Source organism: Mucilaginibacter sp. P2_A4 (assembly GCF_056405015.1).
This window is the reverse complement of sequence record NZ_JBFUCX010000012.1, coordinates 115,344-173,014: the sequence shown is the minus strand read 5'-3', so window position 1 is coordinate 173,014 and position 57,671 is coordinate 115,344. Positions and strand designations below refer to the sequence as shown.

47 protein-coding genes (1 of these 47 only partly in view) are annotated in these 57,671 nt (G+C 38.6%); 32 read left to right on the top strand and 15 right to left on the bottom strand.

Features of this window, described 5'->3' with window-relative positions; translation table 11 throughout:
* The 11 genes from AC1DYB_RS21630 to AC1DYB_RS21580 all read left to right on the top strand — a co-directional run.
* A protein-coding gene (locus AC1DYB_RS21630; RefSeq protein WP_477437919.1) for an NAD-dependent epimerase/dehydratase family protein crosses the window boundary here: on the top strand, positions 1–113 show its end. 775 nt of this gene lie to the left of the window's left edge; only the last 113 of its 888 coding nucleotides appear in the window; the start codon falls outside the window, past its left edge; its stop codon occupies positions 111–113.
* Positions 114–131: 18 nt separating this feature from the next.
* Positions 132–1,487: a lipopolysaccharide biosynthesis protein gene (locus AC1DYB_RS21625; protein ID WP_477437917.1), complete on the top strand. Its 1,356-nt coding sequence runs from the start codon at positions 132–134 to the stop codon at positions 1,485–1,487.
* A gap of 35 nt (positions 1,488–1,522) precedes the next feature.
* Positions 1,523–2,452 carry a glycosyltransferase family 2 protein gene (locus tag AC1DYB_RS21620; protein WP_477437915.1) on the top strand — a complete coding sequence of 310 codons (930 nt, stop codon included), beginning with the start codon at positions 1,523–1,525 and terminating at the stop codon, positions 2,450–2,452.
* A gap of 8 nt (positions 2,453–2,460) precedes the next feature.
* Positions 2,461–3,102 carry an acyltransferase gene (locus AC1DYB_RS21615; RefSeq protein WP_477437913.1) on the top strand — a complete coding sequence of 214 codons (642 nt, stop codon included), beginning with the start codon at positions 2,461–2,463 and terminating at the stop codon, positions 3,100–3,102.
* 351 nt (positions 3,103–3,453) lie between these two features.
* Positions 3,454–4,461, top strand: coding sequence for an O-antigen ligase family protein (locus AC1DYB_RS21610; RefSeq protein WP_477437911.1), 1,008 nt, complete (start codon positions 3,454–3,456; stop codon positions 4,459–4,461).
* A complete protein-coding gene (locus tag AC1DYB_RS21605) occupies positions 4,454–5,554 on the top strand; it encodes a glycoside hydrolase family 99-like domain-containing protein (RefSeq protein WP_477437909.1) in 1,101 nt (366 codons plus the stop codon). Before AC1DYB_RS21610 ends, AC1DYB_RS21605 begins: the two co-directional genes overlap by 8 nt.
* A gap of 27 nt (positions 5,555–5,581) precedes the next feature.
* Positions 5,582–6,199, top strand: a complete 618-nt coding sequence (locus AC1DYB_RS21600) for a DapH/DapD/GlmU-related protein (protein ID WP_477437907.1) — start codon at positions 5,582–5,584, stop codon at positions 6,197–6,199.
* Between the two features lie 206 nt (positions 6,200–6,405).
* Positions 6,406–6,888: an LbetaH domain-containing protein gene (locus AC1DYB_RS21595; protein WP_477437905.1), complete on the top strand. Its 483-nt coding sequence runs from the start codon at positions 6,406–6,408 to the stop codon at positions 6,886–6,888.
* A gap of 8 nt (positions 6,889–6,896) precedes the next feature.
* On the top strand, positions 6,897–8,075 hold the full coding sequence (locus tag AC1DYB_RS21590) for a glycosyltransferase family 4 protein (RefSeq protein WP_477437903.1): 1,179 nt from the start codon (positions 6,897–6,899) through the stop codon (positions 8,073–8,075).
* A 40-nt stretch (positions 8,076–8,115) separates the two neighbouring features.
* Entirely contained in the window at positions 8,116–9,165 is a 1,050-nt protein-coding gene (locus tag AC1DYB_RS21585) for an NAD-dependent epimerase (protein WP_477437901.1), read from the top strand.
* A 109-nt stretch (positions 9,166–9,274) separates the two neighbouring features.
* Positions 9,275–10,369: a glycosyltransferase family 4 protein gene (locus tag AC1DYB_RS21580; RefSeq protein WP_477437899.1), complete on the top strand. Its 1,095-nt coding sequence runs from the start codon at positions 9,275–9,277 to the stop codon at positions 10,367–10,369.
* 109 nt (positions 10,370–10,478) lie between these two features.
* Here the strand turns inward: AC1DYB_RS21580 and AC1DYB_RS21575 are convergent, their stop codons facing one another.
* Entirely contained in the window at positions 10,479–12,500 is a 2,022-nt protein-coding gene (locus tag AC1DYB_RS21575; RefSeq protein WP_477437897.1) for a right-handed parallel beta-helix repeat-containing protein, read from the bottom strand.
* Positions 12,501–12,797: 297 nt separating this feature from the next.
* On the opposite strand from AC1DYB_RS21575, the gene gmd reads away from it, so the two are divergent.
* The 12 genes from gmd to AC1DYB_RS21515 all read left to right on the top strand — a co-directional run bounded on the left by gmd (position 12,798) and on the right by AC1DYB_RS21515 (position 27,082).
* Positions 12,798–13,913: a GDP-mannose 4,6-dehydratase gene (gene gmd, locus AC1DYB_RS21570; protein ID WP_477437895.1), complete on the top strand. Its 1,116-nt coding sequence runs from the start codon at positions 12,798–12,800 to the stop codon at positions 13,911–13,913.
* A 6-nt stretch (positions 13,914–13,919) separates the two neighbouring features.
* Complete coding sequence (gene fcl / locus AC1DYB_RS21565; protein WP_477437892.1) at positions 13,920–14,858, top strand: GDP-L-fucose synthase; 939 nt, start codon at positions 13,920–13,922, stop codon at positions 14,856–14,858.
* Between the two features lie 39 nt (positions 14,859–14,897).
* Positions 14,898–15,623, top strand: a complete 726-nt coding sequence (locus tag AC1DYB_RS21560; protein ID WP_477437890.1) for a WecB/TagA/CpsF family glycosyltransferase — start codon at positions 14,898–14,900, stop codon at positions 15,621–15,623.
* A 547-nt stretch (positions 15,624–16,170) separates the two neighbouring features.
* Entirely contained in the window at positions 16,171–17,223 is a 1,053-nt protein-coding gene (gene rfbB, locus AC1DYB_RS21555) for a dTDP-glucose 4,6-dehydratase (protein ID WP_477437888.1), read from the top strand.
* A gap of 25 nt (positions 17,224–17,248) precedes the next feature.
* Positions 17,249–17,803 carry a dTDP-4-dehydrorhamnose 3,5-epimerase gene (rfbC, locus tag AC1DYB_RS21550; protein ID WP_477437886.1) on the top strand — a complete coding sequence of 185 codons (555 nt, stop codon included), beginning with the start codon at positions 17,249–17,251 and terminating at the stop codon, positions 17,801–17,803.
* Between the two features lie 60 nt (positions 17,804–17,863).
* Positions 17,864–18,727, top strand: coding sequence for a dTDP-4-dehydrorhamnose reductase (rfbD, locus tag AC1DYB_RS21545; protein WP_477437884.1), 864 nt, complete (start codon positions 17,864–17,866; stop codon positions 18,725–18,727).
* A 16-nt stretch (positions 18,728–18,743) separates the two neighbouring features.
* Entirely contained in the window at positions 18,744–19,604 is an 861-nt protein-coding gene (gene rfbA / locus AC1DYB_RS21540) for a glucose-1-phosphate thymidylyltransferase RfbA (protein ID WP_477437882.1), read from the top strand.
* Positions 19,605–19,722: 118 nt separating this feature from the next.
* Entirely contained in the window at positions 19,723–21,123 is a 1,401-nt protein-coding gene (locus AC1DYB_RS21535) for a UDP-glucose 6-dehydrogenase (RefSeq protein WP_477437880.1), read from the top strand.
* Between the two features lie 136 nt (positions 21,124–21,259).
* Entirely contained in the window at positions 21,260–22,480 is a 1,221-nt protein-coding gene (lhgO, locus tag AC1DYB_RS21530; protein WP_477437878.1) for an L-2-hydroxyglutarate oxidase, read from the top strand.
* Positions 22,481–22,612: 132 nt separating this feature from the next.
* Positions 22,613–24,511: a DUF1800 domain-containing protein gene (locus tag AC1DYB_RS21525; protein WP_477437876.1), complete on the top strand. Its 1,899-nt coding sequence runs from the start codon at positions 22,613–22,615 to the stop codon at positions 24,509–24,511.
* Positions 24,512–24,529: 18 nt separating this feature from the next.
* Positions 24,530–25,804: a DUF1501 domain-containing protein gene (locus tag AC1DYB_RS21520; RefSeq protein ID WP_477437874.1), complete on the top strand. Its 1,275-nt coding sequence runs from the start codon at positions 24,530–24,532 to the stop codon at positions 25,802–25,804.
* A 192-nt stretch (positions 25,805–25,996) separates the two neighbouring features.
* A complete protein-coding gene (locus AC1DYB_RS21515; RefSeq protein ID WP_477437872.1) occupies positions 25,997–27,082 on the top strand; it encodes a mannose-1-phosphate guanylyltransferase in 1,086 nt (361 codons plus the stop codon).
* A 206-nt stretch (positions 27,083–27,288) separates the two neighbouring features.
* On the opposite strand, the gene AC1DYB_RS21510 is transcribed toward AC1DYB_RS21515, so the two are convergent.
* From AC1DYB_RS21510 to AC1DYB_RS21475, 8 genes are all read right to left on the bottom strand, one after another.
* Positions 27,289–28,533 carry a sulfate adenylyltransferase subunit 1 gene (locus AC1DYB_RS21510; protein WP_477437870.1) on the bottom strand — a complete coding sequence of 415 codons (1,245 nt, stop codon included), beginning with the start codon at positions 28,531–28,533 and terminating at the stop codon, positions 27,289–27,291.
* A 65-nt stretch (positions 28,534–28,598) separates the two neighbouring features.
* Positions 28,599–29,504 (bottom strand): sulfate adenylyltransferase subunit CysD, encoded by a 906-nt coding sequence (gene cysD, locus AC1DYB_RS21505; protein WP_295720959.1) that lies wholly within the window; start codon positions 29,502–29,504, stop codon positions 28,599–28,601.
* Positions 29,505–29,649: 145 nt separating this feature from the next.
* On the bottom strand, positions 29,650–30,564 hold the full coding sequence (gene miaA, locus AC1DYB_RS21500) for a tRNA (adenosine(37)-N6)-dimethylallyltransferase MiaA (protein ID WP_477437867.1): 915 nt from the start codon (positions 30,562–30,564) through the stop codon (positions 29,650–29,652).
* A gap of 224 nt (positions 30,565–30,788) precedes the next feature.
* Positions 30,789–31,436 carry an IS1096 element passenger TnpR family protein gene (locus AC1DYB_RS21495; protein ID WP_295720957.1) on the bottom strand — a complete coding sequence of 216 codons (648 nt, stop codon included), beginning with the start codon at positions 31,434–31,436 and terminating at the stop codon, positions 30,789–30,791.
* Between the two features lie 45 nt (positions 31,437–31,481).
* Positions 31,482–32,894 carry a CCA tRNA nucleotidyltransferase gene (locus tag AC1DYB_RS21490; protein ID WP_477437865.1) on the bottom strand — a complete coding sequence of 471 codons (1,413 nt, stop codon included), beginning with the start codon at positions 32,892–32,894 and terminating at the stop codon, positions 31,482–31,484.
* Positions 32,895–33,049: 155 nt separating this feature from the next.
* The gene (locus tag AC1DYB_RS21485; RefSeq protein WP_477396640.1) at positions 33,050–33,616 is read right to left on the bottom strand and encodes an L-threonylcarbamoyladenylate synthase; all 567 of its coding nucleotides are present in this window, start codon (positions 33,614–33,616) and stop codon (positions 33,050–33,052) included.
* A complete protein-coding gene (locus AC1DYB_RS21480; RefSeq protein ID WP_477437863.1) occupies positions 33,609–34,736 on the bottom strand; it encodes a glycosyltransferase family 4 protein in 1,128 nt (375 codons plus the stop codon). The genes AC1DYB_RS21485 and AC1DYB_RS21480 overlap by 8 nt, the downstream gene beginning before the upstream one ends.
* Before the next feature lie 93 nt (positions 34,737–34,829).
* Positions 34,830–35,645 carry a 2,3,4,5-tetrahydropyridine-2,6-dicarboxylate N-succinyltransferase gene (locus tag AC1DYB_RS21475; protein ID WP_477396645.1) on the bottom strand — a complete coding sequence of 272 codons (816 nt, stop codon included), beginning with the start codon at positions 35,643–35,645 and terminating at the stop codon, positions 34,830–34,832.
* Positions 35,646–36,258: 613 nt separating this feature from the next.
* Between AC1DYB_RS21475 and AC1DYB_RS21470 the strand changes: the two genes are divergently transcribed.
* Positions 36,259–36,672, top strand: a complete 414-nt coding sequence (locus tag AC1DYB_RS21470) for an RNA-binding S4 domain-containing protein (protein ID WP_477437861.1) — start codon at positions 36,259–36,261, stop codon at positions 36,670–36,672.
* Between the two features lie 184 nt (positions 36,673–36,856).
* Positions 36,857–39,235: an ATP-binding protein gene (locus AC1DYB_RS21465; protein ID WP_477437859.1), complete on the top strand. Its 2,379-nt coding sequence runs from the start codon at positions 36,857–36,859 to the stop codon at positions 39,233–39,235.
* 20 nt (positions 39,236–39,255) lie between these two features.
* On the opposite strand, the gene AC1DYB_RS21460 is transcribed toward AC1DYB_RS21465, so the two are convergent.
* A complete protein-coding gene (locus tag AC1DYB_RS21460) occupies positions 39,256–39,735 on the bottom strand; it encodes a nucleoside deaminase (protein ID WP_295720950.1) in 480 nt (159 codons plus the stop codon).
* A gap of 122 nt (positions 39,736–39,857) precedes the next feature.
* On the bottom strand, positions 39,858–40,454 hold the full coding sequence (locus AC1DYB_RS21455) for an OmpH/Skp family outer membrane protein (protein ID WP_295720949.1): 597 nt from the start codon (positions 40,452–40,454) through the stop codon (positions 39,858–39,860).
* A 323-nt stretch (positions 40,455–40,777) separates the two neighbouring features.
* Here AC1DYB_RS21455 and gyrB point away from each other — a divergent pair, with 323 nt between their 5' ends.
* The 3 genes from gyrB to AC1DYB_RS21440 all read left to right on the top strand — a co-directional run bounded on the left by gyrB (position 40,778) and on the right by AC1DYB_RS21440 (position 44,057).
* Positions 40,778–42,736 carry a DNA topoisomerase (ATP-hydrolyzing) subunit B gene (gene gyrB, locus AC1DYB_RS21450; RefSeq protein ID WP_295720948.1) on the top strand — a complete coding sequence of 653 codons (1,959 nt, stop codon included), beginning with the start codon at positions 40,778–40,780 and terminating at the stop codon, positions 42,734–42,736.
* A gap of 180 nt (positions 42,737–42,916) precedes the next feature.
* Positions 42,917–43,255 carry a PadR family transcriptional regulator gene (locus AC1DYB_RS21445; RefSeq protein ID WP_477437856.1) on the top strand — a complete coding sequence of 113 codons (339 nt, stop codon included), beginning with the start codon at positions 42,917–42,919 and terminating at the stop codon, positions 43,253–43,255.
* Positions 43,256–43,343: 88 nt separating this feature from the next.
* Positions 43,344–44,057 carry a hypothetical protein gene (locus AC1DYB_RS21440; RefSeq protein WP_477437854.1) on the top strand — a complete coding sequence of 238 codons (714 nt, stop codon included), beginning with the start codon at positions 43,344–43,346 and terminating at the stop codon, positions 44,055–44,057.
* 20 nt (positions 44,058–44,077) lie between these two features.
* Here AC1DYB_RS21440 and AC1DYB_RS21435 read toward each other — a convergent pair whose 3' ends face one another.
* Entirely contained in the window at positions 44,078–44,527 is a 450-nt protein-coding gene (locus tag AC1DYB_RS21435) for an aspartyl protease family protein (RefSeq protein ID WP_477437852.1), read from the bottom strand.
* Between the two features lie 264 nt (positions 44,528–44,791).
* Here AC1DYB_RS21435 and AC1DYB_RS21430 point away from each other — a divergent pair, with 264 nt between their 5' ends.
* On the top strand, positions 44,792–45,466 hold the full coding sequence (locus AC1DYB_RS21430; protein ID WP_477437850.1) for a class I SAM-dependent methyltransferase: 675 nt from the start codon (positions 44,792–44,794) through the stop codon (positions 45,464–45,466).
* Between the two features lie 111 nt (positions 45,467–45,577).
* Here the strand turns inward: AC1DYB_RS21430 and tamL are convergent, their stop codons facing one another.
* Positions 45,578–47,857, bottom strand: coding sequence for a translocation and assembly module lipoprotein TamL (gene tamL, locus AC1DYB_RS21425; RefSeq protein ID WP_477437848.1), 2,280 nt, complete (start codon positions 47,855–47,857; stop codon positions 45,578–45,580).
* A gap of 4 nt (positions 47,858–47,861) precedes the next feature.
* The gene (locus AC1DYB_RS21420; RefSeq protein ID WP_477437846.1) at positions 47,862–53,021 is read right to left on the bottom strand and encodes a translocation/assembly module TamB domain-containing protein; all 5,160 of its coding nucleotides are present in this window, start codon (positions 53,019–53,021) and stop codon (positions 47,862–47,864) included.
* A gap of 237 nt (positions 53,022–53,258) precedes the next feature.
* On the opposite strand from AC1DYB_RS21420, the gene dnaE reads away from it, so the two are divergent.
* The gene (gene dnaE, locus AC1DYB_RS21415; RefSeq protein ID WP_477437844.1) at positions 53,259–56,843 is read left to right on the top strand and encodes a DNA polymerase III subunit alpha; all 3,585 of its coding nucleotides are present in this window, start codon (positions 53,259–53,261) and stop codon (positions 56,841–56,843) included.
* A 20-nt stretch (positions 56,844–56,863) separates the two neighbouring features.
* Positions 56,864–57,016 (top strand): addiction module protein, encoded by a 153-nt coding sequence (locus tag AC1DYB_RS21410; RefSeq protein WP_477437842.1) that lies wholly within the window; start codon positions 56,864–56,866, stop codon positions 57,014–57,016.
* Here AC1DYB_RS21410 and AC1DYB_RS21405 read toward each other — a convergent pair.
* On the bottom strand, positions 57,009–57,332 hold the full coding sequence (locus AC1DYB_RS21405; protein ID WP_477437840.1) for a hypothetical protein: 324 nt from the start codon (positions 57,330–57,332) through the stop codon (positions 57,009–57,011). The genes AC1DYB_RS21410 and AC1DYB_RS21405 overlap by 8 nt on opposite strands.
* A gap of 51 nt (positions 57,333–57,383) precedes the next feature.
* Here AC1DYB_RS21405 and AC1DYB_RS21400 point away from each other — a divergent pair, with 51 nt between their 5' ends.
* Entirely contained in the window at positions 57,384–57,605 is a 222-nt protein-coding gene (locus tag AC1DYB_RS21400) for a hypothetical protein (RefSeq protein ID WP_477437838.1), read from the top strand.
* The last annotated feature ends 66 nt before the right edge of the window (positions 57,606–57,671 follow it).

The window sequence follows — 57,671 nt, the reverse complement described above, 5'->3', positions numbered from 1 at the left end:
CTTATCGCGAAAATGAAGTAATGATTCCTTGGATTAATGTAAACGTTGTTCCGGAATGGAAGCCTAAAATTAGCATAAGTGAAGGAATCAAAAGGCTGAAATTTAAAAGTTAAAATAATTAATTATAAACTATGAGGAACTTGTTGGATAAATTATTATCCGGGTCTGAAAGAACTAAAACGGTAAAGAAAAATATATTTGGATCGTTTTTAATCAAAGGGCTTAGCATTATAACATCTTTAGCTTTAGTACCTTTTACTATTCATCTTCTTGATCAAGAAAAATACGGTGTGTGGATAACAATATATTCTATTGTAACATGGATCAATATGATGGATATAGGTCTTGGAAATGGATTTAGAAATAAATTTACAGAGGCTGTAGCGAAAAAAGAGGACGATCTTGCGAAAGACTACATTCAAACATTTTATTCGTCTATGGCGCTGATTGCGTTAGGATTATTTATTGTTTATTCCGTTGTTCAGCATTTTATTAATTGGGCTTCAATACTAAACGTTAAAGCTGGATTTGATGAAGATATTCAAAGCATTGTATGGTGGGTTTTTGGGCTGTTTTGTTTGCAGCTATTTTTAAAGAATATAAGTACAATATTATTATCGCTTCAAAAAACAACTTTTAGTAATTCTTTACTTTTTATTTCAAACTTAGCCTCGTTAATAATTATATTTTTTCTTCACAGATTTGGAACTACAAATTTGTTCTCTATTTCAATGGCATTCATGATAACACCTATTGTTGTTTACGCCATTATTACCCCTTATTTTTTCTTAACCAGGTTAAAGAAATATATACCAAGTTTTGTGCTGATCCCGAAGCGTAAGTATCTTAACAACTTAATGACGTTAGGGATAAAATTCTTTTTTATTCAAATTACGACGGTAATTATGTTTTCATCTGATAATTTGATTATAACGCAGCTTTTTGGCCCCAAGGACGTAACGCCTTATAATATAACCTATCGGTTATTTTCATCAGCAATAACTTTTTTAACAATAATTGTAACCCCTTTCTGGTCGGCTTTCACAGAGGCAAATGCCCAGAAAGATAATGAATGGATTAAAAGATCGATGAAAAAATTGGTTTTAATATGGGCTGTTTTTTCTATTGTAATAATGATGGTTTGGCTGGTTTCACCATATCTTATCCATATTTGGGTCGGTAAACAGGTTGTTGTATCATATTCTTTGGCATTCCAATGTGCATTTTTTACGATTATATTGGGGTGGAATGGTCCGTTTGTATTCTATATAAGTAGTGTTGGTAAAATCAAATTAGAGCTTTGGATTGCTTTAGTTCAATGTATTTTGACAGTGCCTTTTGCGATTTTTTTTGCAAGGAATGTAAATATGGGGCCGGCGGGTGTAATATTCGCTACTAACTTAGTGTTATTGATTCCTGCTATTCTAATTCCGATTCAATATTATAAATTGATAAACAATACGGCGAGAGGAATTTGGGATCAGTAGTTTTGGCTTCGCCGATAAATGTAATTTTGCTATAAATGTGTCTACTATCGATTTGCATACCCACCTATAACAGGGCAGATGTATTAGAAAAATGCATCGAAAATATCATCTTGGAAAACGGATTTGATTCGCGGGTGGAAATAATCATATTAGATAATAACTCCAATGATCATACTGAGATCATGGTAAAGAGATTTATGCAATCTTATTCCAATGTTTTTTATTTTAAAAATGAGGTGAACATAGGAATGGAGAAAAATATTTTAAAAGTATTGGAATACGGAAAAGGTAAACTGTTAAAGCTTTGTAATGATTATTGTTTGTTTAATAAAGGTTCACTGGAAGAATTGCTTGATTTGATTGTTGATAATAGTGATCAAAGTAGTATATTATATTTTCATAACAAGCATAACACATCATCATTTGCTATTTGCGAAGACTTAAATAGTTTTTTTAAAAAAGTGACTTATTGGCCCACCTGGATTGGAACATTTTCTATTTGGAAAGAAGATTTTGACTTGTTTAACAATACAGAATCTTTTGAAGGGTTATTGTTTCCGCATTTAATGATGTTTTTAGAAAATTTTGAAACAAAGAAAAAGGTTAAGATTATTTATAAACCTTTTTTTTATGATATTCCTGGTATTAAGAAAGGTGGATATGATTTTTTTGAAGTATTTGTCCAAAATTTTGTGGGAGAAATTTTACATGGGGCTTATAATGCAGGCAAAATTAATTTATCTACGCTTTATGAAGTTAAGTCAGCATTCTATCACAATTTTCTTAAAAAATGGAGCTTGAGGGTCATCTTTGAAGAAAGCCATTCTTTTAAAAACGAGAACATGTCGTTAGTTTATCAATATTTTAAATTTTATCCAGAGTTTTATTTGTTTATTATTTACGATATACCGAAATATAAAATTTTGCAAGGAATTAAGGCACTCAAAAATAATTTTTTTAATTGATACTGAAGATGTGGTTTAAAAGGGCGGTTAGATATGGCATCAAGTTATTGTGTAATGTCGCTGCATTAATTTGGTCTTATGATGCGTCTGTGGCGTTTCATAGGTTTAAGACGAAACTATATACTACTTGGCTATCTAAAGAGTTTAAAAGCTTTGGTGAGCATGCAGCTATTGGCTGCAGTATAAATTTGCGTGGTGGAAACTATATTTCAATTGGAGATAATGTTGGCATTGGTAAGCGGACGATACTAAGTGCATACGATTTTTATAGAGGCCAATCTTTTGATCCTGAGATTTTTATTGGCAATAATACTTCGATTGGCGAGGATTGTCATATTACAGCTATTAACAGAATTGTGATAGGAAACGATGTGTTAATTGGAAAGAAAGTTACGATCACAGATAATAGTCATGGTAAAACAGAATTGGAGCAATTGATTATCCCGCCTATTAAAAGGCCACTTTATTCTAAAGGGCCTGTTATAATTGGAGATAATGTGTGGATTGGCGATAAGGCAACTATATTACCTAATGTGGTAATAGGGAAAAATTCTATTATAGGGGCTAATGCTTTAGTGACAAAGGATGTGCCGGAAAATTCTGTTGTGGGCGGAGTTCCCGCAAAAATTATAAAAATAATTGAACGTTAATACAAAGACATCTTAATGAATACAATTATAACATGTATCTTGATTTTTGCGCTTTCGATCGTTGCGTTTTCATTTATTAATTTGAAATTATCGATAAGCTTATACATTTCTTATTTAATATTAGTCCCTTACTTAGAATTTCCTCTTGGTGGTATAACCGTGTCATATAATTTGGTAAATACTTTACTTCTTATCTCTTTTCTGTATGATTTCAAAATGCGAAAAAAAGGTAAGCTTAGTTTTAAAATGATCAAGCCATTTTTATTCTTGTTTTTATTCTTGTTGTTAATTTCTGTTTTCACCACTGACACTCCATTCGATTTTCAATTGAATAGTTTGAGACTTTCGTTTATGAAAACCTGTATTTTGGCATTCATTATAAGTAACTATTCGAGCATTGATCCGAAGCTTATTAATTATATTAAGTGGTCGTTAACGATATCTTTTATAATAGCGGGGGTCTACGGTGTTTTTCTGATGGGATTGGGTGGAACAAATCCTTACACATCTTTCTTAGCCCTTCATTTTGGCGCAAACGATGTGGCAGGTGTGTACTCCGCCGTTGTAGAATCCAGACTTAGCTTCTCAAGTGCGGGTAAAATTCAATCTACTATGGTGCACCCTATGGCATGGACTTTACACCTCTGTTTTATGGTTGGTGTTGTAATTGTTCATTTTTTTAGAGACAAGAGGTTTTGGTTTATTGTCTTGTTTTCGTTGTTAGTGTTTAATATATTAATATCAGGTGTAAGAACCGGGTTAGCTGCTATAATGTTTGGGGCAATGTATTATCTGATAAGTAAAAGACAGGTAAAAGTAATGCTAACTGGACTTATTTTTGCCTTGATCGCTTTTATAGTAATTAATGCTAACAAAGACTTGTCTAATATATTTGCTTCTTTTACTGATGTTTCTGGAAAAAAGACCAGCCTCCAGGGCTCATCAATATCTTTGCGGATGTACCAATTGCAAGGAGCGTTAAGTGAAATTAAGGGACGCGAATTAGTTGGAAAGGGGTATGACTGGACTACCTACTATAAATCTAAACACGGAGACCATCCAGTGTTATTAGCCTTCGAGAGTCTTTTTTTTGTTGTTTTATGTAACAGCGGTATTATAGGAATATTTATATGGCTTGTTTTTTTCCTCATGTTGTTTAAACTTCAAAGGAAAGTTTTAAAATCGGCAGATAGCATAATTCTGATGGACACATTGGTAATTGTGTATGTTGCATACGCAATTGGAACCGGTGAATATGGATATATACAAATATTTGCATTGTACTACACATTTTTAATGTGCAGTTTAATGGAAGTTAAAGAAATTGACACAAAAAGTAAGACATATATTTATGGATAAAAAAGCTCGAGTTATAGCGTTTTATTTACCTCAATTCCACCCAATTCCGGAAAATGACGAATGGTGGGGAAAAGGCTTTACTGAATGGACGAATGTTGGTAAAGCTAAACCGTTATTTAGAGGACATTATCAACCCAGAGTACCCGCCGATTTAGGCTATTATGATTTACGTTTACCGGAAATAAAGCGAGCACAAGCAGAAATGGCACGTAATGCTGGAGTTGAAGGATTTATGTATTGGCATTATTGGTTTGGCAACGGGAAAAAGATCTTAGAGAAACCTCTCCAGGAAGTATTGGAATCAGGACAGCCTGAATTCCCTTTTTGTTTAGGTTGGGCAAATCATACCTGGACAACGAGGACATGGACTGCAAGAGATCAGTATAAATCTGTAAAAATTTTAATGGAGCAGGTTTATCCTGGAGAAGAAGATTATATAAAGCATTTCAATTATGTGTTAGGTGCTTTGAAAGACAAAAGATATATTACTGTTGACGGTAAACCTTTGTTTTTTATTTACGCTCCACTTGAGATCAAGGATTTTGAAAAATTTAACAAAATTTGGCAGGAATTGGCCGTAGAAAACGGTTTAAAAGGTATTCATTTTGTTGGTCAGGCTGCAAATAATTCAGATTGTGAAAAAATAATGAATATTGGTTTCGAAGCCGTTTGCAGGGCAGGCATCCGCGATGCTGCCGATAATATAAAAGGTAAATTTTATAACAAGGCCTTACAAAAACTTCAAAGTTATTTTAAAGCTACTCCTTTAAATAAATTTAATTATGCTGATGTTATTAAACATCTTATTAATCCTAAATTTGATGATAAGGAAAATATATATCCAACGGTAATTCCTAATTTTGATCATACGGCCAGATCTGGTCGTAAAGCGCTAATTTATCATAAAAGTACCCCCGCACTATTTAAAGCTTTAGTAAATAAAGCAGTGCAGGTTGTACAAGGCAAAAAAGATCAACACAAGATAATATTTTTACGGTCATGGAATGAATGGGCGGAAGGTAACTATGTTGAACCTGACCTGGTGCATGGACGCGGTTATCTTGATGCGCTTAAAGATGAAATCATTTCATAAAGCAGAATAATAAAGGAACACTTTACTATGAAAATCGATATTAAAGGCCATCTTTTTTACAGAATTTATTATAAGTGGCTTGATCTTAAATCATTGTTTTGTACAGTTGCTGTTAGATTTTTATGGCGACTGAAAGGGGCGCAATTAAGCAGAAAGTGTAAATTTTATGGTTACAGTTTGTTTGTAAGACATCCGGATTCTTCTATTATTATTGGAGAAAACTGCAGATTTAGATCATCATCTGATTCTAATTTAATAGGTATTTCGAGTCCTTGTATTATATCCAGTCATTCAAAAGATGCTAAAATTATAATTGGTAATAATTGTGGGTTTTCAGGTACCTGTATAATGTCTTTTTCATCAGTAATTATAGGTAATGATGTTTTGGTTGGAGCCAATACATTAATTACCGATAGCGATTGGCACAATATAAACCCTTTAAAACGACGTTTACCGGTTGAGTCTGGAAAACCGGTAGCAATTGGGAATAATGTTTTTATAGGTTACTCAGTAACAGTGTTAAAAGGGGTAACGATAGGCGATAATTCAGTGATAGGTGCAAATAGCGTAGTTACTACTGATATACCGGCAAATTGTATAGCTGTTGGAAATCCATGTAAAGTGGTGTCCGAAATCAGAATGTAGTGTACGCCTTATTTTAATATAACAGGAATTAAATTTATTCAATATTTAGTATTTACAATAAATTTTAAATGAACAAGAAGGAGTATCAGTTTTATATTAATGCCGACAGGATTATTTCCGGGCGACCGGCTAATTCCCTAAAACGAACAATAAAATTACTGTTCTTTCCTGATCATATTCAAAAATTTATGCTGCTATTAAGAAAGGTGGAATATCTTTCCGATAAGCCCGGTGTTTTAAAAAAAATTAAGTTTTTGATTGCTACATACAGGTTTAAAAAAATTAGCCTTCGGTTGGGGTTTTCGATACCAGCACACGTTTTTGGACCGGGCCTATATATTCCACATTACGGTACAATTGTAGTAAATGAGAATGCCAAAGTGGGGGCCAATTGTGTTTTACATACATCAACATGTATTGCTGGATCTGAGCTCAAAATATTGGGAAACAATGTTTATATCTCAACTGGGGCAATTATTTTGGGTGAAGTTACGATAGCAGATAACGTAACCATTAGCGCTAATACTATGGTTAATAAATCTTTTTTGAATAAAAATATGCTTATCGGCGGCACGCCGGCAAAAGAGTTAAAGGATAGAAAAGCTTGGTTTGAAGTAGAGGATGAAAGGTTTGGCGCTAGGATGGCGGACATAGACAAGTTGTACAAAAGTGTAGTTGACGATAAATAAATAAAATTATGATAGATGATTATTTAAATGTTGTTGTTCAGGGTGTTTCTTTAAAAGAGGGAATGGCTGGTTCAATGAGAGTTAAAAATCTTGTAGACCCTTTGATAGATGCTGGACTTGTAAAGGTTTCAAATTTGGCTTTAACTAATATTCATGAAACCTCAAAAATTGGCCAAAAAGGTGTTATTGGGACAATCAAATATGAGTATGCGGGCTACAAAAATCCACTAAACCCTATTGAACTAATACAATTTTATAAAACTGGAATTAATTTTTTAAAAACCGCATTTAATAAGAAGTCAAAGAATATTATTTATAATTATGGATATCCGGATATTAGAAATATAGTGTTTTTATGGTATGCCCGTTCTTTAGGTTATAAACTTATTTTCGATATAGTTGAAGATAATAGGTTGGATAAACAATTTTCGGGTTTGTTGAGTAAATTTAAAGTTAAAAGTTCAATTTACTTTTTTAATAAGATACAAACGTTGGCAAATGCAGTTATTGCAATTTCGAGCCACCTGGAGAATAGATTAAAAGAGGTTGCTGCCAATACGCCTATATATTTAATACCTATTACGGTTAATTTTAAATACTTCCCAACAGCACAGTCGGTCACAGACTCTAATAATATAAAGATATTTTATGGAGGATCGTTTTATTTAGGAAAAGACGGTATTGAATTTTTGATAGAGTCATTTAATGAAGTATCTCAAAAATATAGTAATGTCAGCCTTATACTTTCAGGGATGTCTGCAGTAAAAAAAGACATGGAGAAAGTTATGAGTATGATAAAAGGGAACCCCAAAATAGATTATAAAGGCTATTTAACTACAGAACAGTATTATGAAGTTTTGAATGACGCAGACATCTTTTGTATGCCCCGTAACAATTCTCCATTTGCTCACGCCGGATTTCCGTTCAAGTTGGGCGAATTTCTAGCAGCCGGCAAAGCTATAATAGCAACCAATGTTGGCGATGTTTCAAAGTATTTGGAAAATGGAAAAAATGCTCTTCTTATTAACCCAGAATCTGTAAAGGAAATTAGTGATTCAATTATATTTTGTATTGAAAATCCTGAAATAGTAAAGAAAATGGGAGTGGAAGCAAAAAAAACGGCACTCAAGTATTTTGATTCGCAAATACTAAGTAAGCAGGTGTTGGAAATTTTTGAATCAGTTTAATTTAGATAATCACGAGACAATATTGTAACAAAGAGTTAATATGAAAATTTTAATAACGGGTACGGCAGGATTTATTGGCTTTCATTTAGTCAGTAAAATTGTTGCCAATGGCCATCAGGTAGTTGGGATAGATTCCATTAACGATTATTACGATGTTGCATTAAAGTATGGCCGTCTTGAAAATTCGGGAATTTATAAATCTGAAATTACTTATAACAAAGAAGTTCAAAGTAATAAGTATAGCAATTATAGTTTTTATCAGTTAAATATAGAAGATGAAGACGCTATAAAAAGCTTGTTTTTAAAGCATTCTTTTGATATGGTTGTGCATTTAGCCGCACAAGCAGGGGTAAGATATAGCCTTGAAAACCCCCACGCGTACGTGAAAAGTAACATAGGTGGATTTCTTAATATAATTGAATGCTGCAGAAAAGATGATATCAAGCATTTAGTATATGCCAGTAGTTCCAGCGTGTATGGATTAAACAATGATTCGATATTTTCTACCTCCGATGGTGTTGATCACCCAGTATCACTATATGCTGCTACTAAGAGAAGTAACGAATTGATGGCCCATGTTTATAGCCATCTTTATAACCTTCCGGTAACTGGATTGCGTTTTTTTACGGTATATGGTCCCTGGGGTCGCCCGGATATGGCCCCTATGCTCTTTACTAAAGCCATTATAAACGATGAGCCTATAAGCATATTTAACAATGGCCAAATGAGTAGAGATTTTACCTATGTTGAAGATATTGTTGACGGAATATTAAAGGTACTTGATAATCCGCCTACCGGTAAAAAGGAAGAGTTTATGGTTAATGCTCTGCCTTCAAATTCCCCTGCGCCATTTGCTATTTACAATATCGGGAATAATAGTCCGGTTGGGCTTATGGATTTTATTACAATTTTAGAACAGGAAATAGGGAAACAAGCTATTAAAATTTTTAAGCCCATGCAACCCGGTGATGTAGTTTCGACTTTTGCAGATGTTTCGCCACTAATTAATGAAATGGGATATGAACCTAAAACCGATTTGCAAAAGGGTATTAAACATTTTTTTGATTGGTATCTCCAATTTTATAAGTAATAATCTTGTAATCAATTGGGTAAAAATAAAAGTTAAATCAATTTTATCTGTGCCCAATTGATTTATTTCATTATTTAACTTAAACATACTTAAGACACTTATTAAGAAAATGAACAACATTTTATTTTATGGACCTGTTGGTAATAAAAAGGGAACTATTATTGGGGGAGGCGAATCGGGTAATAAACGTACTATAAAAATCTTGTCAAAACTGGGATTTAATGTAATCGTTTTAAATAAGCCTTATCCCGTTCAAATTCCACTTTTGAAAAGTTTTATTTATTTGTTCCAATTGACCAAAACATATTTAAAATTTGTTTGGAAGCTTTTGACGCTGAAAATACATTCCTTTCATTTATCAGCCTTCTATTTTCACCTGGTATATATCGAATATCTTTTCATCGTAACGTGTAAGGTTTTTAAACTAAAATCGGTATACGAAATAAGAGCAGGTGGTGCTGAGTCTGCTTACCAAAACCGGTCATATTTTTATAGATTTATTTTTAAACAAACGGTAAAAAACGCTACCGTGGTACTTTGTCAAGGTAAAGAGGCGGTAACTTTTATTAAATTAATTACAGGTAAAACGGCGCTTTATTATCCTAATTACATAACCGAAGATCAGTATGCCTCGTATCAGTTAAATAATCGCGAAAAAGCATCCAAACCTAACCTGGTTTACTTTGGGCGCGTTGTACCGGCAAAAAATATAACATTTATAATTGATGTGTGCGATAAATTAAAGCAAGTAGGCTTTGATTTTAATATCGAGATTATCGGCAGTCTAAAAGGTAACGATGAATACGTAAACCGTTTAAAATCAATGATTGATCATTTTAACATTGCCGATGAAGTTAGCATGCCCGGACCAATTAAGACAGATAATTTATTTGCGCTATTGCTAAATAAGCACTTTTTTATTTTTCCTACTATTGAGGATAGAGAAGGACACTCTAACTCGCTTACTGAAGCTATGAGTAGGGGAGTTGTCCCAATAGTTAGCAACATAGGGTTTAACAAATCAATTGTAAATGATGAAGATTTGGTTATAGATATTTTTGATCCACAGTTATACGCCGATAAAATTATTTCAATTTGGCAATCAGGTAAATGGTCAACTCTTTCTAAAAGAAATTACGACATTATTGACACCTTGTTTACAGAAGCCGGAGCAAAAATAACGCTGTTTGAAGCACATGCTTAATATTTGCGATGGGATTGAACAGATAATCAGTTTTTAACCACTACAGTAATGATGAAATCATAAATCTCTACACCATTATAATTTCATTCACCGCATTAGTAAATCATTATCACTGTTTTAATAATACAATACTGGAATACGGAGCGATCGTAACAATTTTTTTGTGTTTTTTATTCTTTAGATCGACGTAAATGGAGTTTCCAAGTGAAATGTTTTTTGAATGCGATGAGCTATTATATTCAAATCTAACTCCATTGTTGTTATCATCGTTACTCGATATTTTTTTACTGCTTAAAAATTTCTGCGCTCTTATCCTTAAGCCGATAGAATTGCGGTCGAATGAAAAATTGCTATTCCATTTTTTGAGATCGTAATCGCCCTTTACATTTCGTGAATACCCTGTTCTGGTTGTTATATTTGGGGTGTTGCTACCTTCGGGCATGACATAATAGTTGCTATCTATTGACCCATAGTTAGCAATGTCATCACCAGAAGTTTGTAGATATAAATTATTTTGCTTGTCAGTAACGGATACCATTATATTGTTAGTAACCGTAAGGTTTCTAATAGTGTTGCCATTCGGATTTCTATCGTGGTCAAGCATTATTTGTACTTGATTGTTAAACAACGTGTTATTTTTAACGGTTATCATATGTGCATTGTGGATCTTTATGCCACTATGGGCCATGTTGGCGATTGTATTTCCAGTTATGATTGTGGTTGACGTGCTATCATCTGCATAAATTCCCTCAGAGAGTGGTTGATTAGAATTAGTCCCGGCGGAATTGTATATGCCATTGGTTATAATGTTATTAATTACCTTCCTGTTTTTGTAACTCGGACCATCTAAGTAAATACCTCCACCGTCATCAAGTAGTTCCGTAAACCTGTTTACAAAGTTATTTTTAATCAAACAATCGTTTCCATCTACCTTAAACCCGTCATATCCACATTTATCAACATTATTGAAAGAAATTACCATATTATTTCCTTCAACCTCCACAGCTGAGTATCGTGATCCCATGCCTGGAATCAGACCGATGTTTGTAATATTATTATTATGGATGATGGCGTTTAAACAGTTGTTACCCTTTATCCCCGTATCATTGATTTGGTCAATATTGTTTCCATCTAACGTCAAATTCTCAGATTCATAAGCAAGAATGCCATATTTTCCAGAAAAATTCATTTGGTTGTTTTTTATCTGAATGTTTGTTGATTTACTTATTGCTACATTTGTTTCATTCGCACCTTTAAAACATATGTTTTCTACAGTAACATAGTTAACATTATAAATAGTTGCAAGAATTTTTCTTTTGGATATTTCTATTTGATAATCTTTAGGGTTTTCTGTTCCAAAATAAATTTGGATGGTTTTATTAGCAGGGTTATAATACCATTCGCCCAATTGATCCAACGTACGAGGATCATTTTGTATAAAATAACCAAACCCATCACTATATGGATATTTTGATGGGGTTTTATAGGTAATATTTTGCCCTACCTGCGATGTGATAACACCCTTTTCCAAAATCCATTTTGTTCTTCTTACAACAGCTTCGGCGCCTGTATAATTAACTTCACTATTTAATGACTTGCTAACAATAGTGTTGTTATTTATGTGCGATTCATAATTTAAGTATCCGCCATCATTATCAGTCGGGTTAGGATAGCGTCCAATACCTTGTTCCTTATTATTAATTAAAACCATATTAACAGATAGTTGGCATGTTGTACACTCTGCTTCCCAAATGCCTTTTCCTAAATTCTTCCATTGGGTAAGATTTGTAAGTCCACTAATTATTGGTTTACTACCTTCGCCGTATGCATCATAAGAAATATTTGCACTATTATCACCGGATGCGCTGATGGTCAGTTCTCCGTCAAATGTTTCGCCGCGTTTTAAAAGAATTTTATCTCCAGGGTTAAATACAGAATGATTTACTTTTGAAAGGGTTTTCCAGGGTTTCTCTCTATTAAGACCGTCATTGGAATCATTTCCTAAAGTGGCATCTACATAATATGTTTGATGCACCGGCTGGGGTGGATATGTTTTGAAAAATGAAGAAAAACAAAATATAATTGGAATGAAAATTATTAAAATGTTGACTTGTAATTTTTTAGTTTTCATGAAGAGTGTCTTTAACATCTACTAAGTTAAAATTATATCGGATAACACTTTTAGTAGTTAAAGGTTTTAATTGAATTTTGACAATTTATCTCCGAATTAATAAAAAGCAATACGCTTTAGAGATATAAAAACAATTTATGAAATCTGCCATAAGGCTAAATGAACGAGAATATATCGCTTTAATAAAATTCGCACTTGTTTTTTCTTATTACAAAAAATACATTTTTTGTAATTTTTATGCTTGTTCTTTTAATTTTTAATAGTATTTTTACGTTGAATCTACAAAAAACAAAATAAATGAAGAAAGTAGCCTTGCTCACAGGCATAACCGGTCAGGACGGTGCCTATCTTACGGAATTGTTATTATCTAAGGGGTACGAAGTACATGGTATAAAAAGAAGAAGCTCTCTTTTTAATACAGATCGTATTGATCATTTATACCAGGATCCTCATGATGCCGACGTTAAGCTTACACTACATTATGGTGACTTGAGCGACTCAACTAATCTTATACGTATAATTCAACAAGTACGGCCAGATGAAATTTACAATTTGGGTGCCATGTCTCACGTAAAGGTGAGTTTTGATACTCCAGAATATACGGCCAATGCAGATGGTATTGGAACACTTCGTTTATTGGAAGCTATAAGAATTTTGGGTTTAGAGAAAAAAACAAAAATATATCAGGCATCCACGTCGGAATTATATGGTTTAGTGCAAGCTGTTCCTCAGTCAGAAACTACGCCTTTTTATCCACGATCTCCATATGCAGTGGCTAAAATGTACGCTTATTGGATAACTGTTAATTATCGCGAGGCCTACGGTATTTTTGCTTGTAATGGTATTTTGTTTAACCATGAAAGCCCTTTAAGAGGCGAAACTTTTGTTACCCGAAAAATAACCCGGGCTACAGCTAAAATAGCGATGGGTTTGCAGGATAAGTTGTTTCTTGGAAACCTTGACGCACAAAGAGATTGGGGGCATGCGAAAGATTATGTGGAAGCTATGTATCTGATACTACAGCAGGAAACACCGGAAGACTTTGTAATAGCAACCGGTGTAACTACAAGGGTACGTGAATTTGTTAGGATGTCATTTGCCGAAGTTGGGATAGAGATAGAGTTTAAAAATGAGGGTGTTAACGAAAAAGGTTATGTGGTAAGTTGCAGCAACCCTGATTTTCAGGTAAAAACCGGGACGGAAGTTGTTGCCGTTGATGAAAAATACTTTAGACCAACAGAAGTTGAACTATTAATTGGTGACCCTACAAAGTCAAAAACCAAATTAGGGTGGAAACCCAAGTATGATTTGAAAGGGTTGGTAAGCGAAATGGTTGCAGCAGATGTTGAACTGTTTACTAAAGAAAAACTATTAAAGGATTCGGGTTATGTTATCAAAAACCAGTTTGAGTAATAGGTAATGGAAAAGGAAGCAAGAATTTATATAGCTGGCCACCGTGGTATGGTTGGTTCAGCCATACTCCGTAAACTTGAAAAAGAAGGGTTTAGCAATTTTATTACCCGCACTTCAGATACGCTTGATTTGCGTAACCAGCAACAGGTAGCCGACTTTTTTGAGTTTGAAAAGCCAGATTACGTTTTCTTAGCTGCAGCAAAGGTTGGCGGTATTGTGGCTAATAACACTTATAGGGCTGAGTTTTTATATGATAACCTCCAGATACAAAACAACGTTATTCATAACTCATATTTGAATGGCGTTAAAAAGTTGATGTTCTTAGGCTCAAGTTGTATTTACCCTAAATTAGCGCCACAGCCTTTAAAAGAAGAATACTTGCTAACAGGTTTGCTTGAGTCAACTAATGAGCCTTATGCAATAGCCAAAATTGCCGGTATAAAAATGTGCGATGCATATCGTGCTCAATATGGGTGTAACTTTATATCTGTAATGCCTACTAACCTTTACGGTTATAATGATAATTACCACCCTCAAAATTCACATGTATTGCCCGCGTTGATCCGCCGTTTTCATGAAGCAAAAGAGCAAAGCTTACCTGAAGTAACTATTTGGGGCACAGGTGCTCCCAAACGTGAATTTTTATTCGCAGATGATTTAGCCGAAGCTTGTTATTATTTGATGCAGAATTACGATGAAGAAGGATTAGTTAACATTGGTACCGGTGAAGACATATCAATTAAAGATCTCTCATTATTAATTAAAGATATTATAAATTACCAGGGCGAGATAAATTTTGATACCACAAAGCCGGATGGAACACCCCGTAAATTGATGGATGTTTCTAAACTTCATGCTAAAGGATGGAAACATAAAATAGAATTGAAAGAAGGCATTAATTTAGCCTATCAGGATTTCCTGCAATTAAATGAAACAGTCAAATAATGATTTGTTGAATTAAATAATGCCCTGGATGAACGTTGTATGAATGTTATAAATTGGAGATTTTACAAAATATTTAAAGGTAATCTTAATGAGATTACCTTTAAAGGTAAACTATTAATTAACACTATTAATCAATACTCTTATTGTGTTGCTGAAAATAATCAGGAGTTTAAAAATGCTTTAAGAAGTTCAGATATATTGTTACCTGATGGTATTGCTATAGTTGTAGCTATACGCTTAATGCTCAATAACAAGATAAAAAAAATCGCCGGAGCAGATGTGCATAATTATTTGTTAGATACATGTATTAAGAATAATAAATCTTGTTTTTATTTGGGATCATCTGAAGCTACTTTAGCCGAAATTAAAAAACGATTAAACACAGACTATCCTGGTATGCGTGTGGGGTTCTATTCTCCTCCATATAAGACATCTTTTACAGATTCTGATAATCAACAAATGATTAACGCTGTAAACAATTTTAACCCGGACGTCCTTTTTGTTGGAATGACAGCGCCTAAGCAAGAAATGTGGGCCAATCAATTTAAACCACAACTAAATGCGCACGTAATTTGTACAATCGGAGCTGTTTTTGATTTTTATGCTGAAACAGTGAAAAGACCCAATAAAATATGGATTGACTTGGGTTTGGAGTGGTTTATTCGTTTCTTAAAAGAACCTAAAAGAATGTGGAAACGATACGTGTATTATGGGCCGGTGTTTTTTTTGAAAATGACAAAGCCAGCCATTGTCAAAGAAAATTAATATGTTAGCTGGAAGTATAATTATACGCTAATTGACTTTCTAAACTTTTCTTTAAAGAGAACCATTTCTATTAACAATTTTTGCTTAAAAGTGCTTTACTAACAGTAGTTTATAGCGGGTAATTTACTTTAAATGGTGGTAAAATGGGTTTTTATCTGTTTTTACTATCAAAAATGGAACTTATGCTGAAACAAATGGTAATTAAATAGTAATGAATGATGTTTTCAAATCTGGTATTAAAACTTAACTGGCTAAGGAAAGTGGCTAGGATAGAAGCCCTGATATGTTATGTTTATATGATTTTATACCAGCCGCTATTTTAATTAGATATACAATTATTTCTGTACTTTAAATATTAATGAGGGATTAGAGTGTTCACTTCATTTACCAAAGCTTTAAATGCTAACTTGGGTTTCATGTTGAGTCAAATGTTTCTTAATAATTACCAAAAATATAATATTTTTTTTCAAAATGACTTTTTGTTTTAATGTTTGTAATGATTTGGACATTATATTACTAAATCATTAAGTATCTATATAGGCCCCTTATGAAAACAATCCTTATCACCGGCGGAGCCGGTTTTATTGGCTCACATGTAGTCCGCCGTTTTGTAACCAGTTACCCGGAATATTTAATAGTTAATCTGGACGCACTTACCTATGCTGGAAATCTTGAAAATCTTAGTGATATTGAGACGGCTTCAAATTATATATTTGAAAAGGCAGATATTACAAATAGAGAACAGCTTAACGCCGTTTTTGATAAATATCAAGTAACAGATGTTGTGCATTTGGCAGCTGAATCACATGTAGACAGGTCTATAGTAAGTCCACTTGATTTCGTTTATACCAATGTAATAGGTACAGTGAATCTGCTTGAGGTTGTTAAAGAAAGGTGGAAAGGTAGTTATAATGAGCACCTGTTTTATCATGTATCAACCGATGAGGTTTACGGGGCATTAGGTGCAGAAGGATTATTTACTGAAGAGACTCATTATGATCCACATTCGCCATATAGTGCAAGTAAGGCAGCATCTGATCATTTTGTGCGTGCATATCATGACACTTATGGTATTAAAGTCGTCGTTTCAAACTGCTCAAACAATTACGGTCCATATCACTTTCCCGAAAAATTGATTCCGTTGATGATAAACAATATCATCAATAACAACCCACTACCGGTTTACGGAGATGGAAATTATACCCGCGACTGGCTGTTTGTTAAAGATCATGCGATAGCCATTGATCTTATATTTCATGAAGGCAATGTTGGCGATACCTATAATATTGGCGGCTTTAACGAGTGGAAAAATATCAACCTTGTACATTTGCTTTGTGAACAAATGGATGAAAAGTTGGGTCGCGAACCTGGAACAAGTAAACAACTGATTACCTATGTGAAAGATCGTCCTGGTCATGATAGAAGATATGCGATAGATGCTGGAAAGATCAATAAACAATTGGGCTGGTCGCCGTCTGTAACATTTGAGCAAGGCCTTTCGGAAACTATTGATTGGTTTTTAGCAAATCAAACATGGCTAAATAACATAACAAGTGGTAGTTATGCCACTTATTACCAGCATCAATACGCAAACCAATAACCATAACTAATTTATAAAGCATATCATGACAATTACACCTACCCCAATCCCGGGATGTATAATAGTGACTCCAAGGATTTTTAAAGATGAGAGAGGATACTTTTTTGAATCATTTAACGCGCAAAGTTTTAACGATGCAGTAGGTTACGAAGTTAATTTTGTCCAGGATAATCAATCATACTCCACAAAGGGAGTGCTTAGGGGCCTCCATCTTCAAAAAGGTAAGCATTCTCAATCAAAATTAGTACGAGTGACCCAAGGGGAAGTATTGGATGTAGTTGTTGACCTCAGAAAAGGATCACCAACTTACGGACAGCAATTTTCAGTAATGCTTTCCGAAGATAATCATCAACAGCTTTTTGTCCCCCGGGGCTTTGCACATGGATTTGTAGTTTTAAGCGAATCTGCCATTTTTCAATATAAGTGCGACAACTATTACAACAAAGCTTCAGAAGGCGGATTGCATTATGCAGATCCTGATCTTAATATAGATTGGGGTATGTTGGTAGATGAATTGGTGGTGTCGGAAAAAGATCTTGAGTTGCCATTTTTAAAAGATGCCGGTGATTTAGGTTTTTAATAAATTACTTTAGTACTTTTAACAACTAAATAAAACTAAATAGACAGTATTAATTTAAATATGGGAAATATAGTAGTGTTCGGTGCTTCTGGTCAACTTGGCCAGTGTTTAAAAAAAGTTGCCACTTTAAAAGGCATTACTTCTATTGTTTTCCCGCCAGAATCGGAAGCCAATATATTGGATTCAGACCTGCTGAACGAGATATTTGAACGATATAAGCCAGAGTACGCCATCAATTGTGCAGCATATACAGCTGTTGATAAAGCCGAAGATGATATTGAACTGGCCCGCAAAATAAATAAAACAGGTGCCGAAAACCTGGCTATACAATGTAAGGCACATGGTGCCACAATGGTGCAAATATCAACAGATTTTGTTTTTAAAGGAGATACGCCAAATCCGCTTGTAGAAGATGATATTGCAGAACCTATAAGCATTTACGGCCTTACTAAATTGGAGGGAGAGCAGGGTGTTGTTGCTATTTTATCACAGCACTACATTATTCGTACAAGTTGGCTTTATTCTGAGTTTGCAAACAATTTTGTAAAAACTATGCTTAAACTTGGTGCCGATAGGGATGAGCTAAAGATCATTGTTGATCAGGTTGGGACGCCAACATACGCTATCGACCTGGCAGGTGCAATACTTGATATTATAAATACCGGCGCAGGAAATTTTGGCATCTACCATTACAGTAATGAAGGCGTAACTTCTTGGTATGATTTTGCAAAAGGAATATTTGATATATCAGGTATTCAGGTAAAAACTTATCCAATACGCACCAGTGAGTATCCTACAAGAGCAACCAGGCCAGCTTTTTCTGTAATGGATAAAACTAAGATCAAAAAAACATTCGGTTTAGAAATACCTTATTGGCGCGATAGTCTGATTAGCTGTCTTCGGGCATTAGAATCGGCTCAATAATAATAAATAATAATTTATGAAAGGAATTATACTGGCAGGCGGCTCTGGAACCCGTCTCTACCCCATAACTAAAGCCATCAGCAAACAATTGATGCCTATTTATGATAAACCAATGATCTATTACCCCTTATCAATATTGATGTTGGCAGGGATAAGCGAAATATTGATCATAACTACTGCAGAGGACCAAGCTGGTTTTATACGCTTGCTGGGCGATGGCAATGAATTAGGCTGTCGCTTTGAATTTGCAGTTCAGGAAGTACCAAACGGTCTTGCACAGGCTTTTGTGATTGGGGCCGATTTTATTGGCAATGATAAGGTGGCCTTAGTGCTTGGTGACAACATATTTTATGGGTCAGGTTTTAGTACACTAATACAAAGTTTTAACGATGTAAATGGTGCGGCCATTTTTGCTTACCCGGTTGCCGATCCTGAACGCTATGGCGTTGTTGAGTTTGATAAAAATTTAAAGGCTATTTCTATCGAAGAGAAGCCTTTTAAACCAAAATCAAATTTTGCCGTTCCGGGGCTTTATTTTTATGATAATCAGGTTGTTGAAATTGCTAAAAATATCCCTTTATCGCCAAGGGGCGAATTTGAAATTACTGATGTTAATAGAGTGTATCTCGAAAAGCAACAATTACAAGTAGGGGTAATGGATAGGGGAACTGCTTGGCTGGATACCGGTACTTTTGATTCCCTTAGCGATGCAACAGAATTTGTGCGTGTTATTGAAAAACGGCAGGCTACCAAAATTGGATGTATTGAAGAAGTTGCTTACCGAATGGGGTTTATAAATTATGATGCACTACAGGCTTTAGCGATAAAATACATTAAAAGTGGATACGGAAAATATATTCAAGGCATTCAACCTTAAAAACATCCTCTTTAAATGGAATTAAAATGCTCAGATATAAATAAGTTAAATCTATAACTTATCTTAAAGAAGAAACGCCAAATTATTAATTCAACAAAGCTATAGTATTAAATAATATATGACCAAAATCACTAAAATTTGCTGTATTGGAGCTGGTTATGTTGGGGGACCAACCATGGCGGTAATAGCAAAAAAATGCCCACACATCAAAGTAACAGTAGTCGATCTTAATGAACAACGGATAGCTGCATGGAATGACCCGAATGTTGAAAATATTCCCGTTTATGAACCAGGCCTGAGCTATGTTGTTGCAGAATCAAGAGGTCGCAATTTGTTTTTTTCTACAGATGTGGAGGCTGCTATTAATGAAGCCCAAATGATATTTATATCTGTAAATACGCCAACCAAAACCTATGGTGCAGGTAAAGGTCAGGCGGCAGATTTAAAATGGATTGAGCTTTGTGCCCGGCAAATTGCCAGAGTAGCAAAGGATAATAAGATAATAGTTGAAAAATCAACTCTGCCGGTAAGAACAGCCAGCGCAATAAAAGATATTCTTACCCATACAGGGAATGGCTCGCAGTTTCAAATATTATCCAATCCGGAGTTTTTGGCAGAAGGAACAGCTGTTGAGGATTTGGAGGCTCCTGATCGCGTTTTAATAGGTGGGGATAGCACGCCGGAGGGGCAAATTGCTGTTCAGTCCCTGGTGGAGATTTATGCAAACTGGATTCCAAGAGAGCGTATTTTAACTACTAATGTTTGGTCATCTGAGTTATCAAAATTGACGGCAAATGCATTCCTGGCTCAACGGGTATCTTCAATTAATTCGTTAACTGAGCTTTGTGAAAAAACAGAGGCGGATATTAACGAAGTTGCCCGGGCTATTGGTACCGATAGCAGGATAGGGCCTAAGTTTTTAAAGGCTTCTGTAGGTTTTGGCGGTTCATGCTTTCAAAAAGATATTTTAAACTTAGTTTACATTGCAAGAAGTTACGGTTTGCCGGAAGTGGCAGATTACTGGGAACAGGTAATCATTATGAATGATCATCAGAAAAAGCGTTTTGCAAATCAGATGATCAGGGAACTGTACAATACCGTTAATGGGAAAAAAATAAGCTTTTTGGGTTGGGCCTTTAAGAAGGATACCAATGATACAAGGGAATCGGCAGCAATTTACGTAGCTGACCATTTGTTACTTGAGCAAGCCAATATTATGGTTTATGATCCCAAAGTTTTAGAAGGGCAGATCTATTTCGACCTTGATTACCTTGGAACAAGGACATCTGAAGAAAATAAAAAAGGGCTTAAGGTAATAAATGATCCTTACGAAGCCTGTAAAGGCGCCCATGCTGTTGCTGTACTTACGGAGTGGGATGAGTTTAAAGATTATGACTGGCAAAAAATATATGATAGCATGTTAAAGCCTGCTAAAATATTTGACGGGCGAAACTTACTTGATGCCAACAAACTAAGAGCTATAGGTTTCATTGTACAATCCATAGGTACTAAAGCTTGATTGCAGATATAAGGTCAATTAATCAATAGGCAATAAATAAAACTGCAATTTGTGTTAAACAAGTTGCAGTTTTCTGTTTAAAAGGTGCAATTTTGAATGCATATTGCCATTAGGGTTTACTATTCATTGAATTAATATGGAAAATGTATATGACCTCATTATAGTAGGAGGCGGCATCGTAGGAATGGCTACAGCCTACAAGATCAATACGCGTAACCCCGAAAAAAGGATACTTGTACTTGAAAAGGAAAGTGAAGTTGCCGCGCATCAAACCGGGCATAACTCGGGCGTAATCCATTCAGGCATCTATTACAAGCCAAACTCCTATAAAGCTAAACTTTGTGTTGATGGCCGCCGGGAGCTGGTAGCATTTGCACAGGAAAATAAGGTGCCTCATGATATCTGCGGAAAAATTATCGTAGCCACCAAACAATCTGAGCTGGCCCACATGAACAAAGTTTTCAATAATGGCCTTGCTAATGGTGTGGAGGGTATAGAGAAGATTGATAGTAAAAAGATAAAGGAAATAGAACCTTATTGTGAAGGCATTGAAGGGATCTGGGTACCTTGTACAGGTATTATCAGCTTTGCCGCCGTTACCCGTAAATACCGCGAATTGTTTGAGGCTAAATTTCCACAAAGTAAAGTTTTAACCAATTGTGCGGCAAAAGCATTTGAACACCATGCAGATTATACAACAGTTGTTACCAATAGAGGTAACTTTCACGCAAAGTATTTAATTACTGCTGGCGGGCTTCAGGCCGATAGGCTGGCATCAAGTGCAGGTGCACCAAGTGAAGCTCATATTGTTGGTTTCCGGGGCGATTATTTTGATTTGACGGAACAAGGGAAAAGCAAGGTGAAAAACCTTATTTACCCGGTGCCCAATCCAGAGTTTCCTTTCCTGGGTGTGCATTTTACCCGTATGATTGATGGTACGGTAGAATGCGGCCCAAATGCAGTTTTTGTGTTTAAAAGGGAAGGCTATGAAAAAACAGACTTTTCTCTCGGCGATACCATTGAAGCTTTTAAATTTAAAGGTACGTGGAAGCTTTTTGCCAAACATTGGCGATTTGGTTTGGATGAATACAGACGGGCATTTTCAAAAAAACGTTTTTTAACGGGTTTACAGCAGCTAATTCCAAGTCTTACGATGGATGATTTGCAGCCTGGCCGTGCAGGCGTAAGGGCGATGGCCATATCTGCCGAAGGCGAAACGCTGGATGATTTTAAGATAGAGGCTAAAGATAACATGTTGCATGTTTTAAATGCACCATCGCCTGCGGCAACCGCATCATTGGCTATTGGTAATGCTATTGCCGATATGGCAGCCGGGCGATTCTCTTCTTTTAATTAGCATCCCCAATACAATAATTTAAGGCAATCAAATATGTACATTATAGTTTGATTGCCTTTTTTGTTTTATAGGGTTGGGATAACTAAACCATATCTAATTATTTAAGTCATAAAATTGTCACCGACGATAGCTATGAAATCAGTCAAAAGCATCTTTCCATCAGCATGTATGTTAATTGGCGGCCTGCTGCTGTTTTCTTCATTTTATAACGGTCATAAAGCAAGTGAAATCTATACATTCCCATACCGGCAGGCAGGTTTAACAAAAATGCAGGCTGCTGCTCATTTAATAAGTCGGTTTACCTACGGGGCCACACCCGGTGAAGTTGACGCTGTGGCCAACGAGGGATTGGAAAAATGGTTCATGGAACAACTGGATGCTAAGTTAACAGATGATTCCCTCAACAGGTTACTGGATCGTTTTGATGCCCTTAAACTTAGTAATGCCCAAATTGCCAACATATATCCAAGGCCGGGGCAGGTTGCTCAACAGGCGATAAAAAGTGGTATTATCAATAAAGATTCTGTACAAACCAATAAAACAGCTTACCGCCAAATGCTCCAGAACTATATGGCGCAAAACGGGATGAAGCCTCAACAGGAATTATTCAGGCAGTTTATCAATCAAAAAATATTAAGAGCTGCATACAGTAATAATCAGTTGCAGGAAGTGATGACAAGCTTTTGGTTTAATCACTTTAATGTATCAATCACCAAAAATCAATGTGCCGAATTTATTCCTGATTATGAGCGTGATGTGATCAGGCCCAATGCCTTAGGTAAATTTAATGATATACTACTGGCCACAGCAAAATCTCCGGCAATGTTGTACTACCTCGATAATTTTAGCAGCTCATCTGCAAGTGCGCCTAAGCAGCAATTAATGGCAGATATAGCACCGGATAGCAGCAAACAGGGGATGATGATAACTAAACTCAAAAAAGCAAGGCAGCAACGGGGCCTTAATGAAAACTATGCCCGCGAAGTGATGGAACTGCACACATTGGGCGTTGATGGTGGGTATACACAGCAAGACGTTACACAGGCTGCAAAAGTGCTTACAGGCTGGTCCGTTTATCCTGTTGGTAATTATGGTAAGGGAAGCAACATCGTGTTAAAGACAATAGAGCGGAGGGTGCCTAACGGCAGCTTTGTGCATGATGGCGACTTTTTATTTATCCTTAACCGTCATGATAGTAGTGAGAAAACTGTACTGGGTAAACATTTTGGCCCTAACGGTGGGTATGATGAAGGAGTGCAGTTATTAAATATGCTGGCGCATAATCAATCAACGGCAAAATTTATATCGCGCAAACTGGCCGTACGTTTTGTAAGTGATGCCCCACCACAAACTTTGATTGATAAAATGGCCAAAATATTTTTAAGCAGTGATGGCGACATAAAAAAGGTGCTCATCACTATGGTAGCAGCTCCCGAGTTTTGGTCGGTATCGGCTTTGCGCGAAAAAACAAAATCACCGTTTGAATTAACTATCAACACGGTAAGAAGCTTGAATGCCCAGATAAGCCAGCCATACCAGTTATACAACTGGATAACCCGGATGGGCGAAAAAGTATACTATTACCAGGCGCCGACAGGTTTCCCGGATAAGGGTCAGTATTGGATTAACACAGGTGCTTTGTTGAGCAGGATGAATTTTGGCCTTGCATTTGCCTCTGGGCGTATACCAGGTATAAAGTTTGATCTGTTAAAACTGAACAAAAATCATGAGCCCGAAAGCGCCCAGGCAGCATTGGTTACCTATAGCAAGATACTAATGCCTGAGCGTCCGTTGGATAAAACAATAAAACAACTCACGCCCATGCTGAACGATCCACAGTTGATGGTGAAAGTAGATAAGGCCAGCAATAGTTTTTCATCTCCGGCAAAAGAACTTTATGTACCTGGAGATTCAATTAGCTCCAATACCAGGGAAGAGAATCAGTTAATGACAGCGGCTGATGAAAATAGATCAATCCTGGCACAGGTGGTAGGGATAATAATTGGTTCACCGGAGTATCAAAGGCGTTAATTTGATTAATTAAAGAGGATGTTATCAAGAAGAGGGTTTTTAAAAGCAGGTGGACTCACATTATTTGGTGTTGGTCTCATGGGTGGTATTCCTGCATTTATTGCTGAAGCTGCCGCGCAGGATAAAATAATAGCGCCATACAAAAAAGGTAAAACGTTGATTTGCATTTTTCAGCGTGGCGCTATGGATGGGTTGATGGCTGTTACCCCTTTTACAGATCAACATCTAAAAGCAGCCCGACCGAATTTATTTATGGATGCCGCTAAAGGTGGTAATGATAATCCCTTGATTGATTTAGACGGTAAATTTGGCTTACACCCATCCATGAAAGCCTTTGAACCTATGTTTCGCGAAAAGAGGTTAGGCATTGTACATGGTATTGGCTCACCAAACAACACCCGGTCGCATTTTGATGCCCAGGACTATATGGAAAGTGGAACGCCATTTAATAAAGGCACATCAAGCGGCTGGCTTAACCGCGCTGTTGGGTTATTGGGGCATGATGCCTTAACGCCCTTTACAGCAGTAAGTTTAACATCGGCCTTGCCGCGTTCTTTCTATGGCGATAACCCAGCCGTGGCTATCAGTAACCTACAGGATTTTGCGCTGCAAATGCGTGGTAACCCTATGGGGGCCAACTTCGCCGTCAAGAGCTTCGAGGAGCTGTACGATCAAACTACGCCCGGCTTATTAAAGGATACTGGTAAAGAAAGTTTCGATGCGCTAAAAATGCTGCAAAAGGCTGACGTTAAAAATTATACACCTGCAAATGGCGCCGTTTATCCAAACTCGGCCTTGGGGAGCTCATTAAAACAAATTGCTCAGCTTATTAAAATGAATGTAGGTTTGGAGGTTGCCTTTGCCGAATCTAACGGATGGGATACACACTTCAACCAGGGTACAGGTAATGGTATTTTCGCCCGTAATGTTGCTGATCTGAGTAATAGCATGATGGCTTTTTGGACAGACATAGGCACTGCTTACCAGGATGAGGTAACAATGATGACCATGACTGAGTTTGGCCGTACCGTTCACCAAAACGGTACCGGTGGTACAGATCATGGCCGCGCTTCATGTAATTTTATTTTAGGCAATAATGTTAATGGTGGAAAGGTACATGGAAACGTGCAGCCATTGGCTGTTGAGAACCTGGAAGATGGCCGCGACCTTGCTGTTACAACCGATTTTAGGAATGTATTTAGCGAAGTGGCTGATAAACATTTAAAAATCAATAACGATAAAATTTTATTCCCTGATTTTAAAGGTAAATCGATAGGAGTGCTTAGAGCGTAAAAGTGTGTTTTTTTGAAAAGAAACGATCCCGAATACTATAATAGTAATCTGGATTTTTTTTGCGCTAATAATTATTTAATAGATTCTTAATGAAACCTTAATTTAATTAAGATTGTTACTGTATTTTAGATGATATCAAATCATTATTGCATTTTTATTTTGTTATATTCAGCATAATCCTTAAAATTACATATGAACAAAAACAACTATGCCATCATTATGGCAGGCGGAATAGGCAGCCGTTTTTGGCCGATAAGTCGTACTTCACACCCCAAACAGTTTATAGATATCCTGGGAACCGGTAAAACTTTAATACAAAACACCTACGAACGCTTCCTGAAAGTGTGCCCCAAAGAAAATATTTACATTGTAACCAATGAAAACTATACCAAACTGGTAAAAACCCAGCTTCCGGATATGGAAGACCAGCAGATCCTCACTGAGCCGGTAATGCGTAACACAGCTCCTTGTGTAGCGTATGGCTGTTTCAAGATAGAAAGCATGAATCCTGACGCGGCTATCGTGGTGGCCCCCTCGGATCAGCAGATCCTGGATGAGGATGCCTTTGTAAGCGCCATTGAAAAATCACTACGAACAGCAACCGAGCATAATTGCCTGGTAACCCTGGGCATCAAGCCCACCAGGCCGGATACCGGTTATGGATATATTCAGTATACCGAAAATACCATTAGCGAAGATTTTCATAAGGTTAAAACCTTTACCGAGAAACCTACGCTGGAGATAGCCAAAACCTTTATCCAAAGCGGCGACTTTTTGTGGAACGCGGGCATCTTTGTATGGTCGGCAAAAGCCATCGTAAAAGCATTTGATACGTATTTACCCGAGATGCACGAGATATTTACCTCTGCCAAACCTTACTATAATACGGATAAAGAAAAAACGCATATAGACAAAGCTTACCAGCATTGCACCAATATTTCGATAGATTACGGGGTGATGGAGAAAGCCGGCAACGTATATGTACTGCCATCGGAATTTGGCTGGAGCGATCTGGGCACTTGGGCATCTATTTATGACCTGGCCGAAAAGGATTACGTGGGCAATGCCGTTATCCCCTCAGATAAGGTGATCATGTATGATTCATCCAACTGTATGGTCAATGTTCCCGGCGAAAAGCTGGTGATCCTTCGAGGCCTGCATGATTTTATCGTGGTGGAATCAAACAACACCCTGCTTATTTGCCCAAGAGACCAGGAGCAAAGCGTTAAACAGGTTGTAGCCGATGTGAAGAGTAAGTTTGGAACAAAGTATATTTAATAATTGGTGAATGGTTGATTAGGTGAGTGGTTTATTGAGTTGATCAACCCACTTGCTTTAACTAAAGCAAATAGCTTTACACGAAAGTTAGGCCCGCTACCATTAAACGAGGCTTGTATTTATACAAAAAAAACCGGTTCTTTTCGAATCGGTCTTTTTTAGTACTTATGCAAATCAAAAAGCTGCCCCTTTAGGGGGCTGGGGTACTACATTAATATGGTTCCCGCGGCAACAGTTTCATTAGTCGCTTCATCAACCAATATCAACGATCCTGTGATGCGGTTTTTGCGATACTCATCAAAAACAAGAGGCTGAGTGGTACGCAGGCGTACACGGGCCATTTCGTTCATTTTGATATCGCCGGCATTTTCCAGCTTTTCCATTGTGTTAATATCTAATTTGTAATATACCTCTTTTATAATGGCCATTACTTCGCGCGTGGTGTTTTTAAGGTGATATTTAGCACCGGGGCGTGGGCCACGGGTGCCCATCCAGCATAGCATAACCTCAATATCCTGACTTACATGTGGCTCACTATCGTGCTTTATGATCATATCGCCACGGCTTACATCAATATCATCCTCAAGGGTGATAGATACCGACATAGGCGCAAAGGCTTCTTCAACAGGGCCTGAAAACGTATCAATAGATTTAATAGCCGACGTTAACTCCGAAGGCAGAACAGTTATTTTGTCGCCGGGTTTAAAAATGCCACCGGCTATGCGGCCGGCATATCCCCTGTAATCATGATACTCATCTGCATGCGGGCGAATCACGGTTTGCACCGGGAAACGTGCATCGGAATGGTTTTCATCGCTGCCAATGTGAATGGTTTCCAGCGTGTGCAACAAGCTTTCGCCTTTGTACCAAGGCATATTTACAGAATCATTTACCACATTATCACCATCAAGCGCGCTGATAGGTACAAAACGAATATCTGTAACATCTATTTTGGCAGCAAAAGCTTCGTATTGTTCAACTACCTTGTTGTATGCATCTTCCGAGTAATCAACCAGGTCCATTTTATTGATGCAGACGATGATATGAGGAATTTTTAATAACGAAGCAATAAAGGAGTGCCTGCAGGTTTGTTCAACCACGCCTTTGCGGGCATCTATCAGCACCAACGCTAAATTGGCGGTTGATGCACCGGTAACCATATTACGGGTGTATTGAATGTGCCCCGGAGTATCGGCTATGATAAATTTACGTTTTGGCGTAGCAAAGTAACGGTAGGCTACATCAATAGTAATGCCTTGTTCCCTTTCAGATCGCAGACCATCGGTGAGCAATGAAAGATCGATATGCTGTAATCCTTTTCTTTCGCTCGATTGCTTTACGGCTTCCATCTGGTCCTCAAAAATGGATTTGGAGTCGTAAAGTAATCGCCCTATGAGTGTGCTTTTTCCGTCATCTACGCTGCCGGCTGTTGTAAAACGTAATAGTTCCATAATTCAATGTGTGGTTCCTGTAGGTATCCCACGTTATATTTAAGCTAAAAAGCTAATTGACTAATTTAAAAATAACCCTGTTTTTTTCTGTCTTCCATAGAGGTATCTGAGCGCTTATCATCGCTGCGGTTACCACGCTCGGTACTGCGGGTGGCTGATACTTCGGCTACAATTTTTTCCAGGGTATCCGCGTCAGATTCAATACCGCCGGTAATGGTGATATCACCCAACGTACGGAAACGCATTAGTTTATTCTCCACAGATTCGCCCTCACGCAGTGACAAAAATTCAGAAGCGGGCAGCCAGGTGCCATCGCGGTAAACAGCGTTACGGTTATGTGCGAAGTATAAGGAAGGGATATCAATATTCTCCTGCAATATGTAGTTCCAGATATCCATTTCGGTCCAGTTACTTATCGGAAACACCCTGAAATGCTCGCCCATACGTTTGCGGCCGTTAAAGATGTTCCACAATTCGGGACGCTGATTTTTAGGATCCCACTGACCAAACTCATCACGGTGCGAAAAGAAACGTTCTTTTGAACGGGCTTTTTCCTCATCGCGGCGGGCACCACCAATGGCAGCATCAATTTTATGATGTTCGATGGTATCTAATAAGGATACTATCTGCAACTCATTTCTGCTTGCATTAATACCACTTTCTTCAACCGCACGGCCTTTATTGATAGCTTCCTGTACCGAGCCGACGATTAGCTGCACTCCAAGTTTTTCAACCAGCTTATCCCGAAACTCCATGGTCTCCGGGAAATTATGCCCGGTATCTATGTGGATAAGGGGCATAGGTATTTTGGCCGGCCAAAAGGCTTTTTGGGCCAGGTGGGTAACTACGATAGAGTCTTTACCGCCCGAGAACAGTATAGCAGGACGATCAAACTGGGCAACCACTTCCCTTATTACGTAAATGGCTTCTGATTCTAATTCCTGCAGATGAGTAAGATAATATTTGTGCATGCTAATTTAAAACTCCGCTAAATCCACCTAAATAGTAGTGTTTAGCAATCAAACTGCAATATTAGCAATTTTATGCTAATGTTGAGGTGATTAAATGGATTTTAAGTTTAATACATTGATGGAAACTGAATATTGATTCTCAGTATCATGCATTAATTTGAGTTATCATTTGAGCAATAACATCCGGGTCGCCGGCATCAAACCAAATAAATGACGTATCTTTTCTAAACCAGGTAAGCTGTCTTTTGGCAAAACGCCGGGTGTTTTGCTGAATCATTTCAATAGCTTTTTGAAGGGTAAGCTTGCCATCAAAATAATCAAAGATCTCAGAATACCCTACGGTGTTTAAGGCGTTTAAATGACGATAAGGCATCAAGGCAGTTACTTCTGCCAATAAACCCTGCTGCATCATGATGTTTACACGATCATTAATGCGTTGGTAAAGTATTTCGCGCGGGAGATTTAAGGCCAGTTTTATAATATTGAACGGGCGCCTATTAACTGTGGATTGCCTGTAAAAGGATATGGGTTTGCCCGAAGTTTCAAAAACTTCCAATGCCCTGATAATACGTTGTGGATTACTTAAGTCAACCTCGGCGTAATAAACGGGATCAACAGCTTTTAATTTTTCCTGCAAGTGGGTTAGCCCTTTTTCTTCCAGTTCCTGGTTTAGTTTTTCCCTTGTGTTTGGATCGGCAGTTGGCAGATCGTCAAAGCCCTCGCAAATTGCTTTGATATAAAGCCCCGAGCCACCTGCCAAAATAACATGGTCATGTATTTTAAAAAGTTCGTCAAGCAAAGCAAGGCCCTGTTTTTCAAAGTCGCCAACCGAGAATGGCTCATTTATGGAATGTGAATCAATAAAATAATGCTTAACCTGGGCAAGTTCTGCTGCATTGGGTTTTGCGGTACCAATACTCATCTCCCTAAAAAACTGTCTCGAATCGGCAGATACCACAACAGTATTATAATGTTTCGCCAGTTCAATAGCGGCAGCTGTTTTCCCTACAGCTGTGGGGCCAGCAACTACTATGAGGTTTTTAGGAGTGGGTTGAGGCATGGGGATATTATTCAGTGAAATAAAAAATCATTTTTTACAATGACATGTTTGTATAAAAAATTGTCATCCTGAACGTAGTGAAGGATCTATTCGCAGACTTTACAGGGCGAATAACCGATCCTTCACTACGTTCAGGATGACAAAGCTTTAACGCGTCGTTGCGCTTTCAGTGTTCACTGGATTTTTAACTCGCAATGACAGGTATAAATATCTTAATTAACTTATTAATAATCATCGCCACCGCGGTGTGGTTTATCGTCATCCTCGAAGCCTTCATCATCAGAGAATTCATTGCCGAATTCATCATCTTCTTCCTCTTCGGCCTTTTCTTCGGGTAGGTCTGTTTCAACATCTGTAACTTCGGAGAAGTCTTCTGCATCTTCGGGATTAAATGCCATCTCGTTTAAAAAGTCGAAATCTTCATCAGGCGCAGCTGTAGCCGTAGGAGTGAATACATTGCCAAACTGTTTTGGTGCTTCACCAACAGATTTAATTACAGCCGGGTATGTGGTACCCGGTGTATCATTAAGAATGATCTTCATCAATTCTACGTGAAAATCAAACGGACGATCAAAATTGAAAGTGTAATAAAATTTCTGGTGCGGATCGTCAATAAAGCTTAATAGTTTTACATTGCTCATCAGCGATATGCCACGATCTTTTCTTTTTTGATTAGGCAGATAGGTTATTTCTTCACCTTTGGTCCATTGATCATTGCTGATATAAAACGATGAAGAAAATTCGGGATTATAACCGGTTGACTGGTGTATTGCGCGGTGTAAATCTTCGAAAGTTTGATTCGATTTCACATCAATCTCTCTCATCACGTCATCATAATCTTCGAAAGTAACCCTGAACCTGTATAGTGCCATTGTTTTAGTAAATTTTTAAAATGGGGACAAAAATAGTGTTTTAATTTAATTTGAACTTGCCACAACTTTTAAGCCAATTTCTAAGCCTTTGGCAATTGTGTAATTAATGGCAGCCTCACGTTCGTTAGGAATCTCGCCTTCTAAAATGGCCTCGCGGATCTGATTTTTGATAATTCCTACTTCACGGCCTTCTTTTATACCAAAAAGCTGCATAATATCTACCCCGGTAACCGGTGGCTGCCAGTTTCTTATGCTATCGCGCTCCTCAACATCTTTTAATTTTTGTTGAACAAGCTCAAAATTGTTACGATATTTTTTTACCTTATATTCATTTTTTGTGGTGATGTCTGCTTTACACAACAACATTAGTCCTTCAATGTCATCACCGGCTTCAAAAAGTAATCTGCGTACAGCTGAGTCTGTTACGATGGATTGTGATAATACAATAGGACGTAAATGCAGCTGAACAAGTTTTTGCACCTGTTTCATTTTTTCGTTTAGCGGCAGTTTTAACTGCGCAAATATTTTAGGCACCATGCGCGCTCCCCGATCTTCATGCCCATGGAATGTCCATCCGTGACCGGGCTCAAAACGTTTGGTTGCGGGTTTGGCAATGTCATGCAAAATGGCAGCCCAGCGTAACCAAAGGTCGGTAGTGGTGGTGCAAATGTTATCCAGTACCTGCAGTGTATGGTAAAAATTATCTTTATGGCCTTTGCCGTCAATATAATCAACTCCGTAAAGAGCGGTCATCTGCGGAAAAATTTTATGCAGCAAGCCTGTATCAAACAAATAGTTAAAACCGATTGATGGCACAGGCGAGAGGATGATCTTATTCAACTCGTCGGTTACACGTTCCTGCGATATGATACTGATCCTATCAACGTTGTTTTTAATAGCCGCCACAGCAATGTCATCAATCCTGAAATTAAGCTGTGAAGCAAACCTGATAGCCCGCATCATGCGCAGGGGATCGTCAGAGAAAGTCTCAGCAGGATTAAGGGGCGTCCTGATCAGTTTATGTTCCAGGTCGGCTAAGCCGTTGAAGGGATCAAGAAGCTCGCCAAATGTTTCTGAATTGAGAGAGAGGGCCAGCGCATTTATAGTAAAATCACGGCGTTTTTGGTCGTCTTCCAAAGTTCCGTTCTCTACAATTGGCTTGCGGGAATCCCGGCGGTATGATTCTTTACGCGCACCAACAAATTCAATTTCCAGGTCCTGGTATTTGAGTGATGCGGTACCAAAGTTTTTATAAATGGCAACCTTTACTTTGAGTTTGGCGCCCACTGCCTCGGCAAATTCAATACCATTGCCAATAATTACAATGTCAATATCTTTTGAAGGGCGGTTTAAAAAAATATCGCGTACAAAGCCACCAATGGCATACACCTGTACATGATGTTGTGCAGCAAGTTTGGATATAACAGAAAATACAGAATGCTGCAGATGTTGTTTCATAGAAACTCTAAATTCTAAGTTCTAAATTCTAAATTTTAGGCTTTGAAGCAAAGTGCAAAGGTAAGGTTAAATTCCAAACTCCAATTTCTAAATCCTAAATCTATAATCTGAACTCCCGAAACAAGACTTTCTGCCGTTATTTTCAAACTTTAAGTCTACCTTCTGATAAACTCAAAACGACCATCTGGAGCAAGCTTCATAATGGTTGACGGGTTTTTGATTTCCTTACTATGCTGATCTATATCAACTACGTAATCAACACCATCTATAATCTCCTGGTCAATTTGCGAAAAGTATTGTGGCGAGGGTTTGCCGCTGATATTGGCCGATGTGGACACCAAGGGTTTGCGCAAGCGCTGTATAAGCTGCTGGCAAAATTGGTGGCTTGTAACCCGTATAGCTATACTGCCATCAGCAGCTATTATTGAAGGTGAAACATTTTTAGCACCCGGCATTACCAGGGTTAAAGGGTTTTCGGCATATTCAATTAAGTCATAAGCCAAAGGGTTTACTTCCTGCACATAGCTTTCCAGTTTGTTTTCGGTATCAATCAGGATCACCATGCTTTTAGCCTCGTCGCGCTGTTTAAGGCGAAATATCTTTTTTATAGCTTCGGCATTGGTGGCATCGCAGCCTATTCCCCATATGGTATCTGTAGGGTACAATATAATACCGCCTTCCTGTAGTACTTTAAAAGCGTTTGCAACTTCATCTCTAAGCATGGTTCAATGTGTTTTGGTATAGCTGCTGCAATTGCAGGGCCAGTTTATCATCATAAAAATTAGCAGCGTATTCAAGTCCTTTGGTTATCATAGCTTGCTTTAATTTATCATCAGCAAAAATAAGATTAACATATTCTGCCAGTGCCGTTGTATCATCCGGATTGATGTAAATACTACCTGGTCCCCCTGCTTCTTCAAGGCATGAGCCTGTTGCTGCTATAACAGGCGTTCCTGAATTTAGGGCCTCCAATATAGGAATACCAAAGCCTTCATATCGGGAAGGATAAATAAATATCGACGCCAATTGATAAATAGCCGGCAGTTCATCAAAGGTAACATCTTTTAAAAAGATAACCCTGTTGGTTAAATTGTTGGCAGCTAAATACGCGTTAACCTGCTCCGTGTATTTTGTTGTTTTACCAATTACCACTAAAGGGATATCGTTTTGAATATTTTTTAACGCTTTTACAATTAATAGTAAGTTCTTTCTTTCCTCTATAGTACCCACGCTAAGCAGGAATTTAGCCGGGAGGTTATATTTTGATTGTACAGCGGTTTTTTGTTCTGGTGTTTGTGTAATACCAAAAGCCAGATCACATCCCTGGTAAATTACTTCAATTTTATCTGCCTCGATATTTAATAACTCCATCAAATCGCTTTTTGTTTTTTCACTTATAGCGATGATCTTGTTGGCAACCTTGCAGGCGTGTTTTATTTTGGCCAGGTAAATTTGGCAATTAAACCATCCAAACTGTTTTGGAAAACGGATGAAGATGAGATCGTGAATTGTAACAACAGAGGGGATACCACTTTGCCCGATACCAGAAGGTAGTTCATGGCTAAGGCCATGATATAATTCAATGCCATCGCGCTTCAAATCGTTCACAACGCCTTTGCTACGCCATAAGGAGGTGAAGAATTTACTCTTAGGGGTTATTGTGTAAACGTTGCTATGATCGCCCAAAAAGCTAAGCCGGCTGTTTGGTTTGTTTTTGGGTGTATATAAAAAATAGGAGTTCTCGGGATGAAAGCAAGCCATAGTCTTAACGAGCCAACGACTGTAGTTGCCCAAGCCCGTATTATTAAAAAAAGCCCGCTTGGCATCGTATCCTATTTTCATATGTTAAGATATAAGATATGGGATGGGAGATATAAGATTGATTAACTATAAAGATATAGTCTCAAATCTCGTATCTCCCATCTCAAATCTAACTTAAACCGCTACGTTATTTTCACGCAGCGCATCGTTCAGCGATGTTTTTTTATCGGTTGACTCCTTGCGGGTACCAATAATCAAAGCACATGGAACCTGGTATTCGCCGGCGGCAAATTTTTTGGTATATGATCCCGGTATAACTACAGAGCGTGCCGGTACGCGGCCTTTATACTCAATTGGTGTTGAGTGGGTAACATCAATAATTTTTGTTGATGCGGTTAAAACCACATTTGCGCCTAAAACGGCTTCGTGTTCAACATGCACACCTTCTACAACAATAGCCCTTGAACCAATGAAGCAATTATCTTCAATAATAACAGGGGCAGCCTGCAATGGCTCAAGTACACCGCCGATGCCAACACCGCCACTTAAATGCACATGTTTGCCAATTTGCGCGCATGAACCCACAGTAGCCCAGGTATCAACCATAGTGCCTTCATCAACATAAGCGCCTATGTTTACATATGATGGCATCATGATAACACCTTTAGCAAGGTAAGCGCCATAACGTGCAATACCGTGAGGCACTACGCGAACGCCGTTTGCTTTATAGTCGGTTTTTAATTTCATTTTATCATGAAAAACAAAAGGGCCAACCTTTATTTCTTCCATACTGCGGGTAGGGAAATATAGTATTACAGCTTTTTTTATCCACTCGTTTACATGCCAGCGTGTTCCAATCGGTTCGGCTACACGGATTTGGCCTTTGTCTAAACGTTCAATAACCGCTTCAATGGCATTGGTATAGTCATTATAATTTAGCAGATTCCTGTCTTCCCAGGCGTCTTCAATAAGTTTTTTAAGATCTTGCATTGGCGAAATTAACTTTTGGCAAATTAAAGGAATTTTAGGGAGAATTGATTGAATTTAGGTGAATGTGTTTTAGTAAAAGCCCGGCAATTTGGTGTTCGTTAGTTTTCTCTGTAACGGCAATCTAAATATGTTATAATTGATTACGGTTACAAACGTGTTGAATTATTGTAATAACGATAACTTCTTTTAATCTGATTGTATTGGTTTTTAGTAATATAGGTTATATAATATAAAAAAATATCTTATAATTGTTTCACAGATCATTTAAATTATCACAACCTAATCCCCTCTTTGATTATGAATTCTATGGCCATTTTTTGCATTGTTTTACTGGCGATATCATCCCTGCTGATTTTTGGGATTATATTTTTCAGCATTTTGAAATACATTAAAAAGCGCTATTATCCTACCTGGAAATTTCCAGACTATGTTAGCGTTGGATATGCAGAATACCTTTACCACAAATTTATAAAAAAAGACCTTCAGGACTGGTTAAACCAGCAACGCTAATTTTTAGGATATTGATTAGTTTTGTGCCGTGCTGATTGCGGTTATAACCTATTATAACGTGAACGGGATTAAACAGAGCTAATGGCTAAGAATTAATTAAACAATGCCCGAAAAAGAAAAATTAAGAATAGATAAGTACCTATGGGCTATAAGGCTTTTTAAAACCCGTACCCTGGCCTCTGATGCCTGTAAGGCCGGGCGTGTAAAACTGGATAGCAAGAATATTAAAGCATCCTACGAAGTAAAAATCGGCGATACTTACCAGGTATCAAAAGGTCCGGATCGTAAAATAATCAGAGTAACCGGTCTGCTCGAAAATAGGGTGGATGCTAAAAAAGCTGTTGACTACTACATGGATATTACCCCTGTTGAACAAACCCCGGCTTTTAAATCCATGTTCCAGGCCCCTATCCTTAAACGCGATCGTGGTACAGGCCGCCCAACTAAATTAGACAGAAGGGAAATTGATGACCTGAAGGATAATTTTTTTGAGGGTAAAGAGGACGAAGAGGATTAACTTATTTACTTGTTAAAATAGGAAATAGGCAGCAGGGCAGGTATCTCTGCTTAATCTTAAGTGCCTGCCTGCAATTAAATGCCTGGCTGTTGCATGGGTGTTTTTTTAAATCCCTTATATTTATCAACTGAAAATATTTCAGGTACTAATCCACTCCGGCCATTTACAATTGTTTTAATGAGTAATGAAAATTAAAAAGCATTTTTTTATAGTACTGCTTTTATTAAACATTTGTATCGGCTTTGGCTGCGCATTGCCTGTTGACAGGCAGCCTGTTGCATTAAATGCGCAGATAGATCTTCGGCAACAATCTTTAAACAGCGAAATTCCGTTAAATGGCAATTGGGCCTTTTTTTGGCAGCAATTAATTCCCCCGCAAAAAATCAATATTAACAGAGGCATATTGGTGGATTTTCCATTTACCTGGGTGGGGTATAAGTTAAAAGGTAAAGTCTTGCCCGCTTTTGGTTATGCAACTTACCACCTTACCGTGCTATTGCCTAAAACCAACAAGCCACTAAGCCTTTCCATGCCCGATGTTTACTCGGCGTACCGTTTGTATATAAATAATAGGCTGGCTGCTGTAAATGGAGAAGTGAGCACAAGTGAGCATGGTTTTATCCCCCATTGGGAGTTTCATGCTGTTGAATTACCAGCCCATACTGATACTATTAAAATTACCTTACAGATATCCAATTTTGCGCACAGTAAAGGAGGGATAAGTAAACAAATATTTATTGGGTATAAAGAAAACATTGAATTAAAACGGCTGCGCATTACAAGCATTGACATGGTGCTTACAGGTTGCCTGCTCATGGGCGGTTTTTTCTTTCTCGGTCTGTATCTTTTTGGAAGCAGGGACAAAGCAATTATGCTTTTTTCGTTATACTGCATCATTTATAGTTATCGGATCATAGGCACTGATAATTATGAACTAAATACACTTTTGCCCAACATCAGCTGGTACGTAACCACCCGATTAGAGTATATAAGTTTATTTGCAGGCATAGGCATATTTGGCTTATATACTTTAGCCTTATATCCCGCAAATGTTAACAAGCGCATTGTTAATAGCATTATTGTAGTATGTTTCTCTTTTGCCGCCGCTTCACTCTTTTTGCGTCCCATATATTTTACCAAATTGGTAAATCCTTTTTTAATGGTGACGCTTTTTTGCCTGGTGTATGTGCCTTATGTGTACCTGGATGCCTGGCGCAATAAGCAGCCTGGCTCGTTGTATGCATTGATAAGTACTGTTGCCCTCATGTCGGTTTTTGCCATTTCATTGTTTCATTACTGGGGAATGATACCGCCTCTACAGTTGTTGAGTTTCTGCGGATATGTTAGCTTTTTCTTTTTACAATCGCTGGTATTATCGCACCGGGTTTCTTTTGTATTGAAAAAGGCGCACGAACAGGCAGAGCAGGGGCTTATAGCAAAAAGTGAATTTTTGAGTACCATGAGCCACGAAATTCGTACGCCGCTTAATGCTGTTATAGGGATGAGCCATTTATTGTTGAAAAACACTCCCCGTAAAGACCAGGAAGAGCATTTAAATGTGATGCTTTTTTCTGCAAATAATTTACTGTCAATTGTAAACGATGTACTTGATTATAATAAAATTGACGCCGGTAAAGTATCCTTTGAGCATATTGAGATGGATGTGGCCGCTATAGCCAGGAATGTAGTTACCGGCTTGCAGTTTGCCGCCCAGGATAAGGGTATATACCTTAAATTGCATATAGATGAGGCGTTAAAATACAAACTTTTGGGCGACCCAACAAGGCTTACACAGGTGTTAACTAACCTGGTACACAATGCCATAAAATTTACATCAAATGGTGGTGTGCTGGTAGGTGTTGATGTTATTGAGGAAACCCCAGTTAGTATCATGCTGAGAATGGAGGTGAAAGACACCGGCATTGGTATTCCCAAAGCCAAACAGAAACTGATATTTGAAAGATTTACGCAGGCAGATTCATCAGTATCCAGGAGTTTTGGAGGTACAGGTTTGGGACTGGCCATCACTAAAAGGATTCTTGAACTTCAAAACTCATCACTTAGATTGGTAAGTGATGAAGGGGAGGGCGCTATATTTTATTTTGAACAAACGTTTGAAAAAAGCACCAATACGCTTAATGAGGTAAGCGCCGATGTTCGTCCGCAAGAAGCTGATAATCTGCTTAGTGGTATAGCTATTTTATTGGTTGATGATAATCCTATTAATTTATTGGTTGCTCAAACCTACTTAAAGCGTTGGGGGGCAGTTATTGATGTTGCTGCAAACGGGCAGGAAGCATTGGATACGCTTGATGCAGGCCGGCATAAGCTGATACTAATGGATTTACACATGCCGGTAATGGATGGTTATGAAGCCACCAGTAAAATGCGTGCCATTGGTATTACCATACCAATTATAGCCTTCACTGCCCATCTTCCAACGGAGATAGAAGAGGAGATAAGGCAAACCGGGTTTAATGATGTGATGGTGAAACCCTTTTTACCCGATGAATTGTACCGCAAGGTATTGCATTACGTATTTAAATACCAGCATGGCAATTAAATTGTTAGCCTTTGTTAAGGTTAGTAAATGTTTTTATTTTCGGCAATTTCCCAAAGTTTAAAAGCGGGAAGGGCCTCATCACGCAATAACTGTACAAAGGGAATCTTACGCTTAGCCATAGGGCTTTCCAGCTCATCATAAATGGCATGGTCATCAAAGCCAATGGTGGCTGCATCTGCTTTGGTATTGGCATAGTAAACTTTATCAATACGCGCCCAGTAAATAGCGCCCAGGCACATAGGGCAGGGTTCACAGCTGGTGTAAATTTCACAGCCGGACAAGTTATAGGTGCCAAGCTCCTGGCAAGCCAGGCGAATCACCGAAATTTCGGCATGTGCAGTGGGGTCATTGGTAGGCACTACACGGTTAGCGCTACGGGCCAGGATCATGCCATCTTTTACAATAACGGCACCAAAGGGGCCCCCCATACCTTGATTTACATTGTATTCTGATAGCTCGATAGCTATCCGCATAAATTTTTCGTGCGCCTTGTTTTCCATATGGTACTAAATTAAAAAACCTCAACCGAAGTTGAGGTTTTTTTCTGTCTGAATCAGAATTTTAAAATTAGCAAAATTTCAATCTGCATATCCGCACATTTGAAATCTGCACATCTGCAATATTATTTTTTCTCTTTAGTGTAAGCTTCGTTCAGTTTTTTAACTACATCGCTGGTAACATCTAATGATGGATCGCCATATAGTACAACCGGGCTTGCTTTCGAAAATAGTAACACTAATTTATAGCCTTTTTCTTTGGCGTAAGCCTTGGTGAAATCAGCAATCTTATCGTATTGTTTAGAGTTTTCAGTTGCCTGTACATTCTGGAATTCAGCAGTGGCATTTTGCTGGTAGCCTTGTAATTCCTGTTGCTTGCGTTGTAAACGTTGCTCAGTTGCCTGGCGCTGATCTGCTGGTAAAGTAGCTGCACTTTTTTGGTAATCAGCAACTTCACGCTGAAAAGCCTGGCCTTTTGCCTGCAAATCGCTTTGTGAAGCTTTTCCTTTTTCTTCAAGGCGTTTGTTCATATCCTTGGTATACTCATATTTACTTAATAAAGTATCAGAGTTGATATAAACGATGGTTTCTTTACTGTCGCCTACAGCAGAAGTGGCAGCAGCCGGTTTATCGGCAGTTTTATTTTGATTACAGGCGGCTATGCTCCCTGCAATTAATATTCCGAATGTAAATTTTGTTAAAATTGAAGCCGTTGTTTTCATTATGCTCAGTAAAATATTAAAAAAGTTTGACAAAGATAATCTTTCATTGCAAGTATCCTAATTTGATGTGCAGATTTCCGGATGTGCAGATTACAGATTTCAGATGTGCAGATGAAGCGCACCGATGTGTAGATTATTTTCCTGAATCTATTTGATTAAGAATTTAAAGAACCCGAATTATTTCATTTCCAACGAAAAAAAAGCATCTGCACATCTGAAATCTGTAATCGACACATCATACTTACCCCCTCGCTTTTTATCCACAATTATTCGTTAATGCCAGCTAATTTTCGTACTTTTGAAGGTTGTTGTACTAAATAAATATGAGCGAAGAAAATCAGGACAAATCCAATTATTCAGCAGATAATATACAGGTATTAGAAGGTTTAGAGGCGGTACGTAAGCGTCCGTCCATGTACATTGGTGATACAGGCGTTAAAGGTTTGCACCATTTAGTATATGAGGTAGTTGATAACTCTATTGACGAAGCTCTTGCCGGCCACTGCGACACAATTAAGGTTTTTATATTAAAAGATAACTCGATAAGAGTTGAAGATAATGGTCGTGGTATTCCAACCGCGATGCACACTAAGGAACAAAAATCGGCTTTAGAGGTAGTAATGACCGTACTGCACGCCGGTGGTAAATTTGATAAGGATACTTATAAGGTATCGGGCGGTTTACATGGTGTAGGTGTTAGTTGCGTTAACGCGTTATCTATCCACCTTACAGCATTGGTTTACCGCGAAGGTAAAATTTGGACGCAGGAGTACTCAGAAGGAAAGCCATTGTTTGATGTTAAAACTATTGGCGAAACAGATAAAAGAGGTACTACGATCATCTTTAAACCGGATGCTACCATTTTTAGTCTTACCACCGAATACAAATATGATACACTTGCCGGTCGTTTACGCGAGCTTTCATTTTTAAATAAAGGCATCCGCTTAACTTTAACTGATGAGCGTATCCCTAATGAAGATGGCTCTTTCCCAACAGAAGAGTTTTACTCACAAGGTGGTTTACGTGAGTTTGTTAAATTTTTGGATGGTACACGTACATCTATCATCCCGGAACCTATATATCTTGATGGTATTAAAAATGGTATCCCGGTAGAGCTTTCCTTTCAGTATAATGATACCTACTCCGAGAATGTTTTTTCGTACGTAAATAACATCAATACTATTGAAGGTGGTACACATGTTGCCGGTTTTCGCCGTGGCTTAACCCGTACTTTAAAGGCTTATGCTGATAAATCGGGTTTGTTGAAAAACTTGAAAATGGAAATTACCGGTGATGACTTCCGTGAGGGGCTAACCGCTGTAATTTCGGTAAAAGTTCAGGAGCCTCAGTTTGAAGGGCAAACTAAAACCAAGTTGGGTAACAACGAGGTTATGGGTGCTGTAGATATGGCTGTAGGTGAAATTTTAGGTAATTTCCTGGAAGAGAATCCGAAAGAAGCCAGACTAATTGTTAATAAGGTGATACTTGCTGCAACTGCCCGCGCTGCTGCCCGTAAAGCCCGCGAATTGGTTCAGCGTAAAAGTGTAATGACAGGATCGGGCTTGCCGGGTAAATTATCCGATTGTGCCAATAATGATCCATCACTTTGCGAGCTATACCTGGTAGAGGGTGACTCGGCGGGTGGTACCGCCAAACAGGGCCGCGACCGCGAATACCAGGCTATTTTACCTTTACGTGGTAAAATCCTGAACGTAGAGAAGGCCATGGAGCACAAAATTTACGAAAACGAGGAGATAAAGAACATGTTCACTGGTCTGGGCGTAAGCCGGGGTACACCAGAGGATGATAAGGCACTTAATATCACCAAACTGCGTTACCATAAAATCATCATCATGACGGATGCTGACGTGGATGGATCGCACATTACAACGTTGATCTTGACGTTCTTCTTCCGTTATATGAAAGAATTGGTAGAAGCCGGTTATGTATACATTGCTTCGCCGCCACTATACCAGGTTAAAAAAGGAAAAGAGTTTGAATACTGCTGGAATGACGTTCAGCGTGATGCTGCCGTACAGCGCTTAAAAGGTGCCGGTAAAGAAGATAGTGTTCACATACAACGTTACAAAGGTTTGGGCGAGATGAATGATATCCAACTTTGGGATACCACCATGAACCCTGCCACCCGTACCCTAAAACGTGCTACTATTGAAAACGCTGCCGAGTGCGATCATACCTTCAGTATGCTGATGGGTGATGAAGTTGCCCCTCGCCGCGAGTTTATTGAGCGTAATGCTAAATACGCTAAGATAGATACATAGGACGATGTGCAGATGCGCGGATTTCAGATGTGCAGATGCTATTGATCATTAAATATTCAGCCCCGCTTTTTAAGCGGGGCTTTTTTGTGCTTTGAATTTCATAAAACAGGGCGAAAGCCAAAGCTTTTAAATTTATATACATAATTTTGTTATGTATATAATAATTTATACATTTGATTTATGAGCACAAATCCATTGTTGAAAGGCACGCTGCAGACCATCATTTTAAAACTGCTGGAAGATAATGCGGAGATGTATGGTTACGAAATTACCCAAAAAGTAAAGGAAGTTACCGCCGGAGAGATTTTGCTGACCGAGGGGGCGCTTTATCCGGCGCTTCATAAACTGGAGGCCGACGGTTTCCTGAAAACGTTCACTCAGGTGGTTGATAACCGGGTACGCAAGTATTATCACTTAACTGAAGAAGGCGGCAAGGAAGTTACCACTAAGCTTAACGAAGCGCGTTCTTTTATAGATCAGCTACAGGCGTTATTAAACCTTAAACCCGCCATAAAGTGATCCTGACAACCGAAGAAGTAAAATGGATTTACGAGCGGACGGAAGTTTGTTAAATAATACTTTGCCATAACCTTAACCTAATAATTATATGAACCCACTATCAGAGCAGGATGAACTATTAAAAAAGTACTTATCAGGCATGCTAAAATATCGCGAAACTTACGAAGAGGTTTATGATCATGTCCTTAATTCCTTATATGCTGTGGACAACAATGAATTGTCATTTCAGCAGCATATTGACTTAATAATAGCCAATGATTTTGGTGGTAGCAAAGGGCTAAAAATAATTGAAGAAAGTCATCAAAAAGCCTTTTATGCAGCAACTATAAAAAAGCAATGGCGGTTATTTAAAAACTGGTTCCGCTACCCTTTATTTCCATTTACTGCAGCTCTGGTTGGTGCCACCTATTTCCTTGGAACCAAAATGCCGATTGTAATGAACTTTGCTATGCTTATTGTCGTGGTGTTTACCCCAATATTATTAACCAATATAAGGTATTTTAAGACAGGCTTTATTTTTGGCAATACCAAGAGATCAATAAAAGATTACCCTTTCAGGAGGATAGCCTTTTTGCCGTTAAACCTGTTATATCTGCAAATAGCCTGTTCAGCCTTGCTATACATTTTTCAGGATTTTCTTCATTTGCACTTAAATGGTATCTCTGCGTTACCCGCAAGCCAACTGGTGGGAGTTGAAGTAAGCCGGTTAATTTATAGCCTGTTTTTTACAGGATTCACGCTGAATGAACTATGTTTTTACAAGTTATACAAAGAGGAATTTAAAATGAGCTTAACAAACTAATAGTTGTTTCATGAATAATTTTACACCATGCTTTTTTTAGCACGGGGCTTTTTTAGTTTAATAACCTGCTTGCCATAATCTATCACCGCTTTATATTTCATCAATATATCACCGCCCAAAACACCCAATACCTGTGGGTGCCCCATCTGGCTATAGGCTATATTGATGGTGGATAAATCTAATACCGCAACTTCAAAGTCATCAACTAACAAACTGCCGATGTTCATACCACTGATGAGCGCGGTAAATGATTGCATGGTATTGGTGCCAAGACCTGTTGATAAGCGGTCACTTTCTAATATAGACGTGGCCTCACTGGCGTCGGCCAGCATAGTTTGGTCAAAGGCGGTTTTTGAGGCGCCGGTGTCCAATACCATAATAAAGGCCTTACCAAAAAGGATCACTTCGACCAAGGGGTGAAAGCCGTCGTCATGAAGGTCGATAATCTGGAGGGGGATAGATATGGTCATCTGATAATGATAGTAATTTTATTAAATAATTCGGAAATTGATAGCGCAATAATTAAAATTTATTCAACAGGATGGAAAATTAGTAGCTCAATAATTAAAGCTAATAACTAAAAGTGTAAAAATTATACAATAAATGTAAAGTATATTGAGCAAGCTTGCACATATGCTATATCTATTATATATCTATATTTATTTTTTTAGATCAGATGCTTCTTTATTAGCCTTCAAATTCACTTATAAATCTGTTTACCTAAGATAAATATTATGAAAAGCGAAATTATTAAAGATATTGTAGTTTGGGATATTGTAAACTGGTCAAATGCAATAAAATACTGGGGTGATCATGCTCAGGTTATGAATAAAAATTATCAGTGTTTGGAGTTAGGTTCAAGTAAAGGGGGACTATCTTTATGGCTTGCATTAATTGGTAACAATGTGTTATGTACAGACCTTAACGGCCCTGAAGAAGATGCCTATCGTTTGCATGAAAAATATAAATGTACTTCCAGAATTACCTATGCCTCAATGGATGCCACCAATATTCCGTATGAAAATCATTTTGATGTGATCATATTTAAGTCTATAGTAGGAGGCATCAGTAGCGGTAATCAGCAAAACAAAGCAAAAACGCTGAATGAGATCCACAAAGCCCTTAAACCGGGCGGAAAGTTGCTATTTGCTGAAAATTTAGAAGCTACTGCTTTTCATAAAATATTGAGGAAAAATTTTGGCACCAAAGGATGGAACTATTTAAGGATGAATGAAATAAAGCATGTGTTTGCGCCATTCAAAAAAATAAAGTATTCAACAATCGGCTTTTTTGGGTGCTTAGGCAGAAATGAATGGCAGCAAAACTTTTTAGGAAAGATAGATAATATGTTGAGCTCGTTTATTCCACACAAGAGTAAGTATATATTAATAGGCGTAGCTGAAAAATAATTTCATTGCTAAATTATTAATTTTCAATGCTTTAACTTAGTAACTCCCGGAGTGTTGATTTGCCGGCAAATCAACACTCCGGGAGTTACTAAGTCGGGAATTAAAAACCAATTAAAATGGATAACCTATAGCGAGGTTAAATACGCTTCGGCTGAAATTCAGGTCCCAGCGTTGTTGCCCCGAATATACGTAGGGCACCCTAAGTGGTACACCAAGATCGGTACGTAGTACTAAAACCGAAAGGTCAAATCGTAAGCCAAACCCAGCATCTACAGCTATATCATTCATAAAGTTTTTGCCAAAGGCTGCGCCTGCCCGCCCGCCTGAATGCAGTAGCCATATATTACCTGCATCAACAAATAATGCACCACGTACAATGCTGAATAGCTTGGGGCGATATTCCAGGTTGGCTTCTATCTTTATATCACCGGATTCATCGGGTAAAAAATCACCGGCGCTAACTGTTTTAATTGGATTGTATGAACCAGGGCCAATGGACCGTGCCTGGAAACCACGCAAACTGTTTGGTCCGCCTATAAAAAACTGCTGGCTGTATGGAAGCTGTGTCGAGTTGCCATAAGGCAAACCCACACCAACAATTAAACGACTCGCAAAAGTGCTGTTGGGACCGGTTTTATGGAAAAACCTTATTTCGTTTTCCAGTTTTACATACTGGTTAAAAACTGCGCCAAAAAGCTTACGTACTTTACCCGCCGTGGTATCGGCACCCGTAATTAAACCATATACATTATTTGATAAGCTAACCTTACCATTATAATAAAATGTATTGGTGCGGTAGTCGTCTGTAGTGTTGGTAAAAGTATAACCATAGCTTGGCCCAAGGGTAAACTGCTTATCAATAACGTGTTGCAGGGCCGGGTTTCGCGGTTTGCCCGGGTGGTTTTTATTGCTTATGCTATCCAAATAAAGCTGCGATACACTTTGGGGATTCAAAAAAGTCAAATTCAATATATTCAACTCGTGGCTGCGGTGAGCATTTTCTTTCCACTGGTAACCAAAGGATGCGTTGAACGAATTTAGCGTATATAGCTTTTGCCGGTTAACCAACGTATACCCCAAAGTTAAGTTGGTATGGGGGATATAGGCATTATCGGCTTTTGGATATATAGGGCTGATAAACCTCGGCCATGATAGCGTGGTTGTAATACCGGCCTGGTAAACGTTATAGCCGTTATTGTTACCACCAAGCTGCACATCTGTACTACCAAACAGGGTTACCGTTAAAGCCTCGGCACCTTTAAAAGCGTTTCGGTGTTTCCAGTTGAGGTTTACCTGCGTACCGGTATAATTGGCAGATGTTGTACGACCAAGTATTTCCAGCTGTAATGATTTTCTTTGGTAGGGCGTTAAAAAGTAATAGATATCCAGTTTTGGCGAATCTGGCGTTACATCTTCAAATCTGTTTTTTACAAATTTGTAGGGACCCAGGTTAACAAACCTGTTTAGCGAGTTATTGTGTGCGGTGCGGTTATATGCATCATTGGGATGCAGTAAAACAGTATTGGCAAAAGCAAAGCTGCTGATGGTTTTTCTTCGCTCAACCATGTTGTACCAACGGTATGGTACAGCTTTATCAAGCATCAGCGAAGTATCTCTCAATGAATAACTGGGGTATACATAAATATTCCTGATGGTATAAATTTCCCTGGCTCTTTCTGATATCGAATTTTTAACTGCTACAAAAATGTCAACCTGGTGCCCTGCAACAGTACTATCTACCCGCATGATCAGGTCTTCGGGTGCAAAAAAGTAAAAGCCTTCTTCCTTTAACCGGGCATCAATACGTATGCGTTCGTTTTTTATAATATCCAGATTATAGTTTTCACCAGGCTTTAACAAGGTTTTAGCAAATGTGGCTGCTATAGCAGTATCAATATTTTCGTTACCCTGCGGAAACGTTACTTTCCTGATCTTATAAGCTGGTCCTGCCTGGGCGGTATAAATGGCCTTAGCTGTTTTGCCCTTACTTACGGTATCGCCCGTAACCTGCGCCTGGAAATAACTTACATTCTGTAACCTGTTTTGTAATATGCTGCTATTCTTTTCAAGGTTTACAGCGCTCACCAACACAGGTGGCTCACCAAATTTGGTGTTTAGCCAATGGGCCAGGCCTTTTGTTTTTTTTGTTTTTGTAATGTTGTAGATATACAATTTTACCCGCAAACCTAATATTGATCCATTAGGATAGGGCCTTAACAATGCTCCCAGCTCATCGCTCAATGCGTTGGCATCGCTTTTTTTAATATCCTTATCTGCAATTTTTACCTTGCCACCGGTATACAGTTTTTGCCCCGGCGCTAGGTAGCGGGTATTACTGCAGGCATTTAGCAAAACAGTCAGTATCAATATATATCTTAAATGCTTAATCATTGGCTTAGCTTGTAGGTGTGTTTAATGCTTTTTGTTGAGCCGCCTTATCCGCCTCTTCTTTGGCTTTATCCTTTTCTTTTTGTTCCTGCCTGTATTTGCGGCGCATTTCTTTTTCTTCTTCGGTGCGTTTGCGGAAGATCTCTTTAAAGCGGTTATAATCAACAGTAAGGGTAAAGCCTAAGCCCGTTTCAACTACCTGGCCCTGTATCACAATAAATTCATCCCGGCGGTAGGCACGCAGGGTATACCGGCCATCTTTGCTCAGTTTATAACCTACAGATACATCGCCCGCTATGTTTGTGGCCTTTTGTCCCTGCTGGTTACCTTCCAGGTTAAAGTTATTACCAACACTTACGGTAAGCCTGTCGTTCAGGAAGCGTTTGGATAAACCTATGTTAAGATCGGTTCTGTTGGTTGCAGTGCCCGATGAGTAATCTTCTCCGGATGTTAGGCCGAAATTAAGGTCGACCCCTTCAATGAGGTTGCCTGCCAGTTTATTCAACTGATCTGACAACAAGCTACTCACGCTGCTGCGGATAGCGCCTTCAACACCGCCGCTGCCGCCCTGGCTTTGCAGTGGGTTATCGCCAATAAAATGCCCTAATACCAATACCCCAAGCACTTGCTTATTCAATTCGTTAGGATCCTGCCGTACCTGGCCAAGGCGGGTATTTACCAAATTTACCACATCGGTTGATACCGTATAGGAGCTATCAGGAAGTACAATATCAAAGCTGATATCCGGTGTAAGCAGCTGGTTTTTTAAGTTAAGGTTAACGTTAAATGGCAGCTTCTGCTTATACATGGTGGAGTTATCTGTACCCGACAACTGGTTTTCAACCAGGTCGATTGGGGGCACGTTGGCCACATAAGTAGCGGTCAGGTCAATATTAGCACTGGTGGGATCACCTGTCCAAACAATGGTACTCCCTTTTTTAAAGTTGAATTTACGTTTTACAGTGGCATAAGCCAGGTTATAGGAACCAGAGTTAACTACATAGGTACCGGTTAGGTTTGTTTTTCCGCTTGGGTCTATACCACCATTTAAGTTGGCTTCGCCTTTCAGGTGAACCACATCACCGTTTCGCTCATCAACCACTATGGTAAAGGCCGCATCTTTATCAATAATTATATTTGCCGATACATCAAGCCCGGTAATATCTGATTTTTTGAGCGAGTCCAACTGCCGGGCCAGCAATATAGAATCCATTTTGGGCGCGTTTTGATCTATAAATTCAACTACTCCTTTCCTGTCTTCAATACCCGGATCAGAAGTTGGCAGCACAAAGGTCATATCAGTTTTCGGGTTTACGGTAAGGTTGGCATCTACAACAGGTTTAGCCATGTTACCACGGATTTTGATGCGGCTATCTATATAAAGCTTACCATAAAACAATTTGTTGTCGGCCTGAGTAGAGTTTACGGCTCTGAAATTATTACTGTTGATATCAAGCCCGAAAGCAAAATCGGAATATGTTTTGGTGTAAACGCTGCCGCTCATAATAGCCTTGTTCCCGGTTGAGTCAACCAAAGTAAAATCATTAAAACGGATGCCCTCATCATTAAAGGTAATACTCTCCTTAGGCATACTGAAGTAGGAGTTAAGCATAGTTACGTTGAAGCCTACCTTGTTAAAGTTTACATCGCCCCTTATAGATGGTGCAGTAGTTGTGCCCGTTATTTTTAGCTGCCCCGTAATGTTACCTGATGCATTGCGCAAACTGCCAAAGCTAAACCCTTCGATGCTTTTCATGCTTAGGCTAACAATATTGAGGTTCATATCAAACCGGCTTTCGGGGGCTGTATAATATATGCCATTCAAGTCAACCTGGTTGCCTTTACCGGTTATGCTCACATTTGCAGCATAGGCATTATCGGTTTGGTTATTTACTTTTAAGGCGATGTTGCCCAGGGTATCGCCCTTGAAATTAAAATCGTTCACGTTAATTGCAGCTGTAAATGTGGGCGAAGCCTGGAGGTTACCTACTACTGCATCACCATTAATAGTGCCGCCAACCTGCAAACTGTCCTGTTTGGCTATTTTGGCAAGTGCTTCTATTTTAAAGTTGCTGAATTTAATATTAAGCGGACTGTTGAACTCCTGTGTAGTACTGTTAACACTTAGCACCTGGTTATTATTGGTGATGGTAAAGTTATGCGCAAGAATTCCTTTTGGCCCATATTGGAAAAAATTGTCGCCGCTAACTGCCCAGGGTAAATAATCAAGCAACAAGCCATCCTGGTTAAAACTAAACTGGTATTCGTTTGGCAATAAGCTAAATGTACCAGCTACCCGATATCGTTCTTTCTTTTTGGCATCGCGTACCTGTAGACTTATTCCCAGTTTGTTGTTTTGGGCGCTGCCCGATATGCTGGTATAAAGCAGATCAACAGATGAGCCAATCTTCACTTCATCAACCGATAAATTATAATTAAGCGCATTGTTGCCCGTGTTGATATTTAGCGTTGCCCGATTAATGGTATTGGTGCCGTACACAACTTTTGGTATTGAACCATTAACTATTAACTCGCCGGTTGAACTGTTGAAGCTGCCCTTAAGTAATACAGGATCCAGCTGTTTTAAATCCGGGGCAAATTGGGTGAGTAAAGGTGTTTTAACTAAATGTGCATCAAACACGAATTGCTGCGGTGAGTATTTGGTTTTAACAGCAGGTGCGGTTTTAACAGTCTTTCCATTTTTAGTTTTTACAGCAACCTGTTGCCCGCCGGCAATGGCAGTATTAAAATATTTATTGATCACATCCTGTACCGCATCGCCAATTTGGGTTAGCTTGTACTTGCCGGCAACATGGGCATTCATAATGGAGGTTTTTAAACGCAGCGTGCTGCTATCGGCATTGGCGGTGGAAATCAGGCTTACCGTATCCAGTTTAATGCGCTGACCCTTGTTTACCACTAAAAGATCAGTTGCTTCAATATTGGCGTTTAGGTAATCAGGGTCGGCAGTGGGTACGTTGGCTATTATCTTGCCATGAAAACGCATGTCGTCCTTTACAAAATTGAGCTTTTGCAAATTAATGCTATCTACCGTTAAAGTACCGGTTACTGACGGATATTTTTTATTTAAATTGGCTTTGGCATCAAGACCGAAATTGATGTTTGGATCCTTCATTCGTGCAACTACCGTATAAGCCCCATTGCTCGAGCTGCCTTTTAAAGCCAGGTTTTGATAGGTATAGCCTTTAACATAAGCCTTAACCAAATTACCGTTGAATGAAATACTTGACTTTTTAGGATCAAGACCTGTGCCTTTCAAATTAGCGGTCATTGTTATTTTGCCAACCATTTGTGGCTGTTTAGTTAAAGCGCCAACATTAAGTTCATTTACTTTTACGCTTGCGGTATAGGCTGCCCCGGCTTTGTTAGTGCCATTTTTCATGGCGGCTACCAAATCGATAGCGCCATAGCTGGAGCGCAGGCCCATTTTTGTATTAAAGTTGGCCATGCTACCCTTAAAGTTACCTTTTAGGTTAAGCTTTTCGGGGATGCTCACGTTTGCAGGGATGCTACCCGCCGGAGCAAGTTTGTCAATATCGGTTCGGCTGGTATTAAAATCGTTTATAGTGACATCGAAGTATGATTTATTTATATCGGGCAGTCCTTTTAATTTAGCAGATGCTTTGATATGAGTGCTGCTTAATCCGGTTATCTCCAGGTTAGGAATATCCAGATTGTTTACCTGCCCTTTTACTTTACCATTTATTTTGAATACTGTGTTTGGGGATGATTTAAAGGGCTCCATAGTAGCCATGGTTGGCATTAACAGCAATACGTCTTTCAATCCTAAACGACTGCCATCCAGATCGGCATTGATACCCAGCGAACCAATGTTTTTGGTAATGGCTGCTATCGACGGATACCGTACCTGTACCGATTTTTGCAGGGTGGTTTGTGGTGTTACCAATAACAGATCATTCATATAAGCATTGGTAGGCCCGTAAAAAAATGCGGTGTGGAACTTGTTGATTTTCAACCCGCTTTTTTCGTTGAACGAGAAGGAGTTGATTTTGCCCGAAATAGTATCCGGATTGTAGGAAATATCCCCGGCCTCGGCATTCAGGTTCCTGATATCCATGTGCCCAAAATCAATCCCTTTGGCTATTGCTTTTTGGGCATCATTATCAAACTTAATGTTGTCATTACTAAAGCTGATTTTTCCCATTGTTACTGCCCAGCGCGATGATTGCGGTGCTGCCACCAACGTGTCGAGCTTCTTGGCTACCTTAACAATGGCTTTGGTAACGGTTTGTGGCTTAGCTAAACTTATAGCTGCTTTAGTATCATTTAGTTCGATGTTTTTAATCGCAACCTTTTGGTGTTTCAGGTCTATTTTATCCATCTCAACTAAAAACTTATTCAGATCAACGTTAGCGGTCATTTCGCTGCTCCGGTAATCAACTTTTATTTTTGATAGATCAATCACTCCTAAATTTAAATCAAGGTTCATTGGCTGTACGGCTGTATCAACCTTGGCTGCCTGGGCAATTGATGATCCGGCTGGGGTTTGAATAATACGCGCGTTAACACCAGATAAGGTAATTTTGGGTATGGTAAATTTCATTTTATCCATATCAAAATCTTTTATCCGGGTATCAAAATGGCCCAGCAGAAATTTTACATCGTTTCCGGTTGTGAGATCCTTGTATCTAATATTGATCCTGTCGAGGTTGATCTTATCGACAGAGAATTTCATAGTGGAAGTGGTGTCGGTAGGCTTCACCTCTTTTTTTTGCTCACCGGCAAAGGCTTTCATAATATAGTCGAAGTTGAAAACGCTATCGGCCCCGCGGCTTACATTGGCGGTAATTCCCTGCAGGTTAATTTCGTTTATCTCTACCTTGTGGTGCAATAGTTTAAACAGGCTGATATCAACTTTTAACTTATCGCCGGCGATAAGGGTGTCTTTCTTCTGATCCTCGAAGTATACATCTTCCAAAACCAATAGTTTAGGTAAGCCAAGGCTTATGTGACCAATTTTAACCTTAGTATGGATTTTTCCCTGTAAAAAAGTTACTGCTTTATCTTTTGCGAAGTTTTGTACAGCAGGAACTTGTATTAAAATTACTACAAGGATAACCAGTAAAACTACACTCACCAGTATCCACAGTATCGTTTTGAGGGTTATGCGTAGAATTTTTTTCAATTGTATTATTTTTTCAAAGGTGAAGATCAACTTGTTTAATATAATCAAATAGTATGCTAAAACATTGACCTGGTTTAAATTTCATTCAAAAATGGAAATTCAAAAAAGAAACTTAATCCTGTCTTTTTGGAAAGGATTGTACGTGGCGGCTATTTGTTTTTGTTAACACCCAACATCGTGAACTTGTTTTTTGATAACTTTGTATTTCTACAGGATTATTGTTGAAACGGATTTACTATGCCAGATTTTTCTCACTTACACGTACATACCCAGTTCTCGTTACTTGATGGTGCTGCCGATATATCAAAACTTTATAAAAAGGCTGCAGCTGATGGAATGAAAGCACTGGCCATAACCGACCACGGCAACATGTTTGGTGTGTTTAAGTTTGTGGCCGAAGCGGGGAAGCACAATGTAAAACCCATTGTAGGCTGCGAATTTTATGTAGTTGAAGACAGGCATAAAAAGCAATTTACCAAGGAGAAAAAGGATATACGCCGCCACCAGCTGATGCTGGCTAAAAACCCCGAAGGTTATAAAAACCTGGTGAAGCTATGCTCATATGGCTATATGGAAGGCCTGTACAGTAAATGGCCGCGTATTGATAAAGAGCTGATATTAAAACACCATAAAGGTATTATCGCGACAACCTGTTGCATAGGCGCATCGGTACCGCAAGCTATCTTAAGGGATACCCCGGAGGCGGCAGAGGCTGAGTTTAAATGGTGGCTTGACCTGTTTGGCGAGGATTTTTACATTGAACTGCAACGCCACGATATTCCCGATCAAAATATAGTGAATAAAGTGCTGCTTACTTATGCTAAGAAGTATAATGTTAAGGTGATTTGCTCCAACGATTCGCACTATGTAGATCAGCAGGATTCAAACGCGCATGATATTTTGCTTTGCGTAAACACTGGTGACATGCAAAGCACCCCCATAGCTACCGATGAGGAAGGCGGCCGCGGCTATCGTTTTGGTTTCCCTAATGATCAGTTCTACTTTAAAACGCAACAGGAAATGAGCCACCTGTTTAGTGACCTGCCAGAATCATTGGATAATACCAATGAGATTGTGGACAAGGTTGAAGTGCTGAAATTAAAGAGGGACATCCTGTTACCCAATTATGTTATCCCGGATGAATTTAAGATCCACACAACAGGTGATGCCGATACACTGAATCAGTGGGAATACCTGAAGCACCTAACCTTTATGGGGGCAAAGGAACGGTATATTGATATTTCGCCCGAGGCAGAAGAGCGCATCAACTTTGAGTTGTTCACCATAAAAACAATGGGTTTTGCGGGTTACTTTTTAATTGTGGCCGACTTTATTAGAGCAGGCCGGGATATGGGCGTATTTATTGGCCCTGGCCGTGGTTCGGCCGCCGGATCGGTGGTTGCCTATTGTACCGGGATCACCAATATCGACCCGATGAAATACAATCTCCTGTTTGAGAGATTCCTGAATCCCGATCGTAAATCAATGCCCGATATTGATACGGATTTTGATGATGCCGGTCGCCAAAGGGTTATTGATTATGTGGTAGATAAATATGGTAAAAACCAGGTAGCTCAAATCATTACCTATGGTTCAATGGCTGCCCGTACCAGTATTCAGGATGTGGGCAGGGTGTTGGATATGCCACTATCCGAAATGAACCTTATCAAGAAGCTTGTTCCGGATACTTTGGGTATTACGCTTAAAGAAGCAATTGAGCAGGTGCCGGAGTTAAAAGAGATATTGAATGGTAACGACCTTCGTAGCCAGGTATTGCGCGAGGCTTCTAAACTGGAAGGATCTGTACGTAATACCGGTGTGCACGCTGCCGGTATCATTATTGCCCCTTATGATTTAACAGATATTGTTCCGGTAGCAGTAGCCAAGGACTCCGACCTGCTGGTTACCCAGTATGACGGACGTGTAATTGAGGATGCAGGTGTAATTAAGATGGACTTTTTGGGTTTAAAAACCCTTACCATTATTAAGGATGCGCTGCGTATGGTTAAACAAAATCATGGCATACATATAGATATTGATTACATCCCGCTTGATGATAAGGAAACCTATGAGCTTTATCAACGTGGAGATACCAACGGTACTTTCCAGTTTGAAAGTGACGGGATGCAAATGTACCTGCGCGAGCTTAAACCCGATAAGTTTGAGGATTTAATTGCCATGAACGCCCTGTATCGTCCGGGCCCGATAGAGTATATTCCCAATTTTATCAGTCGTAAACACGGAAGGGAACCCATAGTGTTTGACCTTCCGGATATGGAAGAATACCTGGGCGAAACTTATGGTATTACCGTGTACCAGGAGCAGGTGATGCTTTTATCGCAAAAATTGGCAGGCTTTAGTAAAGGTGATGCCGACGTTTTGCGTAAAGCGATGGGTAAAAAGCAAATTGAGATCCTGAATAAAATGGAGTCTCAGTTTATGGACGGGGCAATAGCCAAAGGGCATCCTAAGGATAAACTCACCAAAATTTGGACGGATTGGAAGGCATTTGCACAATACGCCTTCAATAAATCGCACTCTACCTGTTATGCCTTTGTGGCATACCAAACTGCTTATTTAAAAGCACATTTCCCATCTGAGTACATGGCGGCGGTTTTAAATAACCAGAATAACATGGAAAAGATCACCTTTTTTATGGAAGAGTGCCGAAGGATGGGTGTACAGGTTTTAGGACCGGATATTAATGAATCGGACATGGCTTTTGCGGTAAACAAAAAAGGCCAGGTGCGTTTCGGCTTAACCGGTGTTAAAGGTGTAGGCGATAAAGCGGTTGAAAGTATTATTGAGGAGCGCGAAGCAAATGGTCCGTTTACAACGCTTTATGATTTTGCCCGCCGTTCAAACACGCGGAGTGTAAACCGTAAATCATATGAAAACCTGGTTTATGGTGGTGCATTTGACGAGTTTGGTTTTAACCGTGCGCAATTTTTTGCCAAAACAGATGTTGGCGTATTAACCGGTGTTGAACGACTGATCAAATACGCCAATGATTACCAGAATGTGCAAAGCAGCTCGCAATCGTCATTGTTTGGCAGTTCGGTGGCGTCATATGTTCCCGAGCCGGCTATGCCTGAGGCTGAGGAATGGCCACTGATAGAGAAATTGAAATACGAGAAAACGGTGATCGGGATATACTTAACCGGGCACCCGCTTGATAATTATAAGGTAGAGCTTGAACGGTTTTGCAACAGCACCATCAGCGACTTGAAATTGATGCAGAAAGCTCGCTCTGGTGAAGGTGGGGAAGATATCATGGGAGCATTTAATGAGCTGCGCAAGAGGGGCGAGATCCGTATTGGTGGGCTGGTAGGGAATGTTCAGCACAAAATAACCAAAACCGGTAAGCCATTTGGTACTTTTGTGTTGGAGGACTACAATGAATCATACGAGTTTGCACTGTTTGGTGATGACTATGTGAAGTTTCGTAACCTGATGATGGATGGGTACTTTTTGCATATAAAAGGGAATATTGAAGAGAAATTCCGCCAGAAGGATAACTGGGATCTGCGCATCCTGGTGATGGATCTGCTATCAGAAATGCGTGATAAACTAACCAAATCATTAACCGTATGTATTGATATCACTATGCTCAACAGCAAACTGCTGGATGATATACAGCATATTATCAACGAGAATAACGAAAAGTACCCTGTTAAAAACTGCAAGCTTCGTTTCAAGATCAATAACCGCGAAGAAGCTATGCAAATTGAGCTATCATCCAAAAACTTTAAAGTAAACCCAAGTGATGATTTGATAGCCGGGATAGCAAGTATAACGAATATGCAGCCGGTGTTGGGGTAAAGAAACATTAGATTATAGAAATGGAAGGCAATCAAAAAGAAATAAATCTATGGGAAGATGAAGACTTTTTAAATGAAATGAAAAGCCGCATGGATGACTATGAAAGCGGGAAAGAAGTTGGAATTTCATGGGAAGAAGTCAAGCAAAAGCTCAGGGATAGAAATACTAAATAGTATTCAATTCTTTCTCGTTCAGTCGTTTATGATAATATACTATATAGCTAATTATAGCAATTAAAGGCGCGGTTACCATTTGTAAAAGAATTCCACCCATCAATACCGCTCCTTCTGCCATTCCGCAACGAGACCCTGGATGCAATTGAGGTGGAACGGGCATCGAATCCATCGCCCAAAATGAAGAAACTACTCCTAATATAAAAGTCAGGAACATAATACCACCAATAGGTATACCGATTAAGCCTTTAATCCTTAGTATTGATGCTGTAATCTGTAGAAAAGGGGCTAAAGAGATCAGGAATAAAATATTCATAGCCCCTATTAAATTTGAGTCTTATGGCTATAAGCGTACCTCAGATAACTAATGATAGCAATAAGAGGTGTGGTTATAAAAAAATTAACTAAGCCTAAACTTATAAAAACTGTACAGCCAACAGCACATTTTATATCTGGCGATAACCCCCACATTGATATCGTAAAAGCACTTGTTGACAATATGATTACCAGTAAAAAGGATATTATTGTAATTGCCCATAACGGTAATTTGATTTTATCTTTTATCCTCATTTCCGATACCTTAAATTGAAATACTGGAGATAGGAGTGTAATAATCAGTGGGATAATTAAAACGAACATATAAATAACTGCTTGT

What these genes read in the sequence shown, in the direction of transcription:
- AC1DYB_RS21625 (WP_477437917.1), top strand. Translation starts at nt 132, where the DNA reads ATGAGGAACTTGTTGGATAAATTATTATCCGGGTCTGAAAGAACTAAA.
- AC1DYB_RS21620 (WP_477437915.1), top strand. Translation starts at nt 1,523, where the DNA reads ATGTGTCTACTATCGATTTGCATACCCACCTATAACAGGGCAGATGTA.
- AC1DYB_RS21615 (WP_477437913.1), top strand. Translation starts at nt 2,461, where the DNA reads ATGTGGTTTAAAAGGGCGGTTAGATATGGCATCAAGTTATTGTGTAAT.
- AC1DYB_RS21610 (WP_477437911.1), top strand. Translation starts at nt 3,454, where the DNA reads ATGAAAACCTGTATTTTGGCATTCATTATAAGTAACTATTCGAGCATT.
- AC1DYB_RS21605 (WP_477437909.1), top strand. Translation starts at nt 4,454, where the DNA reads ATGGATAAAAAAGCTCGAGTTATAGCGTTTTATTTACCTCAATTCCAC.
- AC1DYB_RS21600 (WP_477437907.1), top strand. Translation starts at nt 5,582, where the DNA reads ATGAAAATCGATATTAAAGGCCATCTTTTTTACAGAATTTATTATAAG.
- AC1DYB_RS21590 (WP_477437903.1), top strand. Translation starts at nt 6,897, where the DNA reads ATGATAGATGATTATTTAAATGTTGTTGTTCAGGGTGTTTCTTTAAAA.
- AC1DYB_RS21585 (WP_477437901.1), top strand. Translation starts at nt 8,116, where the DNA reads ATGAAAATTTTAATAACGGGTACGGCAGGATTTATTGGCTTTCATTTA.
- AC1DYB_RS21580 (WP_477437899.1), top strand. Translation starts at nt 9,275, where the DNA reads ATGAACAACATTTTATTTTATGGACCTGTTGGTAATAAAAAGGGAACT.
- AC1DYB_RS21575 (WP_477437897.1), bottom strand. Translation starts at nt 12,500, where the DNA reads ATGAAAACTAAAAAATTACAAGTCAACATTTTAATAATTTTCATTCCA.
- gmd (WP_477437895.1), top strand. Translation starts at nt 12,798, where the DNA reads ATGAAGAAAGTAGCCTTGCTCACAGGCATAACCGGTCAGGACGGTGCC.
- fcl (WP_477437892.1), top strand. Translation starts at nt 13,920, where the DNA reads ATGGAAAAGGAAGCAAGAATTTATATAGCTGGCCACCGTGGTATGGTT.
- AC1DYB_RS21560 (WP_477437890.1), top strand. Translation starts at nt 14,898, where the DNA reads ATGAATGTTATAAATTGGAGATTTTACAAAATATTTAAAGGTAATCTT.
- rfbB (WP_477437888.1), top strand. Translation starts at nt 16,171, where the DNA reads ATGAAAACAATCCTTATCACCGGCGGAGCCGGTTTTATTGGCTCACAT.
- rfbC (WP_477437886.1), top strand. Translation starts at nt 17,249, where the DNA reads ATGACAATTACACCTACCCCAATCCCGGGATGTATAATAGTGACTCCA.
- rfbD (WP_477437884.1), top strand. Translation starts at nt 17,864, where the DNA reads ATGGGAAATATAGTAGTGTTCGGTGCTTCTGGTCAACTTGGCCAGTGT.
- rfbA (WP_477437882.1), top strand. Translation starts at nt 18,744, where the DNA reads ATGAAAGGAATTATACTGGCAGGCGGCTCTGGAACCCGTCTCTACCCC.
- AC1DYB_RS21535 (WP_477437880.1), top strand. Translation starts at nt 19,723, where the DNA reads ATGACCAAAATCACTAAAATTTGCTGTATTGGAGCTGGTTATGTTGGG.
- lhgO (WP_477437878.1), top strand. Translation starts at nt 21,260, where the DNA reads ATGGAAAATGTATATGACCTCATTATAGTAGGAGGCGGCATCGTAGGA.
- AC1DYB_RS21525 (WP_477437876.1), top strand. Translation starts at nt 22,613, where the DNA reads ATGAAATCAGTCAAAAGCATCTTTCCATCAGCATGTATGTTAATTGGC.
- AC1DYB_RS21520 (WP_477437874.1), top strand. Translation starts at nt 24,530, where the DNA reads ATGTTATCAAGAAGAGGGTTTTTAAAAGCAGGTGGACTCACATTATTT.
- AC1DYB_RS21515 (WP_477437872.1), top strand. Translation starts at nt 25,997, where the DNA reads ATGAACAAAAACAACTATGCCATCATTATGGCAGGCGGAATAGGCAGC.
- AC1DYB_RS21510 (WP_477437870.1), bottom strand. Translation starts at nt 28,533, where the DNA reads ATGGAACTATTACGTTTTACAACAGCCGGCAGCGTAGATGACGGAAAA.
- cysD (WP_295720959.1), bottom strand. Translation starts at nt 29,504, where the DNA reads ATGCACAAATATTATCTTACTCATCTGCAGGAATTAGAATCAGAAGCC.
- miaA (WP_477437867.1), bottom strand. Translation starts at nt 30,564, where the DNA reads ATGCCTCAACCCACTCCTAAAAACCTCATAGTAGTTGCTGGCCCCACA.
- AC1DYB_RS21495 (WP_295720957.1), bottom strand. Translation starts at nt 31,436, where the DNA reads ATGGCACTATACAGGTTCAGGGTTACTTTCGAAGATTATGATGACGTG.
- AC1DYB_RS21490 (WP_477437865.1), bottom strand. Translation starts at nt 32,894, where the DNA reads ATGAAACAACATCTGCAGCATTCTGTATTTTCTGTTATATCCAAACTT.
- AC1DYB_RS21485 (WP_477396640.1), bottom strand. Translation starts at nt 33,616, where the DNA reads ATGCTTAGAGATGAAGTTGCAAACGCTTTTAAAGTACTACAGGAAGGC.
- AC1DYB_RS21480 (WP_477437863.1), bottom strand. Translation starts at nt 34,736, where the DNA reads ATGAAAATAGGATACGATGCCAAGCGGGCTTTTTTTAATAATACGGGC.
- AC1DYB_RS21475 (WP_477396645.1), bottom strand. Translation starts at nt 35,645, where the DNA reads ATGCAAGATCTTAAAAAACTTATTGAAGACGCCTGGGAAGACAGGAAT.
- AC1DYB_RS21470 (WP_477437861.1), top strand. Translation starts at nt 36,259, where the DNA reads ATGCCCGAAAAAGAAAAATTAAGAATAGATAAGTACCTATGGGCTATA.
- AC1DYB_RS21465 (WP_477437859.1), top strand. Translation starts at nt 36,857, where the DNA reads ATGAAAATTAAAAAGCATTTTTTTATAGTACTGCTTTTATTAAACATT.
- AC1DYB_RS21460 (WP_295720950.1), bottom strand. Translation starts at nt 39,735, where the DNA reads ATGGAAAACAAGGCGCACGAAAAATTTATGCGGATAGCTATCGAGCTA.
- AC1DYB_RS21455 (WP_295720949.1), bottom strand. Translation starts at nt 40,454, where the DNA reads ATGAAAACAACGGCTTCAATTTTAACAAAATTTACATTCGGAATATTA.
- gyrB (WP_295720948.1), top strand. Translation starts at nt 40,778, where the DNA reads ATGAGCGAAGAAAATCAGGACAAATCCAATTATTCAGCAGATAATATA.
- AC1DYB_RS21445 (WP_477437856.1), top strand. Translation starts at nt 42,917, where the DNA reads ATGAGCACAAATCCATTGTTGAAAGGCACGCTGCAGACCATCATTTTA.
- AC1DYB_RS21440 (WP_477437854.1), top strand. Translation starts at nt 43,344, where the DNA reads ATGAACCCACTATCAGAGCAGGATGAACTATTAAAAAAGTACTTATCA.
- AC1DYB_RS21435 (WP_477437852.1), bottom strand. Translation starts at nt 44,527, where the DNA reads ATGACCATATCTATCCCCCTCCAGATTATCGACCTTCATGACGACGGC.
- AC1DYB_RS21430 (WP_477437850.1), top strand. Translation starts at nt 44,792, where the DNA reads ATGAAAAGCGAAATTATTAAAGATATTGTAGTTTGGGATATTGTAAAC.
- tamL (WP_477437848.1), bottom strand. Translation starts at nt 47,857, where the DNA reads ATGATTAAGCATTTAAGATATATATTGATACTGACTGTTTTGCTAAAT.
- dnaE (WP_477437844.1), top strand. Translation starts at nt 53,259, where the DNA reads ATGCCAGATTTTTCTCACTTACACGTACATACCCAGTTCTCGTTACTT.
- AC1DYB_RS21410 (WP_477437842.1), top strand. Translation starts at nt 56,864, where the DNA reads ATGGAAGGCAATCAAAAAGAAATAAATCTATGGGAAGATGAAGACTTT.
- AC1DYB_RS21405 (WP_477437840.1), bottom strand. Translation starts at nt 57,332, where the DNA reads ATGAATATTTTATTCCTGATCTCTTTAGCCCCTTTTCTACAGATTACA.
- AC1DYB_RS21400 (WP_477437838.1), top strand. Translation starts at nt 57,384, where the DNA reads ATGATAGCAATAAGAGGTGTGGTTATAAAAAAATTAACTAAGCCTAAA.